The sequence below is a fragment of the Polyangium mundeleinium genome (genome assembly GCF_028369105.1).
In the GTDB taxonomy this organism is placed as follows: Bacteria; Myxococcota_A; Polyangia; order Polyangiales; family Polyangiaceae; genus Polyangium; species Polyangium mundeleinium.
Genome location: NZ_JAQNDO010000001.1, coordinates 6,692,157 through 6,749,827, shown reverse-complemented (window position 1 = coordinate 6,749,827; position 57,671 = coordinate 6,692,157). Strand labels below are relative to the sequence as shown.

The window sequence follows — 57,671 nt, the reverse complement described above, 5'->3', positions numbered from 1 at the left end:
GTACGCTTCGCCTGCGATCACGTGCGCCTCGTCGTTCGCCCGGAGCGCGTAGCTTCCTTCCACCTTCTCCTGCCGGTGATCCGCGACCGTCAGCGATTGTTTTCCGTCGATCCGCTCGCTCCGGTTGCCCTTCACTTCGAGGCTCACGTCGACGTCGATCCGCTCGCGCATCTTTTGCTTCGTGATCGCGTCCGCGTCCTTGCCCACCCACCGCTTTCGCGACCCGTCCGTGTGCTCCCGCTCGTCGCGCTTCACGAGCTTCTGCCGGTCGTGGCCCACCGTCGCGTATTCGTTCTCCTTGACGAGCCGCGTGCGGTTCTTCTCCGCCTGCTGCCAGACGAGCTCCTTCTTCGCGAGATCCTCGAACATGATCTCGTTGAAGCCCTTCGATCCCTGCGAGGAGTCGCTCTTCCACGTGCTGCGCGTCTTGTGCTCCGGCAGCCTGTACGGCACCTGCTGCACGGCGTTGTAGACGCGCCCCATCACGAAAGGCAGATCGGGATCGCCCTCGGCGAACCCCACGAGCACCTCCTGCCCGATGCGCGGCAGCACGATCATCCCGTACCCCATGCCGCCCCAGCCCTGGTTCACCCGGAGCCAGCAGGAGCTGCCCTCGTCCTTCTTCCCCTCGCGATCCCAGGGGAATTGCACGCGCACCCGGCCAAACTCGTCCGTGTGGATCTCCTGCCCCGACGGGCCCACCACGGTCGCGCATTGCAGCCCGTGCACGATCGGCTTCGCCGTCCGGCGCGGCGGGCGGTACGGGACCTCGGCGAAGACCGCCTGCCCGAGCAAGCTCCACTCGCCCTCCGCCGTCCCCTCGAACGTCGTCTCCAGCACGAGGAGCTTCCGATCCGCCGAGAGCTCCGCGTGCGGGTGCCGGGACATCGAGAAGACGCCGCCCGGCGCGAGATCGTACGTGTTGGCCTCGAACGAGATCGCCCGCACCCCCACGCGTTCGCCATGGAGCGCCTTCTCCGCGAGCTCGCTGCCGTATTTCTCGTCGTGCCGCGCGATCCCCTTGTCGTCGGCCACCGGCGTCCCGCTGCCCTTGCCCGTCTCGACGAGGAACGCGCCCTGATCGAAATGGTATTGCTCCGATCCGCTCGCCGCGGGCGCGCGGCCATAGAGCTCGAAGTCGGGGTTCCGGAACTCGTAGTCGCGGATCGTGTAGCCGCCCGGACGAACGTCGTGCGAGAGGCGCACGGCCGTCACGTACTCCTGCTCCGCGGCCTGCGCCGGATGATCGACGTACCGAAGGCTCTCGCCGGGACGAGCGGCGTTCGCCTGGAGCTGATCGGCGAGCGTGAGCGTGCCGCCCTGATCGTCGGGGAACGTGAACGCGATGCCCGCCTCCTCGAGGAGCCGGCTGAAGAACGCGTAATCGCTCTCCCCGTACTGGACCTTGTATTCGAGCTTGGGGTACTTCGCCCGCTCGATCTTCCAGGCCTTCTCGATCCCCCATTCGCCGAGGAGCTCGTCGATGATGTCGGGGATGGAGAGCTGCTGGAAGATGCGGTTGTTCCGGCGGTGGCGGAGCCGGAAGAGGTCGGGGACGATCTCCACGTGATAGGTGGACAACCCCCGCTGCCCCACCTGCGGCTGGAGCGCGTGGACCTGCTCCGCGAAGGCGACGATCCCCTTCCACGTGCGCTCGCCGAGGCCCGAGACGTGGAGGTAACCCGGCGCGGACCGGAACGTCGCGGGCTTGTCCAAGATCGCGCCGAGGTCGAGGCTCGGGTCCGCCGTTCGGCCCCAGATCGAGACCGAAAAAAGCGTCGAGACGGCCTCCTTCACGACGAAGCGCCGCACGGAGAGCTCGCCCGAGGCGAGCGACAGCTCAAGAGTGGCCATGGCCTTCGCTCCTCATGTGCTCGCGCGCCCTCACGGCGTCTCCCTCTCGCGCTGCCGCCGTTCCTCTTTCGCGCGCGCCTTCTCCTCGCACTCCTCGCAGAAGGGCCGGTCCGTCAGGAGCGTCTCGGCCTGCGCGCTCGATCCGATGATCACCGACGGGCAGCCCGAGATGATCTTGCCCCCGTGGGTCGTCGGATCTCCCTTCCGCGCCGCGTCCTGGTTGCCGATGATCACCGTCGGCTCGCCTGCCGCGATGGCCGCGCCGCACGCTTCGAGGTCGCCCACGCGCGACTGCGGCATGTACCCGACGATCACCGTCTCCTCGCCGGTCACGATGGCGTTCACGGCGTGCCCCGGGATGGGGCAAGCATGTTTGTCGCTGATTCTCGCCGCCGGAGGCATGGTCCATCTCCTCCTATTGACCGATCAGCGTCACGCTGACGTCGTCCACCTCGGCCTCGACCGCCGCATCCGGCTCGTCCGGGCTGCTCCCCTTCCCGCTCCCCGGCGAGCCGCCGCTGTTGATCCGCACGACCTTCCCGCGGATCGTCACGCCGCTTTGATCGATGCGGACAAACCCGCCCGGGCCCTTGATCGTCAGGTCCTGGCCTGCCTCGATCACGACGCCCGTGCCGGCTTGCACGTGGATCTCGTCGCTCACGCCGATCGCGTAGCTCTTGCCGACGAGCTCGTGCCGGTCGCCCTTCACCGTCAGGGATTGTTTGCCCTCGATGCGCTGGTTGCGCTTGCCGTAGATGCGCAGGTGCGAGTCGCCCTCGACGCGCTCGCGCTTGTTCTGCTTGATGACGATGTCCTGATCGCGACCGACGAAGACCTTGAGGAAGCCGATCGTCTTGTCCTGCTCGTCGTTCTTCACGAGCTTCTGCCGATCCTGGCCGATCGTGATCGTCTCGTCGTTCTTGACGAGCCTCCGACGATTCTTCTGCGCCTGCTCGTAGACGAGCTCGGCGCCCTTCGAATCCTCGAACATGATCTCGTTGAAGCCTTCCGAGCCGGTCGACGTGTCGCTCTTCCACGTGCTGCGCGTCTTGTGATCCGGCAGCTTGTACGGCACCGCTTGCTTCGCGTTGTACACGCGGCCCACGATGATCGGCTGGTCCGGATCGCCCTCCAGGAACCCGACCATCACCTCCTGCCCGATACGCGGCAGCACGATCATGCCGTACCCGGTGCCTGCCCAGCCCTGGCTCACCCGGATCCAGCAGGAGCTGTTGTCGTCGTAGCGACCCTCCCGATCCCAGGGGAACTGCACGCGGACCCGACCAAACTCGTCGGTGTGGATCTCCTGCCCCTTCGGCCCGACGACGCGCGCGCTCTGCACGCCCTCGACCCGCGGCTTCGTGCTCCGTTGCGGCGGCCGGTAGGGCGACGCCGTGAAGACGGCTTGCCCCGACATGCTCCACTCGCCCTCGGGCGTGCCCTCCACGGAGAACTCCGTCACGAGGAGCTTCGTCGACTCCGAGAGATCCGCGTGCGGGTGCCGGTCGATCGAGATGATCTGGCCGGGCCAGAGATCGATCGTGTTCGTGTCGAACGAGACCACGCGCCTGTCGACCCGCGCCCCGCCGAGCATCCGCCCTGCCCGGCCCTTGCCGAACCCCTGCTCGTGCCGCGCGACGCCCTTGTCGTCCGCGACGGGCGTGTCGCCGCCCTTGCCGCCCTCGACCAGGAAGCCGCCGGGTTCGTAATGGTACTGCTCGTATTTCGCCTCTTGCCCCGAGGCTTTGGGCGCCTCGCCGAAGAGCTCGAACGAAGGGTTCCGGAAGTCGTGGTCGCGGATCGTGTGGGCGCCGGGACGCACCCCGTAGGACAGCCGGATGGCAGAGACGAACTCCTTCTCCGCCTCCTGGTTCGGGTTGTCCACGTAGGGCAGCGCGCCGCCCGGGCGTGGGGCATTCGATTCGAGCTTGTCCGAGAGCGTGAGGTTCGAGCCCTTCGCGTCGTCGTCCGGGAAGGTGTAGGCGATTCCGGCCTCCTCCAGCATGCGGCTGAAGAACGCGAAATCACTCTCGCCATACTGGACGCGGTACTCGAGCTTCGGGTACTTGCCCCGATCGATCTGCCAGATGCTGTCGAGGCCCCAGTCGGAGAGCAGCTCGTCGACGATGTCGGGGATCGAGAGGTGCTGGAAGATGCGGTAGTTGCGGCGCTGCGTGAGCGTCCAGAGGGACGGGACGATGCGCAGCGAGTACGTCGAAAGCTCGTGGGTCCCCGAGGCGGGCTGCACGGCCTGCACCTGCTCGATCGAGCTCACGATGCCGCTCCAGAGCCGCGCCCCGCCGAGCCGCGCGAAGCGATACCCGCTCACCACCCGCAGGGAGGCGGGTTGCCCGATGATCGCTTCGAGATCGATGCTCGGGCTCTCGGAGCGCGCCCAGACGGAGACCGTGAACAGGCCGGAGACGGACTCGTGGACCGAGAAGCGCCGGACCGAGAGGGAGCTTTCCCCGCAAGCAAATGACAGCTCCAAGATAGCCATGCGCGCGACACCTCGGCGGCGACATTACCAAGCCTCAGATTTGCCTGTAAAGCAGGATCGTGCGCATTTGTGTCTGGCAAAGCGAGCCCGCGCGGCGAGGAGCCTGCCAATTTCGCGGCCATGTGCTGCCTGGAGGGGAACCGGGGCGGGGTCAGCGGGGCAACTTGTGCGGCGCGTCAGGGGAGAATCTGACTACTTCCTGCCGTTCAGCGCGTGATGCGACAGGCGGTTTCTCGTGCCCAGGGTGTCGGGATGACGCTCCCCGAGCGTCTTTTCCTGAAGGTCGAGCAGCCTCCGCGCGCACGCCTCCGCCTCCTCGTGTTTCTCCTGCACGGCCAGCATGTATTCGAGCAGGAACAAGGACTTCAAATGGTCGGGGTGGCCTTCGCCCAGCGTCGCCTCTTTCAGGGCCGCCACCCGGCGCAGGAGCGCCGCGGCTTCGCCTGGATTCCCCTGCTTCTGCAATACACTCGCGAGCCCGCCCGCCGCCGACCAGAACGCGGGATGGTTTGGGCCCACCGCGCGCTCCTCCAGGACGAGCGCCCTCCGGTGGATCGCCACGGCCTCGTCGACTTTGCCGCTCGCGCCCAGGACCCCGCCGAACAAGCCGAGCAGCGACCGGTAGGAGGGCCTTCCGCCGTCCCGCACATCGTCCTTCTTCGAGAAGGCTCGCGACAGGATCGCCTCGGCCTCCGCGTCCTTGTGGTGTTTTCCGAGGACGTTGACGAGGACACCCAACGACGCCTCGGTCTGCGGATGGTCGGGCCCGAGGACGTTTTCGTGGAGCGCCAGCGCCTCCCGCAGCAAGGCTTCTGCCTCTCCGGATCTGTTCTGGCTCGTCATGACCGCCGCGAGGAGGTTCAGCGAGACCGGATAGGAGGCATGGCGCGGCTCGAGCGGGCGCCCCTCGAGGGCCAGCGCGCGGCGCAGGAGCGCCTCGATCTCGGCGAACCTCCGCTGCGCCAGGAGCGGCTCCACCTGCTTGACCAGCGCGGCGTCGTCCAGCGCGAAGGCTGAAGGCGAGCCCGCCGAAGCCCCTTCCGCGGCGACCTGCCCTGTTTTTTTGCCCTTGAACCAGTCGAAGATGCCCATCACGTCGTGTCCCTGGGAATCGGGGATGTGTTCTCGCACGAGGAGCACAGCTTCTACCATCATGTGGCGTGCCGTCCGCCCGGGGAAGACCCGGCGAAGTGCTCCAAAACGGAGCGCCGGGTGCTCCAAAATGGAGCGGGGAGGCCCCAAAGGGAGGTCCGGTCGATCGGGAGCGAGCATGGGGAGGCCCCAGGTGAGGTCCGGGCGCTCGGGAGCGAGCATGGGGAGGCCCCAGGTGAGGTCCGGGCGGTCGGGAGCGAGCATGGGGAGGCCCCAGGTGAGGTCCGGGCGCTCGGGAGCGAGCATGGGGAGGCCCCAGGTGAGGTCCGGGCGCTCGGGAGCGAGCATGGGGAGGCCCCAAAGCGAAGCACGGGCGGGCCGAGGGGGGTTTGGGGAGGCCCCAAGGCGTGCTGTCGACGGAGAGTCCACAACGGAAGCGGGAAGTGAACGCCCCGTCGACAGCGATGGGTCGGCGGGGGCGGTGCCTCGGGGAGCTTCGGGGTGGCACGATCGCTGCTGTGGGAGGCGCGTGCACGGTTCCATCAAAAACGTCGACCGGAGAAGCCATGGCATGCGCAGACAACGAGCCCGCGGGCGCGAGGCGCTCGTGACCACGCGGCTTCACATCCTCGTCCTCATGGCTTGCGCCGCTTTCGTCGGCTGCGGACCTCCCCCGCGGGCCTTGGCCGCAGAGGACTGCCCGGACGCCATCGTGAAGGGGCAGCCCTCGCAGATCACGCTCGTCCCGAGCGCCGAAGGGGTCTCGTTCGAGCCGCCGAAGACCTGCAGAGGCCAGTATCCGGACGCCCCGCAGTATTACATCCGCGTGCACGGCCACGGGACGCGGCGGATCGATTACAGCAAGCGCGATCCAAATGAATGCGACACCCCCGACGCCGACCCCGTCGCGTGCCCGAAGGTGCACTACATGGCGATCGGCCTCTCGGTGCTCGGGGCGATGACGAAGGCGCTCGGGGAGAGGAACGCCAATGGCCTGGGGCTCGGGGCCTGCGCCGACGGGAGCGGGCCGCTCGACCAGTGGAACCTGTCGAGCAGCATCCAGGACTTCCGCCACGCCGACGAGGCGCTCCGCATCATCGACGCCGAGCTGCGCCGCTGGAACATCGGCGACGACTGGGGGCTTTCGGTCAGCGGGATTGAATGCGCCGTGCTCTTGTAGGCGCGTGAGAGGCCGTCCTCGCGGCGCGCCTGGGCTTCACGCTCCTGTCTCGGCGGAGCGCGAGGAGCATGGCGGCCGCGGCCATGACGAGAGGCGCATCCGGGCTTCGCGGAGCGCCCTGCGCGCTGTACGTGCAGCCTCCGTCGTCGGGGGGCGCTCCCCCACCCTGCCCGCCCGATCCGGTGGGACCGCCGGATCCACTGGCAGCGCCGGCACCCCCCGCGCCCCCGATTCCGCCGGTTCCGCCATGACCGCCATTGCCACCGGCGCCGCCATTGCCACCCGCACCACCATTGCCGCCCGCGTCCCCGGCACCCCCGGCACCGCCATTGCCCTCATCGAGATCGACGACGCGTGCGAAGACGCGCTCTCCACCGCCGCCCCACGGCAAGCTGGGATCGTGGTGCGAATACGCGAACAGGACTTCGCCGTCGCTCCCCGCGGCGAGCGACGGCGAGCTCTCCTCGATGGCATCACTCGTGACGGCGAACGACGTGAGCACGGAGAGGTTCAGGTCGCGCACGACGGCAAGGAGATCGGGCGTGCCTGCCGCATCGCAGCCCCGATACCCCACCACGATTCGGTTCCCCGTGATCACCGCGCCCCGGGGCCTGAGAGGGCGCGCTGGTCGCGCGCGCATGGACCGGCTGGCGCTGGCCGATCGTCACGGGCGTGGACACCGTCGCGAGCGAGGTGTTCATGGGCGAGGCGCAGCCGGTGTCCATCGCCGGCGTGAACCGCACGAACGCGGGCGTCTGGCAGTCGGACGTCCTGGCGAGCGCGCTGCGCCTGCGCGGGGCCGCGCACCTGCACGTGACGGTCGCGCCGGGCAGCTCCGCGTCGACGACGGTGATCGCCTATCTCTACGATACGGACAAGCTGGGAATGGGGCGCCTCGTGACGCCTATCCCCTTCACGATCCCCGAGGCGGTGGCCGGCCAGGTCTATCCCGTGGACACGGACTTTTTCGTGACGGCCTACGACGTGCCGGAGGGCCATCGCCTCACGCTCGTCGTCGACACCGTCGACCCGCTTTATGTCGATATGGAGAATCGATCCACCGAGCTGACGTTCGTCTCGCCGCCGGGGGACCCGTCTTATGTGTCCCTGCCGCTGAGGTGATGCGCCGAGGTCCTACGAATCCTTGCCCCGTCCGAGGTTCAGGCACGTCCGCAGGCCGTCGCGGAGATTGGCGCGTGTCTGGATGCGGCTGAGATCGACGCCGAGGGAGATCATCGCGCGGGCCACGGCGGGCTGGATGCCCGTGATGACGCTCCTCGCCCCGAGCAGCCGCACGGCGCCGATGATACGCACGATGTGCTCGGCCGTCCCGGGATCCATCTCGTCGACGCCTGTCAGATCGACGATCGCGAACTTCGATTGGGTCTCGACGACCCGCGCGAGCAGGTTCTGCGTGATGACGGACGAGCGCTCCTCGTCGATGACACCGACGATCGGAATGGTGAGCACCCCGTCCCACACCTCCAGGATGGGCGTGGACAGGACACGGATGAGCTCTTTTTGCTGCGCGATGAGCGCCTGCTTTTGCGAGAGCTCCATCTCCTGCCGGCGCTGCTGCTCGGCATTGAGCGACAGGATCCGCGCGTTGGCTTGCTCGATCTCCCGCGTCCGCGCGCGCACGTTCTCTTCGAGGCTCGAATAGAGGAGCGCGTTCTCGATGGAAATGGCGACCTGCGCCGACAGGAGCCGGAGCATCTCCATTCGATCCGGCGTGAACACACTCCCGGCGAGCTCGTTTTCCAGGTACAGGACCCCGACGAGCCGCCCCTGCCGCAGGATGGGCGTCGCCAGGAGTGATCGGAGCTGGCTCTGCTCGATGTAGGGGTCGTCCGCGAAGGGGCTGTTCTTCGCCCCTTCGTGGAGGACGACGCTCTCCGCCGTCCTCGCCACGTATTTCACCACGCAGGTGGCCAGATCCCGGCGCGACTCCAGGGGCGCGGACGGGAGCACGCGGATCTCGGCCTGATCGATGTGGCCTTCGGCCCGGATCACGAGCCGCTCATTTTCCCGGAGGATCACGAACCCCTTTCTCGCGCCCGCGCTTTCGAGGAGGACGTGCATCAGCTTCTGCAGGAGCTGCGGGATCAGGATCTCGCCCGAGATCGCCTGCGAGGCCTTGACGACGGCGCCGAGGTCGAGCTTGCGCGCGGCGGGGTCCCCGTCCGCCACGCGCTCGATCCGGCCGAGCCCCGCCTCCGGCCGGAGCACGTGCGAAAACTCCTTTTCGAGGCGCTCCATCACGCGGACGGCGCCCCACCGCGCGTAGGCCCGATGCGCCTCGGCGAGATAGACACGCGCGAGGAACGACCTGCCACGGTCGAGGTAATGACGGGCGCAGAGCTCATTGCCGAGCGCCTCATCGTGGGCGAATCCCCCTTCGCGGGCGGCGGCGATCGCCTCGTCGTAGAGGTGCCCCGCGCGCTCGGACGGCTCGATCCGGGCGAGCTCGGCCTGGAGCAAAAGGTGGCGATGGCGCAGGCTCTCCGGGTTGAGCTCGGACCAGACGGCCATCCTGCGCGCGCAATCGTAAAACCTCGCGAGGTAGAGCTCGCGCAGGTCCGGCGGCGCGGTCGTCGAGGCGCGCGCGAAGGCCACGCCGCCATAGAAGTAGAAGCAGGGGGTCGCGTGCCAGGCCGGGAGCATGACGTCGCCCGCGGGATCCGTCGCGCCCCACATCGCCGCGACCTCTTCGTAGGCGCCCTTGAAGACACCTCCGAGGACGTCGTACACGTTCGCGAAATAAAGCGAAGCCGTGTTGTTGATCTTCCGGGCATCCGCCTTGATGACGTCGATGTCGACCCAGGCGACGCGCGACGACGCGTCCGCCTCCGCGGGCCTGCTCAGATCCTCGCAAACCTCGGCGATGGCGCTGACCATCCAGGTCATGGCGTTGAACTTGTCGAGCTTGCAGAGCGGCTGGTATTGCCGCGCTTCTTCGAGGATCTCCTGGAGGTGCCGCCCCTGGAGGAGGCTGTTCGTGCTCGCATTGGCCGTGTTGTAAAAGGCCCAGATGTATTGACCCGTCTCGACGCCGGTGTGCATGCCTCTGCGGAGCGTCGCCTTGTAGGTCGTATAGCCTTCCTTCCAGTGCTGGACCCACGCCGCCCACATGTTGGCCAGCATGGCCTCGGACTTCTTGTCCGGGTGAATCTCGTTCAGGCGCACCGCCGCGCGGCCGAACTCGTATCCCTTCTCGATATCCATGCTCGCGCAGAGCACGGTCCCGAAGTTCATGTACGCGAAGATCGAGTTTCTGGAGATGCCGTGGGTCAACGTGTTTTGCAGCATCTTCATGATCGTGATCGCCAGGTTGTTCGTGCCGAGCTGGTAGCAGGGCGTGAACATCTCCTGCAGGAGGTCCTGCAGCGCGGCGATCTCCGGGTCGTTCTGCGGAGGCAGATCGATGAGCGAGGCGACGGGCCGGTCGCCGATCATGGCAAACGTCCGCGCGCGCTCGGCGGCGAGCGCGTCCGCGTCCGGGAAGGGCGGCAAATCGATGCCGAACGCGCGCAGCGCGGCGAGCCCCTCGTCGAGGGCCGCGAGCAGATCGTTCTTCAGGATCTGCACGTTCATGATCAGGCGCCGGACCGCCGTCTGGTGCACGCGCCCCTTGGCTTCCTTGAAGCAAGCGGCGAGCGTCGCGAGCGCGTCGTCGTGCCGCTCGCAGAGCGATTCGAGCACGCCCTTTTTCGTGTGATAGGCAAAGGAGAGCTCGTACTCCGCGCTCCACGCGTCGCGGGGCAGCATGGCCGCGCCATGCTCCAGATACTTGAGGGCCGCGGAGAAGGCGCCTGATTCCTCGGCGCGCTCGGCGACCTTCAAATTGAGCCGCGCGGATTCGAGGCGCGCGCCCGGCGCCGTGATCAAGTCCCCCGCGTTGTTCAGGTGATTGACGATGTCGAACAGGTCTTGTCCCTTGTTGGGATCGAGCTTGAGGAGGAGGATCTCTCCGATCCGGTAATGGTATGCCGCTCGGTCCGCCACCGGGATCAAGGAATAGGCGGCCTCCTGGATCTTGTCGTGCGCGAAGCGGAGCTGCTCGCCCGCGGTCACGATCAAGCCCTCGCGGATGGCTTCCTCCAGGCTCGCGTACGTCTCGTCCGGAGGAGTCGCGCTGATGGCGTAGAGGACCTCCAGATCGAGGACGTTGCCAATCGCCGAGGCCTGGCGGAGGACGTCCTGCGTGCGCGGAGGGAGGCGCAGGAGCGTCTCCGCCATGAGGCCGAGGACGTTGTCGGAGGAGTCCAATCGCTCGATGGCCGAGAGATCCCAGCGCCACCCCGCCGCGGGATCCCGGAAGAGCACCTTCGCCTCGTACAGGTGCCGAAGGAAGCGCTTCACGAAAAAGGGATTGCCGCCGGTCTTGCGCAGCACCACCGCGGCGAGCGCATCCCCGTCGTCGACGCCGAGGCTGTCGTTGATGAGCGCGCTCAAAGAGGCGATGTCGAGGGGCTCGAGGACGATGTCGACGACCTCGGTGCCGCCCTGCTCGAGCTCCTCCAGCGCAACCATGAACGCGTGGGTCGGGCTCACCTCGTTGTCCCGGTAGGCGCCGCAAAAGAAGAGCGCCGATCGGTCTTCGTCCGCGAGGATGGACGTGATCAGGCTCAAGCTCGCCGCGTCCACCCATTGCAGGTCGTCGAGGAAGATCGCCAGCGGGTGGGCTGGCCGGGCGAACACCGACACGAACTTCCGGAAATAGAGGTTGACGCGGTTTTGCGCCTCGACGGGCCCGAGCGCGGGGACGGGCGGCTGCTCGCCGATGATGTGCTTGAGCGAGGGCAAGAAGTCGCAGAGGACCTGCCCATTGCTGCCGAGGGCGCCGAGAATGGCCTCCCGCCATGCCGCGAGCCGCTCCTCGCTCTCGCAGAGGAGCTGCTTGAGGAGCGCGTCGAACGCCTGGATCACGGCGCTGTAGGGGGTATCGCGGATGTACTGGTCGTACTTCCCGCTGATGTAATACCCTTTCTCCCGCGCCAGCGGCTTCAAGATCTCCTGGACGAGGGAGGACTTTCCGATGCCCGAGTAACCCGACACCAGGATGATCGCGCGCCTGCCCCGGAGCACGTCGTCGAACGATTCGATGAGCTTTCGGATGTCCTTTTCGCGGCCGTAAAGCCCCTGATGGATCTGGAGCAGATCACTCCGGTCGTGCTGGCCGAGGACGAAGGGCTCGATCTGGCCGGTCGTTTGCCATTGCCGCTGGCACTCGGAGAGGTCTGCCTGCAGGCCTTCGGCGCTGCTGTAGCGATCTTCGGCGCCCTTGCGGAGCAGCTTGAGGACGATGGCGGAGAGCGCCTCGGGCACCTCCGGCCTCGCCTCCGAGGGCGAAGGGGGCGACGCGGCGAGATGGGCGTGGATCAGCTCGAGCGGGTCCTCGGCCTCGAAGGGCCTGCGCCCCACGAGCATTTCGTAAAAGACGACCCCCAGCGAATACATGTCCGTCCGGTAGTCCACGCTCCGGTTCATGCGGTTCGTCTGCTCGGGCGAGCTATAGGGGAGCAGCTCCGAGAGGACGCGGCGGCTGTAGATCTCCTCTTTCTCCCGCGTCACGACGCCATCGACGCCGAAGCCCGTGAGCTTGATCTGGTTCTCCGCCCCGAGCAGGATGTTTTCGGGCCGCGTGTCCCCGTGGACGAGGCCACGGCGGTGGAGATCGGCAAGGGCTTCGGCCAGGGAGATGCCGAGGCGCAGGAATGCATCGATATCGAGCGTCCCTTGCCGCGCGAGGAGGCTCGCCAGGGAGGTGCCGGGGAAATACTCGGTGATGACCGCCAGGCCATCCCTTTGCTCCTCGACGCCGTGGACCTTGACGATCTTGTCCGAATCGATCCGCTGCAGAATGCCGTAGGTATGCTTGAGGCGCGCGATATCGGCGAGTCGGTTGGAATCGGCTGCCATGACCTTGACGGCCACGTCCTGCCCGTCGCCCAACCGGCGGCCGCGATACGTCACATACCTGACGCCCTCGCCGATCTTGGAGGTGATCTCAAACCCCTTGACATCGGCCGTCGTTTCCTCGGTGGCCAAAAACAGCGACATCGCTCCCCTCTCCGGCGCATTCGTCTGCACGACGTCACGCCCCCTGCGCATCCCTCTGCGCCGCTCTTCACGGACGGCAGATGAATCCAGGAGTCTAAAGGCGCGCTTCTGGGGAGATCAAGCGCGGTCACACCCGTGCCGTCCGGGGCACCTTTCCTCCGTACTGCGAGTGCTTACCCGTGCCTAGACGCGCGCCAAGACGTCGTCGGGCAGGTCGGCCGCGAAGCTTTGCCAGTCGGTATGGGCGCGCAGCTTGGCCACGACGACCGGGAGCGGATGGGCGTACACGGCCTTATCGTCGACCTCGCCGGCCTCCGTCGCGGCATAGGCCAGCCGTTCGGTGGGCGGGTCGAACGCGGCGTCAATGCCGGGCTTGTTGCCGCGCGCGTCGATGCGATACCAGCCGATGCCCGGAAGCTCGACGGCGTTGAACCCGTGGAGGCAATACCCTGACCCATTCGCGAGCCGCTGATAACACAGGCCGGCAGGCAGGCCATTCGCGCGCAGGAGGGCAGCGAGCAGGTGGCTCTTGGCGTAACAGAAGCCGGTGCGGTGGCGCAGCACTTCGGAGGCCGTGCAGGTGAGCGGTCCGGCCTGGATGTCGAGGGTATGGCGGACCTCGTCGCGTACCCAGGTGAAACAACGACGGGCGATCTCGATCGGCCCGGACGCACCTCGCGCGAGCGCCGCTGCCAGGGCAGCGATTTCGGGATGTCGTGCGTCGATGACGTCGGTCGCGGCGAGAGCGTCGTTTGCCATGGGGGCGTTTTAGCAGACCTCGGGCCGCCTTGGACCGGCGGTCCTCGACGCGCGAGCCGGGCACGAAGCGTGACCGGCTCGGCGTCCGCGGGCGACGTCGGCGTCAGCCCGGCTTCACTTCGTCCACGAGCCGCGAGGACCACGGGCACCACATGCAGCCCGGAAGGAAGGCCCCACAGGCCTCGTCGAGGTGCTCTTCGAGGTACTGCGCGCTGGAGTCGCAGACCTCGATCGCCATCTCGAAGAAGTCGATGGTGTTCGGATCCAGGTGGTAACTCCATCCTGGATTGTACGGGACCGCTCGCTTGATGATCCTGCCGAGCACATGAACCTTCTGCTTCTCCTCCCCGCTGAGGATCCGGCGCGCGTGCGCGATCTTCGCGTCATCTTTCAGCTCGATCACGAAGCGCGATTGGCCGTTGGTGTCAGTGAATCGGAAATACGCTGCCACGATCTTGCTCCTCTGTTGACGTATTTGGGGTCGGGCAAGGGGGCTCCTCCGAGCCGGTGCGACAACGGCTTGCTTCGAAAAGAAACGCCCCCCGTTCCTCCCCGTTGAACCCATGCTTTGGGCATGGGTGGAGCTAGAGTAGAGGAGCCTGGACCTCGCGCCATAGAACTTTGGTCCTACGTCTCGGACGCGGGATTGCGGAGCGGTCCTGGATCATCCCGCCGCGCGCGCGACGGGTTGTTCGGCGAGCATGGCTTGCTGCTGCTCCCGCTGCGCGCGGCGCGTCCGTTCCCAGCGCACGGCGAAGCCGGGGCTTTGGGCCTCGCGCTCCGCCAGAACGGCCGTCTGCTCGGCCTGGCTATGGGCCCAGGCGGCGAGGGCTGCCGCGCCCAAGGCCTCGGCGGCAACTCCAGCCTGGTGGAAGGCCTCGCTCGACATTTCGAGGAACCGGACCAACCCGCCCTCGGCGTGGAGCTGCTGCTCGAGGGCCTCCACCGTCGCCTCCGCCGGCGCGTGCTCCAGCAAAGCGACGTGCCACGAAGCGCCGAGCTCGAAATCATCGATCCAATCGACCACGTCGTCCCTGTACTGGAGCCCCAGCGCCGCGCCGGCGACCAATGCCTCGACGTGCCGTCGCTCCTCCGCGCTCCATCCGGCCGCCGCCGTCGCGGTCATGCTCGCCGGGAAGGCCAACCCCTGCTTCTTCAGCGAGATCGCTCGATACCGATCGAGGGTCGCCGGCGCGCACCCTGCGAAGACGGCCCGCTCCTCCTCCACGGATTCGGCGGTGACCTGCTCCCCCCAAGCAAAGGTGCACGCTCCCTCCGGCGCGCTCGCGAGCAGCGGCGCGAGCGCCTGATCCCGCGCGCGCCGAACGATATGAATGAGCGCGCGCTCGGCCGCGCCGGCGATGATTTGCCCATCGTCGATTCGATCCATCCCAAAGGCGGCGATGATCGCGAACAGGTGCGCCTCGACCGCGCGCTCTCGGATCTTCCGCGAGGCCCGCTCGGCGCCGAGGAGCAGCGCGGGGAAGCCGAGCACCGCCGCATTGTTGAAGACCCGGCTCCACGGCGTCCCCGGGTTCGGCGTGAGCCCGAATCGATACGGCAATTCGCGGGCGATCGTCGCGAGGTGCTCGGGGAGCGTGGCGACGAGGCGCTCGTACGCGGAATCGATGGCTTCGTGGACGGCGGTGGTCGGCGGCGTCTTCATCCGGGGTCTCCTTGCGGGTCCCCGGACGAACAGCAAGCGCCGCGCCAGAGGTCGTGGGGCGCGCGGCGCGGGGGTTTTGGTGGGATTGCTGGCGTGGAGTGGAGCGAGAATGGAGGTTGCAGCCTCCAGGGATGGAGGTCCGCGCCTCCTCCCTGCGCTCAGCGATGCGGACCTCCTCGGCGAGCGTGCGCAGGACGCCGACGCCGGAAGGTGATGAGGCCGAGCAAGGCGAGCGCGGCCCGGCCAGCGTCCTGTCGCGGGTCGTTCGAGGTGTTTCCCGCAGCGCGGCAGGCGCAACTGCTGTCGTCGCCGATGGGCCCGCCACCGGCTCCGCTGCCCGCGCTGCCGCTGGTCGATGAGCTGGCAGCGCCGCCGGAGCCGCCACTGCCACCGGAGCCACCGGAGCCACCGGCACCGCCGGAGCCGCCGGAGCCGGAGCCGCCGCTGCCGCCGGAGCCGCCGGAGCCGCCGCTCCCTGCACTGCCACCGGAGCCACCGGCACCGCCGCTGCCGCCGAAGCCGCCGCTGCCGCCGAAGCCGCCGCTGCCGCCGAAGCCGCCGCTGCCGCCGGAGCCGCCGGAGCCGCCGGAGCCGCCCGAACCGTTCATGCACGCGCCGCCGACGCACACGCCGCTCGTGCACATCGCACCATCGGGGGCGTTGTTGTCCGCAGGGCAATTCACCGAAATGCCGCCACACGTCTCGGCGATATCGCATTCGCCGATGGCGGCACGGCAAACGGCCCCCACGGGCGCCAGCACATCGGGCGAGCAGCCCTTGTTTGCGCCGTCGCACTTCTCCGGGACATCACAGGGGCCCGCGGCAGGTCGGCAATTCGTTGTGACATCGGCGACGGCATCCGGGGGGCAAGCACTTGCGCTGCCGTCGCAGGCTTCGGCGACGTCACAGACGCCGGCCGCCGCGCGGCATTGCGTACCAGCGGCGACCTTGGCGTCGGCGGGGCAAGCGCTCGTGCTGCCGTCGCAGGCTTCGGCGACGTCACAGGCGCCCGCGGAGGCGCGGCATTGCGTGCCCGCGGCGATCTTGGCGTCGGCGGGGCAAGCGCTCGTGCTTCCGTCGCAGGCTTCGGCGACGTCACAGGCGCCCGCGGAGGCGCGACATTGCGTGCCCGCGGCGATCTTGGCGTCGGCGGGGCAAGCGCTCGTGCTGCCGTCGCAGGCTTCAGCGACGTCACAGTCGCCCGCCGAGGCGCGACATTGCGTGCCAGCGCCGACCTTGGCGTCGGCGGGGCAAGCGCTCGTGCTGCCGTCGCAGGCTTCGGCGACGTCACAGTCGCCCGCCGAGGCGCGACATTGCGTGCCAGCGGCGCTCTTGGCGTCTGTGGGGCAATCGCTCGTGCTGCCGTCGCAGGCTTCGGCGACGTCACAGGCACCTGCCGAGGCGCGGCATTGCGTGCCAGCGCCGACCTTGGCATCCGCTGGACAAGCGTTCGTGTTGCCATCGCAGGCTTCGGCGACGTCACAGGCGCCTGCGGAGGCGCGGCATTGCGTGCCCGCGTTGACCTTGGCGTCCGCGGGGCAAGCACTCGCGCTGCCGTCGCAGGCTTCGGCGACGTCACAGTCGCCTGCGGAGGCGCGGCATTGCGTGCCCGCGGCGATCTTGGCATCCGCCGGACAAGCGCTCGTGCTGCCATCGCAGGCTTCGGCGACGTCACAGGCGCCTGCGGAGGCGCGACATTGCGTGCCCGCGTCGACCTTGGCATCCGCCGGACAAGCGCTCGTGCTGCCATCGCAGGCCTCGGCGCTGTCGCAGACGCCCGCCGAGGCGCGGCATTGCGTGCCCGCGGCGACCTTGGCGTCGGCGGGGCAATCGCTCGTGCTGCCGTCGCAGGCTTCGGCGCTGTCGCAGACGCCCGTCGAGGCGCGGCATTGCGTGCCCGCGGCGACCTTGGCATCCACGGGGCACGCGGCGCTCGACCCATTGCACGCTTCGGCCTTGTCGCAGGCGCCTGCGGCCGCGCGGCATTGCGTGCCCGCCGCGACCTTGACATCCGTGGGGCACGTATTGCTCGACCCATTGCACGCCTCGGCGACGTCGCAGTCGCCTGCCGCCGCCCGGCATTCCGTTCCTGCCGCGGCCTTGACGTCCGCGGGGCAGGCATTGCTCGACCCATTGCAGGCTTCCACCGCGTCACACGGACCCGCCGCCGCGCGGCATTGCGTGCCCGCGGTGACCTTGACGTCCGCGGGGCACGTATTGCTCGATCCGTTGCAGGTCTCGGCGACGTCGCAGACGCCTCCGGCCGCGCGGCATTGCGTGCCCGCCGCGACCTTGGCATCCGCGGGGCAGGCCCCGCTCGACCCGTTGCAGGTCTCGGCGACGTCGCAGGCGCCTGCGGACGCGCGGCATTGCGTGCCTGCCGCGGCCTTGGCATCCGTGGGGCAGTTGTTGCTCGACCCGTTGCAGGTCTCGGCGACGTCACAGGTTCCTACCGCCGCGCGGCATTGCGTGCCGGCCGCGACCTTGGTGTCCGCGGGGCAGTCATTGCTCGTTCCATCGCATTGCTCCGCGACGTCGCAGACGCCTACGGCAAAGCGGCATTGCGCCCCCGCCGGGGCTTTTGCGTCCGGCGGGCACGCGTCGCTCGTCCCGTCGCAGACCTCCGCCGGATCGCAGACGCCATAGGTCCCGCGGCAGATGGTGTTCGCCGGATGTTTCAGATCCGGGGGGCACGTGTTGCTCGTCCCGTCGCAGAACTCCAGCGGGTCGCACCCGCCCGCGGACGGGCGGCACACGCTGCCAGGCATCTTCGCGTCGGCTGGGCACGCCGCGTTCGACCCATCGCAAAACTCCGCCGCGTCGCACACCCCCGCGGAGGCGCGGCATTCGGTGCCGGCCGGAATCTTGACGTCCGCGGGGCAGATCCCGCTCGACCCATCACACACCTCGGCGACGTCGCAGCTCCCCCCGGCCGCGCGGCATTCCGTATTCGCCGCGAGCACCACGTCGCTCGGACACGCGGCGCTCATGCCATCACATACCTCGGCGACGTCGCAGCCCCCCGCGGCCGCGCGGCACACCGCGTTCGGGGCCGCGACGGCGCAGACCCCATCCACGGCGGCCCCCGCCGCCGTGCTACACGCCTGGCAATCGGCGGCGCCCCCTCCGCCGCAAGCGCTGTTGCAGCACACACCATCGACACAGAAGCCGCTCGTGCATTCGGCGGTCACCGTACACGCCGAGCCGTTGCTCTGCGGAAGCACGAATGCGTAGGCCGCGCCGGCGATGTGGCCTTTGTCGTCGTCCCCGGGGGCGCCGAGGATCGCCACATTCCCCGACAACGCGACCCCGTGGCCGAACAGATCACCCTCCGTCGCGTCGGTCGCCACGAGCTTCGGCTGCTGCGTCCAGACGGTGCCGCTGCGCTCGTACACGTAGACGGCGCCGGTCTCCCCGCTTGCGGTGTTGTTGTTGTACGCCCCCACGAGCGCGACGTTCCCCGCCACCGCGACCGCGGCGCCGAACCTGTCGAAGGTCGCCAGGTCGCTCGGCAGGAACTTCGCTTGCTGCGTCCACGTGGACCCGCTGCGAAAGAAGACGTACGCCGCGCCAGACGCGTAGCCCTTGTCGGACCGGTTGGGCGCGCCCACCAGCGCCGTATCGCCCGAGATCGAAGCCGTATAACCGAACTCGTCGTCCGAGAGTCCGTCGCTCGCCACGAGCTTCGCCTGCTGCGACCAGACCGTCCCGCTGCGCACGAATGCGAACGCGGCGCCCTTGCCGCTCTCCACGCGCGCTCCGACGAGCGCCGTGTCGCCCGACAGCGCGACCGAAAAGCCGAACTGCTCGCCTGTCGAGATGTCGCTCGACAGGAGCTTCGCCTGCTGGGTCCAGACGGTGCCGCTGCGCTCGAACACATAGGCCGATCCGGACTCCGGGCCCAGGTCGTCGTCGCCATACGCCCCGATGAGCGCCCTGTCCCCCTCGAGCGCGACGGTCGCGCCGAAGTAGTCGTTCGCGGCGCCGTCGTTCGCGAAGATCTTCGCCTGCTGGGTCCAGACGGCGCCACTGCGCACGAACAAATAGGCCGAGCCAGACTCCGCCCCCTTGGCATTCTCGGACCGCGCGCCCACGAGCGCCGTATTCCCGGACAGCGCGACGGCGCAGCCAAAGCGATCGCTGGCCACTCCGTCGCTCGCCAGGAGCTTCGCCTGCTGGGTCCACACGCCGCCGCTCCGCACGAATACGTACGCCGAGCCGGAGGAGGCGCCTTTGTCGTCGTCTTCGTACGCCCCCAGGAGCGCCGTGTCCCCCGAGACCGAGACCGCAGAGCCGAGACCGTCGCCCACCTGCCCGTCATCGGCCAGGAGCTTCGCCTGCTGCGTGCCGATGAGCGGATCGATCTCGATCGGATAGGCCGCGTCGGTGTCGTCCACGTGAATCGAGATCTGCCCCGCCTCCACGGAGAGCCACGCCGGGAGCGCCTCGCCTCGCGCGTCCTTCACGAAGAGATCGGCATACGAGAGCGCGACGCGGCCCTCGGGATCCACGAGGCGAATCACCTGCCCGCGCCCGTCGCCGTCCGCGTCGTCGAGCTCTGCCCGAAGATCCCCGAGGAGCTCGAGCGTCACGACCTTCGACCCGGCACACGCGGGGGCCTCGGCAATGACAAACCCCTGCTCGAGCCCGAGCGGGCCGTTGAGGTACCAAGCCGAGAGCCCTTCGTGGCGATAGGAGACGCGATTCCCCTCGGCCTCCGGCTCGACCTCGGAGACGCGCGCCATGGCCCCCTCGCAGCCCAGGGCCGCCGTGCGCATCGAGAACGACCACGGCTCTCCATCCGAGGAGACGATCACCCCCGCGCGGTCGAGCGTCGTCACGAAGTGCGCGGCCTCGTTGTCGACCACGAAGCGGCCCGGCTCGGTCCTCCTCGCGGCAAATGCCTCCGAGGCCCCCGCCTGCACGGCGGCGATGTAGGCCGCGCGGAGATCCTTTGGTATCACGATCGACGCGGATGGCGAGGGCGCTTTCGGTTTCGAGGGCTCCGGCGGACTCTGGGGCGAGGTGTCAGCTCCGCACGACACGGCAAAGGCGACCCCCGCGGCAGCTAAAAAGCGACGGAGCCACAATCTGTCGTGTGCTGGCAATACGCGGAACTGTCTCATGATCTAGCAAGCTAGACCACTTGCGCGAGTCCTGTAAAGCACTTCTTCGGGAGGATGAAGCGCAGAAGCGGAGGCGGAGGCGGAGGCGGGAGCGGAGGCGGACGCCGGACCAGATGGCAAGCTCCCGGTCGACGTTGCCCTGAGGTGGTAGCGGAAGCGGAAACGGAGGCGAGGGGCGGGTGCGAACACGGACGCGGACGAGGCGACCAATGCTCAGCGGATGCGGGGGTGGCATAACCGCGGCCTCAATCGCGGTCTGGGCTCGATGACCACGGGGAAGATTCGCGGCGAGGTCGACCAGGGCAGCGACGGCCGGGCCGTGCGTCGGGGCAAACCCATCGAGAGCGAGCTGGTCGACGAGCGGATCGACGTGCTCGGCGGCGGGGTGCTCGGCGCGCTCGAGGTGCTCGTCGCGGAGCACGCGAGACGCACCGTGCCGCGTCTTCATAAATGCCAGATCAGCCCCCCCGGATGCGGGGGCGGCAGAAACGTCCTCTCGAGCGCGGTCTAGCCCCACGGACCTCGGGGGAGATTTCGAGGGAGGCCGACCGCCCTTGTCGAGGCCCCGCTGTGCGTCGGGGCAAACCCATCGAGCGCGAGCAGATCGACGTGCTCGTCGACGTGGAGCTCGTCGCGCTCGCGTCGCTCGTCGACGAGCACGCAACACGCATCGTGCCACGCCTTCATAAGTGCCAGATCCTCCCCCCCATGGGGGGTGGGCATAAACGTCCCCTCGAGCGCATCGTTGTTTTCTCTACGGGGGCCAATCGAAACCAATAGAGAGCTGCTCGTTCGAGCAATGTCATTGTGAGTGCTAATGCCTCAGCATCCGATGGAAATTCATTCACATGTTCGTTAACCCAATCTCGTATGAGCTGAGCAAGATCCGAATGTCCTTTGATTTGCATCGAGAGGGCGGGGGGGTCTTGGGTTCCATTGCGGGAGATGAACGGTGTCGCGCCGACCGGAGCGCACAGCTCAGAGGTGCGTGACAAGTGCGACTTGGTTTAGGTGGAGACTGACCTCACAGGGATCGCGCGGTGGTATGGAGGAATACGGCGCGCGCTGCGCCGGATCGAGGGCGGCGCTGGGCTTGGTTGGACAGGGGTTGTCGTGGGTCTGCTGCGACTCAATGAGTTGGTTGTGTAGGCGCAGGGAACCAATCATGGAGAACCCCAGAAGTGGTCGCTGTACCGAGGGGCTGTACCAGAGTCTGTAAGCAGACAAGACCGCTTGGCTGTCAATGCGGTGGGTGCTGAGCACAGTCCCGTCCTTGCTGCGATGCTCAAGGCCGAGAGAGTGGGTGGCGCCAAACGAGTGAGGACCGTTGGGGTAATGGCAATTGCGGATACCCGGCGGACAGCGCCAAGGAAGCGTGTGCGCATCCAGCGAGAGCTGGCGAAGGCTAAGCCAGGTTCCGTCGGGAAGAGAGCTCAGGGCGACGGTCTGGTCGCGCATATGAGCGGGCTCGGCCACGCGCTTGCGCAGGGCTCCTGTGGCGCCATCTAGGAACAGAAACAGACGCGTAGTTTCAGCGGGACGGGGCTCGGGCATCCAGGGAATAGGTACAGTCGTTCCCACGATCGCCGGCTGCAGGCTGAGGACGATCTCACCCGATGAGAGCTGTGTGGCTGACGGATACTCCGGGTGGTCATAGATCACGCAGGAGCTGGAGAATGCGGCGATCCAAGGAGTCGTAGCGGAAGCGGGGAAGCGTGCGACAAATGCGCTCGGGGAATGGTCGCTGGCGGGCTGGCGCAGCGATGCCGTACCGTGCTTACTAACCCCCGCGAGCAGCAGCGATCCAGCGGCATCGTATGCCAGGGTGTTGAGTGAGAAATAGGACGTGACGTGGCCGTAGATAACATGCTCGGCGGAGACCGTGCCCTGCGCATCAAGGCGAGAGACCAGAGCTTGGCCCCACGAGTGCAGGCCGGCGACTGCTGCCTCGCCGCTTGCATGCAGGGCCAGCCGGTCGATGCTGACCAATGAAGGTATGGCCGTGATGGACGTGGGATGCAGAGCCGCATCCAGACGGACCAGGAAGGCGCCGGGCCCGGGAATCCCGAGCAGAAGTCCAAGATCGCGGGCGGCATTTTCGGCGTTTTCGCTGTAGATGGCGATTGCTGCGGCACGCTCGGAGCCGACGGCAATCGCTACACGCTTCAGCAAACGGCTGGGCCAGCTCCCTGAGGCGCGGACCTGCCCGTCAGGTGACAGGCGTAGCAGGCGAAGCTGGCCGCCCTGCTCGATGGCGGCGAGTACATCCCCGCCAGGGAACAGCGCCAAGTCGACTAGCGAGGTCTCTTGTCCATCCATACCACGCTGCCAAATGTCAAAGGCCACCGGACGAACCGCCGGTTGAGTGTGCGTAGCAGTGGTGGGCGCCGCACAGTCGACACAGGAGAGAATGATTGCCAGAAGAACCATGCCGAGGCTGCTTGCAAGCCGCCGCCCCCGCGGGGTGGCCCCGAAAGCCGAGTCCGGCCAGGGGCTTCTCGGGGCTCGCGTGTCGTTCCTGGCGGGACTGGCCCGCTCTGACCCTCGGGCACTTCGGGAGCTCGTGCTTGTCTGTAGCAAGCGCGGACAATACGCGAGCCATCAGAGGGCAGCAATGCGAATTCGCATCAGGCCTGTCCGCCTCAACAGGTTCGTAGCGATGGACGCGACGGCGAAGGCTTTCATGTCAGTGCAAGATCCGCCGAGCGCCTAGGGCAAACAAACCGGGATTTCGTCCTCCCCGGCGCGTAGCACGCTTCTCGCGCGGCGGGCAACCGTGCCCTTCCACACCGCGTGGAGACCCCGCTTCCTGCCCTGGGGCTTCATGCTCTCCGTCTTGAACGAAATTTCTTGACTGCAGGGCAAACCTGTGCGTCCACGACCGATGCTCATCGGACGCGTGAAGGGGGCCGAACCCACAGCCCTGAGGTCGGCACGGAGGCCGGCCTCAGCGCGGAAACGGCAGCGAGAGTTGGCCCCTCGGCGCTCTTGGCCTCCTCGGCGGCCCGCGTGCAGGGAGCCCGGCTCGAGCCGTTCCCTCCGCGATCGCGTCGGGTGTGAGCGCCACCGCCCGCCAGTGCATATTGCCCGAACACTTGGGGCACACCGTCACATCAATCGCGAAGACATGCCGCAGAAGCCATGCCCACGGCTTGCGGCGCGTCTTGCTCGCATCAAAACCCGATTGCGCTTCGATTTGCTTGAACAACGAGAGCTGTTCAGCGCTTGGTATCTACAAGGTCGCAGGGGTGGACTCCCCCGCCAGAGCCGAGGGGCGCGCAGCTGCCACGACGTGGCTGCGCAACGCCGCATTCGGGGCAAGCACTCCATGAAATCGGATCATGTGAAACCGTGGCGGCGGTATCATTGCGCATACCCTTGCCAAGAACTCGTGCGGCTCGAAAACGACGAATCGCGTCCCGTCGCGCCACACCTTCTTCAACTCATAACGCAACTTCCCTCCAGCGACCTCGACGAGCCGTTCTTGTGCAATCGGCGGCCGGGCCAGATACCGGCAGAGCCGCTCCACACGCTTGCGATCACGACCATCGATGGCCGCCCCCGCATGAACGTCGAAGCCCATGACCACGGCCATGCGCTCATCGTCTCGTGTTCGATCGCGCTCCACCACCCGAAGCGCAGGCGCACGAGCAGCCGCACCATAACAAGCGGCAAGTGCTGGATCGAAATCCTCCGAGGTATTCCCTTCGTCGCAAAGCCCGTCCACCGATCGACCGCGCTTCTTCAGCGTGGCGACGACCCGCTTGGCCGTGCGCTCGGCAATCTCGTACACCTCACCTGCCGTCGGCGCCGGAAGCGCACGGAAGGCGGGCTCTCCCGTCGTATCATCCCGCACATAGATCCCGTCCAGCGCGAGCGTGTGCACATGCACATTGAGCCGAAGTGCCGAATCGAAGCGCTGGATGAACGTCACCGCCCCTGCAAACACATGCTCGACGCTCGCAAGCCCGAACAGATGCTTCGCTCGCCGCCGCAGCGAACGCAAGAGCTCCTCCACGAATGCACGCACCACCTCGGCGCAGAGCTCCCGGTCATATCCAACGAGCGTCCGCAGCCCCCACGGTAGCGAGCACACCCATTGCCGGATCGGCACCTCGGGCAGGACGTGCTCGGTCAGGTGCACCGCGCCGTCGCTCATCCGTCGCCCCAGGCAAGACGGGCAGAAGCCGCGTCGCTTGCAGCTGAAGCTCACCAATCGCTCAAAGCCACAACCTTCGCACGCCACACGAATAAACCCATATTCAAGGATCCCGCAGCGAAGATACTCCTCGACCTCCCGCACCACGAACCGCGGCAACGGACCGATGGTCTCCACTCGCTCGCGAAAGGATTGCCAGTGCGCGGCCACGACACGGTAGAGGACCGTCTCCTCCGGCCGATGACGCTCGTAGCGATGGCCTTCGTGAGAGGAGTGCGCGGCGCCGGCGAGTCCCACGCGCTCCGCCTTTGCGCGCGTCGTGCCATGCGAAACACCCGCGCGATGTCGCTCATCTCATCCATCGCGCGATGGCGGCCGCCACCCCTCCGCCATGGCGGCCGCCAGCCTCGGGGCGCGGGCATTCTTCCGTGGAGCACCCGATCGAGATCCGCGAGCAGGGCGGCAACCTGATAAACGTCGTCACGCGCGCTCATCGTGGGGCTCCCGTGCTTAAGTGCCGGAGTCTGTCCGCTGTCGCAGCAAGTCCATGAGTATCTGCAATTGTGCCTCGTCGAGTTGTCCCGAGGGGGGCATCATCTGCGAGTACGGCGTGTCGCGCACCAGGGGACGTCGAAACGGTAACATGAGCGCGCGAGCGGGGCGCCCCGGGGTTGCCCCCCGGGGCTCCTCGGGCATTTAGGGCGCCTGCCCCCTACCTCTGCTTATGTGTCGATTGGCGGGATCGGCTACCAGAGACGGCTCGCGCCGGTGCTCGCGGCGCGCGCACGGTAGCCATCGCGGCAAGTAGATTCGCCACCGCACCGTGTGCCGCGCGCGCCGCATCGTGGGATGCGTCCCCCTTTGGAAGCAACGTGAAGAGCTTGCCTGCCGCGTCGTGCGCGACGCCTGCTGCCTCGATGTCCCCCACCGCGGCGGCTGTGATCTCCGCCTGGATCAGCAGCGCCAGGAGAGCGGACCGCGGATCCGGCCCGGGGACCCCCGAAAGGGCGGCGGCAAGCTCCGAAGTGGCACCAACCCGCGCGAACGGGGCCGATCCGTCGTCTACGGCTGCAAAATCCGACGGGAAACGCCGGGGCAGGGGTTCCGGAATCCGTGGCGGAAGCGAACCTCCTCAGCCCGTCGTGTCCCCCGCTGCAGGCGACTCCTGCTTGCCGTTCTCCTTCCGCGTGGCGCGTGCCGCCGCCCCTGCGCGCAGCTTCGCCATGGCATCGAGCAGCGGGGCGAGCAGCACCTTCCCCTCCTGAATGCGCGCCGCATCGGACCGTTTGGCCCGGCTCGACACGTACCGGCGCAGCCGCACCATCAGCTCCACCCATTCCGTCTCGGCATCACGGCCTGCGTCGATGTGTGCGCGCTTCTCCGTGCGCGCCTTCTCGACCTCGGCGAGCAGGGCATCACTCTTGAGAATGGCCTTCTCCCACCGCTCCAGCCAAACGGTCGGCAGCTCGATGGCCGCCAGCGTGGCCGCGTGTTCGGGCGCGCGGAGCACGAGCAGGGCCTCGCGGCAAACGCGATTCTCGTCGGCGATCGGGTCGTCCACGTGCGCGAGGCCATTGGGAAAGGCGGCCTGGTGCAGGGCGAGGGCGCCGAGGACGTTCGGGCTGACGCGGCGCCGCGACTCCACGCCGATGTACCCCTCGATATGGCGATAGCAGGTATCGACCTCGTCGTCGGCGGCTTCGAGCTGCGCGAGCCGGGCGGCGCGCTCGGCGTGGGCGAGCACGTTCCCCGTGACGTGCGCGTCGAGGGCGTCCGTGATGTCCGTGCATTCGCTGATGTAGATATCCAGCGCGGGCTCCGGCGGGCCTTTGGCCGCGCGTGCCTCGAGGTTTTCCTTGATCTTCCTGGCGATGTCGCGCTTCTCCGCGCGCGGGATCTGGTTCAAGCTGGCACCCATGGGTCCTCGTGTTTTCCCCCCAAGTCTGCCCGCGAACGTAGCAGGCCTTGCCTTTCGAAGGCAAGAGGCGCACGGATCCGACGCGAACGAGGGGGAAACGTTCCTGGCTGCGTCATCGTCACGCTGGGAGGGCCTGGGGAACGTTTCGCGGTGCGTCAGAGCAAAGCTAGGAGCGAGGGGGGAACGTTCCCGGCTGCGTTCTAGCGTGGCGAGGAGGAGGGTCCGGCTGTTCCCGGTTGGGTTCCAGGCACGCTGGGAGGAGGGTCGGGCCGGTCCTGGATGGGTTCCAGGCACGCTGGGAGGATGGGGGGAAGGTTCCGGGCTGCGTGATGGCCAGGCGAGGAGAATGGCGGGGCCGTCCCCTGCCCCCTCCGGACGAAGCGAGAAGGACGAGGGGAACGTTCCGGAGGTTGTCCTCGCCAGGCTAGATACGCGACGGGAGGATTCCCCGGTGGCGGGTAGGCCGGCGTGGGGCGTTCAGGGCCTCGTCAAGCGTACGCGTACACCCGCCGCTCGTTCGAATCGACCCCGAGATACACCGCGCGATCCCATTCGTTCGCCTTGCCTCGCGGCCGCGCGCTCTCCGGCGCCGTACGGCGATCGGCAGCGGCATCCTCCGCGCGCAGGCGCTCGTACTCGGCGACCGTCATGCGCTGGCTGTCGCGCAGCGGCCCGTCGATGTCCAGTCGATCCACGAGCGCGGCGGCCTCCGGGGTCGTCCTGCCAGCGAAAAACTCCGCGCAGCAGCCGGATCCATAACTGAAGAGCCCAATCCGCTTTCCGGCGATCTCCCGCGCTTGGGCGTTCAGGAGGGAGGCGAGCGCGAGGTAGAGCGAGCCCGTGTAGACATTGCCGATCCGGGACGGCAGGTCGAGGGAGGGCTCCACCTCCACCCCGAAGGACGCGTCCGCGGCCTGCTCGGTCGCGCCCTCCAGCATCCGGCGGTGCCGGTGGGCCTTGCGGGCCATTTTCCCATAAGGGACGTGATAACAAGTCCGCACGAGCGGCTCGTCCGCAGCGCCGTCGAGGCGGCGCCAGGCATCGTAAGCGCCTTCCAGGGCGTCGAGGTAACATTGCACCGAGTAGTGCCCATCGACGAGGGCCTCTTTGTGGTGGAGCGGACGCCAGAAATCGTGCACGTCGCGTGCAAAGGTGCCGGTCTGGCCCACCTCGAGCGAGAGGAGCCGCGGCTTTTCCCGGACGAGCAAGGCGACGGCGCCCGCGCCCTGCGTCGGCTCACCGGCCGATCGAAGGGGATATCGTGCAATGTCCGTGCAGACGACGAGGGCGGCGCGCCCACGGGCCGAGCCGGAGGCGATCCAGTCGACAGCGCTGAGCAGCCCCGCAGTGCCGCCAAAGCAAGCGTGCTTGGCCTCGAACATCCGGCAAGCGCTCGGCAGCCCGAGCAGGCCATGGACGAACGCGGCGACCGGCTTCGAGTGGTCGACGGCGGTCTCGGTGCCGACGATGCAAAGGCCAATCTCCGCAGGGTTCGCGCCGGATCGTTCGAAGAGGCGGCGGGCCGCGTTGACAGCCAGGGTCACAGGGTCCTCGTCGGGCGCGGCGATGGTCATCTGGCGTGTACCGAGCCCACTGAGGTACTTCGACGGCGGGACCCCGCGCGCTTCGGCAAGCTCGGCGAGGTCGACATAACCGCGGGGCACGCTCAAAGCCATCGCATCGATCCCGACGTCGGGCACGTTTTTCCAAGCATTCATGCGGCGCAGCCTAGAGGAGGCGCGTGCATGCGCCGAGGAGACGCGAAGGAGGGTCGATGGTCTCTTCTTGGGGCCGTCGCGCCGGGGCGCTGCCCCGGACCCCGCGGGGGCTGTCCGCTCCTCGACCCGGACCAGGCACGGCCTGGACCGAAGGTGGAAGAACTGCGCGGTGCGCAGTTCTTCCAACGGGCCGGTGGCAAGACCATGGAGGTGGGTTCCAAGCTGGCGACGGGTGCGTTGCCCGTTGAACCAGCAGCGCTGTGGCCTTGGTGGGCAGGGTCGTCGCTGGTCTTGCCAGCGGCTGTTCGATGAACTGCGCATCGCGCAGTTCATCGACCCCGAGTCCAGCGCTTGCGCTGGTCCGGGTCCAGGGGCGGATAGCCCCGGTGGGGTCTGGGGCAACGCCCCAGCTCCGCGCCGTCAGCCGTGAATGCGGATCCGTTTGGCGACGAGATCGATGAAGGCGACCACCTTCGGTGAAAGCTGGCGTGTCGTCGGGTAGAGCGCGTGCACCGGCACGTCGGCGGGGGCGCCCCACTCGGGGAGCAGACGACGCAAATGTCCTTTGCGAAGGCCGTCCGTGTAGAGGTGCTCGGGCAACCAGGCGATTCCGACACCCGCGAGGACGGCCTCGCGGATGAGCTCCTGGTCGTTTACGGTCAGCCGCGGCGTGATGCGAACCTCGGTCCGCTTCCCGCCGGATTCGAAGATCCAGACGTTCGGCGTGGCGTTGACACCAAAGGCGACGCAGGAATGCTTCTGGAGATCGGCCGGCGTCTGCGGAATGCCGTGTCGCTTGCAATAGCTCGGCGCGGCCACGAGGGCGGTCTTCGCCGTGCCGAGGTGGCGCGCGACCAGCATCGAGTCCTGCAGCGGTCCGGCCCGGATGGCCATGTCGAAGCGCTCTTCGACGAGGTCGACCCTGCGGTCGGTGCAGACCATTTGGATCTGAACGTCCGGATGCCGCTCGAGGAATTCGGCGACGATGGGCCCCAGCATGTCGAACCCGAGCGGGACCGTCACGCGCAGAAGGCCGCGGGGCGCCGCTTGCAGGCGACCGACCGCCTGTTCGGCCTCCTCGATTTCACCCAGGATGGCGGCGGTGCGCTCGTAATAGATACGTCCTGCATCCGTGAGGCTGAGCTTGCGGGTCGTGCGTTGCAGCAGCCGCGCGCCCATCCGTTCCTCCAGCTCGGATATCTTTCGGCTCACCGTCGACTTCGGGAGGCCCAGGTGCCGCGCCGCCGCGCTGAAGCTGCCCGCCTGCACGACGCGTACGAAGACGAGGATCTGGTTCAGGTCCATGTCGTTCCGGAGGTGGAACGGTCCTACCCGGAATCCCCCCCTGGTGCAAGAGGAGGAACCGCGGCATGGTCCGCATGCGTCTTCGACGACGAGGCGCTCGCGACGTGCATCCCGCGTGGGTGAGCGGGGCCCGACGAGCGCCAAAAAGGAGATTTCATGAGCGGTTCAAGGAACGCCAAGGTCGGGCTCGATGCGCTGCTGACGCCGGAGAACTCCGTGCTCGTGCTGATTGACCACCAGCCGTATCAATTCGCCAATCTGCACAGCCACGAGCCGACGATGATCGTGAACAACGTCATCGGCCTGGCCAAGACCGCCAAGGCGTTTGGCGTGCCGACCATCCTGACGACGGTGCTCGAAGAACGGGGCGGCTACCTGATCAAGGGGCTGCAGGACGTGTTCCCGGAGCAAAAGCCGATCAATCGGACGTTCATCAATACCTGGGAAGACCGCCGTGTCGTCGAGGCCGTGGAGAAGACGGGCCGAAAGAAGCTCATCATCGCCGCCCTCTGGACCGAGATTTGTCTCGCCATGCCGGTCATTCACGCGCTTGGCGAAGGCTACGACGTCTACATCGTGACCGACGCGTCGGGCGGCGTGACCGCCGAGGCGCACGACATGGCCGTGCGACGTATGGTCCAGGCGGGGGCCGTGCCGATCACGTGGATGGCCGTGGGCGGGGAATGGCAGCGCGACTGGGCCCGCGAGAAGACGGTGGCGGGCATGGCCGATCTTCTGGGACAACATGGCGGCGCGACCGGCGTCGTGACCGCCTGGGAGTGGCAGCTCCTCGGCATCCATCAGGCCAAATAGCTCCGCGGAGCCCTTCGTCTCCCCTCCCCCGCCGCCGGTGTCTTTGGCATCCAATGTTCGTTTGCAAGACGTGTAATTGTACTTGCAGCGGACGGCCCCCCGTGCCACGTGTCAGGGTTATCATGAACCCAGTGCAACAGGGGATATCGGGGCACCCGAGGGGGCGCACCACGTTCCGACAGTTCTTCACGACGGCCTTGCTCTTGCTCGGCGGAGCCGCGCTCTCCGTGCCAGGGTGTGAGCATCCCGAGGGGGAGCCACCGAGCGATCCGGCGCCCGCCGCACCTGCGGCCGGCGCGGACAACCACGCGAAAGCTCCCGACATCGATCTGGACGGCGTCATGCGGCGCGCTCACTTCGCCTTCCGGCCCGAAGGCGAGCGCTTCTCCGGGGGGCATACCACGTACGCGGTGACGGCGAATGCAAGCGAGTTGCGCGTCGCGCCCGTGCTTTCCGGAGAGAAGGGCGGCGAGCTCTCGGACGCGCCGCTCGTCGTGACGCTCGCCGACATTGCGCGCGGAGGCGCGTCGCTGCTCGGGCCCGCCCCGCGCGCGGGGATCGACGAGGAGGGGCAGCTCGAGATCACGCGCGGCGCCGCGGTCGAGCACCTGGAGAATACCGAAGAGGGCGTGGAGCAGAGCTTTTCCTTTGCGGACAAGCCTGCGGGTAAGGGCGACCTCGTGGCGCGGCTCGATGTCTCGGGCCAGGCGTACGCAGGGACGACCGAGGGGGGCTTGCATTTCAAGGACGAGGCGACCGGCGCGGGCGTGCGTTATGGCAAGGCCACGTGGATCGACGCCCGCGGGACGAAGACAAACGTGCCCGTGACCTACCAGGACGGCGCGATCGTGATCACCGTCCCTGCCGCCGCGGTCGAGGCGAGCGTGTATCCGGCCGTGCTCGACCCGGTGATCGGGCCCGAGATTGCCATCGATGTGCCCGTGAGTGGGCAGGCGTATGGGCCCATGGAACAACCCGACGTGGCCTACGGCAACGGGAGCTACCTCGTCGTATGGGCGGACCAGCGTGTAGGCAGCAGCGACATCTTCGGGACGCGTGTCTCGTCCGCGGGCGTGGTCCTCGATCCGAATGGGATCGTGATCTCGGCGGCGGCGGGAGAGCAGAGCGAGCCCACGCTTGCATGGGATGGAACCCAGTGGATGGTCGTGTGGAACGACCGCCGCCCGAACGACACAGGCATCTTCGGCACGCGCGTGAGCGCCGCCGGCGTGGTTCAGGAGCCGAATGGATTTGTCGTCGACACTTCTCCTAGCGCTGAGGGGACGGACATCGTGTGGACCGGCTCGACGTTCATCGTGGCCTATCGCGTGAGCGGGGTCCGGGTGACGCTGGTAAGCTCGAATGGCACGGTGGGGGCCACCACTACCCTCGCCAATACATACCCCGTGGAGTATTCCTCACCGAGGATCATGATGTACGGTGGGGAAGTGCGTGTTTTCTTTAAACAGTCGTCGTCGCCCCACTACGTGAGGCTCACGCCGGCAGGCGCGCCGCTCGACCCGGAACCCATCCCCGTGCCGAGCGCCTCCACGCCGGCCTCTCTCGAGGTCACCACCGATGGGACGACAGGGGCCCTTTTCTGGACGCGTTACGATAGCGCGATCAACAAGGTCAACGTTCATTGGAGGACGCTCCCGGGCAACGGCACCGGGCAGGCGTTGACGGGCGGCGCCGTGAACGCGGGCCTCGAGAACGTCGCCGCGACCTCCTTCAATGGCCACCACTACGTTTTCTGGGCCGAACCACAAGGTTCGACCTTCACCATTGGCGCCACGAAACTCGACACCATGGGCGTGGTGAAGGCGTCCGCCTATGTCTACACGGGCCCGCTCGACTACGACAACGAAAACGCGATAGCCGCGAGCAACGACGGCACGAACCTCCTCTTGACCATGAGCCGCGGGAACGAGATCGTCGCCCTCCGGCTCGACAGCTCGCTCGCGCTGATCGGCGCTTCGCCCACCGTGCTCTCGTTGGGGAAGAACAGGGAGGGCGATCCGGTGGTGGCCTACAATGGGTCGAGCTGGCTCGTCACCTGGACCGATTACCGCACCGGCCCGCAGTCCGACATCTACGGCGCGCGGATCGACACGAGCGGCACGGTCCTCGATCCGAACGGGATCGCGATCACGACCCACGCGCAGGCCCAGAGCGCGCCGAGCGTCGCCTCCAACGGCACGGACTGGCTGGTGGCCTGGACCGATGCGAGAAACTCGTCCCTCGCCTTCGACATCTACGGCACCCGCGTCTCGGCCAGCGGCACGGTGCTGGATCCTGCCGGCCTGGCCGTCGGCAAGCACAATTTTCAGCAAGCGGAGCCCGCCATCGCCCCGGCAGGTGCGGATTACATGGTGGTCTGGAGGGACAGCAACGACGGCATCCGGGGCACGCGCGTCTCGCAGGCCGGCACCGTGCTCGATCCGCTGGGCTTCGACATCGACCCCGAATACGCTGTGCCTTCCATCGCGTACAATGGTACCGACTATCTCGTCGCCTGGCCGGCTGGAACCTGGGTGGCTGGAGGGATCCGACGCGTGAGCCCCGCGGGCGTGGTCCTCAGCACGGTGAGGCCGTTCCTTGTCAACCCGGAGATCGCCTCGAATGGTACCGATTGGCTCGTGGTCGATAGCGGCGGTGATGTGAGGGGCCTGCGCGTCGCGGCCGATGGCACCCTCCTCGGCTCCTTCATTCCTATCTCGTCCACGACGAACGCCCAGGACAAGGCCAGAGTGGCCTGGGACGGCAGCCAGTACGTGGCGGTATGGGAGGACGAGCGCAACGGCGTGGGCCAGGATGACATCTATGCTGCCCGCATCTCCCCGGACGGCGTCGTCGTGGATCCCGCTGGGCTGCTCATCACGGGCGGCATTCTGCCGGAGCGGACGCCCGCCATCGCGGCGGGGCCGAAGGGCAAGGTCCTCGTGACGTACAGCGCCGCCGACACGAGCCCCGGTGTATGGGCATTCCGCGCCAGGGCCCGGATCGTGGACACGCTGGATCCGAACGGAACCGCGTGCCTCAAGGGCTCGCAATGCCTCACGGGCTTCTGCGTGGAGGGCTTCTGCTGCGATACTGCCTGTGATGGGTCCTGTCAGGCCTGCTCGGCGGCGAAGAAGAGCGCGGGCTCGAACGGGACGTGCGGGCCCATCGCGTTCGGCTTCGATCCGGACAACGAATGCGCGGTGCAGGCGTTGTCGACCTGCGGCACCATGGGCGTGTGTAGCGGCAACGGGGCCTGCGCGCTGCATCCGGCGGGGACGTTCTGCGATCCGGCCTGTTCCGGCGATGCCGTGCAGACCCGCGTCTGCGACGGGCTCGGCGGCTGCGTAGCCTCGGGCGCCCCGCAGAGCTGCGCGCCGTACACCTGCGCGGGCGGCGCTTGCAAGAATGCCTGCACCACCAACTTCGATTGCTCGGCGGGATCGGCCTGCATCGGCGGCACGTGCAAGTTGCTCGTGCCGGACGGCACGGCTTGCGCGGTCGCGGCGGAATGCCAATCGGGGAGCTGCGTGGATGGGGTCTGCTGCAATACGGCCTGCGCCGGCCTCTGCGTCGCGTGCACGGCGGTGAAGAAGGGCTCCGGCACGGACGGCGTCTGCGGCGCCATCGCGGTGGGCGTGGATCCGGACGACGAGTGTCCCGCGCAGGCGCAGGAGAGCTGCGGCAGCACGGGCTTCTGCAATGGCGGCGGCGCGTGCCAGCTCTGGCCCCAGGGCGTCGCGTGTGGCCCGACCTCGTGCCAGGGCAACGTGGTGAAGGGCCAGATCTGCGACGGTCAAGGGACGTGCACGAACGAGCTCGCCGGCAAGGACTGCGCGCCTTATGCCTGCGCGAACGGGGCGTGCAAGACCTCGTGCGCCTCGAGCGCGGATTGCCTGCCGGGGAGCGCCTGCAATGCCGGGGTGTGCGCCGTCGTGGGCGGGCTCGGGCAGGCGTGCGCCACGGCGCTCGATTGCCAGTCGGGCTTCTGCGTGGACGGCGTTTGTTGTGACTCGGCGTGCACCAGCAAGTGCCAGGCCTGCGCAGCGGCGAAAAAGGGGCAAGGACAGGACGGGAGCTGCGGGCCGGTGGCCCTGAACCAGGATCCCGACAACGAGTGCGCGGTGCAGGTCCCGTCCACGTGCAAGCAGAATGGTTCGTGCGACGGCAACGGGGCCTGCGCGTTGTGGCCTGCCGGGACGGCGTGCGCGCCTGCGGGGTGCAGCGGCGCGACGCAGACGAGCGCGTCGTTATGCAACGGTCAGGGGACGTGTGTGCCGGGCAGCGTGGAGGCATGCACCGAGGGATACAAGTGCGTCGGAGAAACATGCGCCACGGGATGCACGGAGGACGCATCGTGCGCGACCGGGTACTTCTGCGACACGACGTTCGGCGCCTGCGCGCCCAAGCCCGCCGCGGGCAGCGGCGGCAGCGGTAGCGCCAGCAGCAGCGGTAGCGCCAGCAGCAGCAGCAGCGGCGGCGGTAGCGGCGGCGGCGGCGGCGGCAGCGGCGGCGGCGGCAGCGGCGGCGGCGGCGGCAGCGGCGGCGGCGGCGGCAGCGGCGGCGGCGGCAGCGGCGGCAGCGGCGGCAATGGCGGTGGCGGCGGCAGCGGCGGCGGCAATGGCGGTGGCGGCAGCGGCGGCAATGGCGGTGGCGGCAGCGGCGGCAATGGCGGTGGCGGCACCGGCAGCGGCACCGGCACGGGCAGCACCACGAGCACCGGCAGCGGCCCAAGCGCCCCGCCGTCCGGTTCCGTCAACTGTAGCTGCCGGACCGCGGGGGAATCGACCTCGTCGCGTCTCGGCGCCTCGCTTGTCCTCGGGCTCGTGGCCCTGGGCATGAGGCGCCGAAGGCCCCGCGCGGCCGCATGATGCTCGCGCTGGGTCAGGGGTGACGGAATTCGAAGCGGAGGCGGAAGCGGTCCGGCGGGGACCCTTCCGCCGGACGCGGAAGGTCCGAGCCAGGCACTCGACCGCCTTGCCCCGCGGCGAGGACGAAGGGCCTCACGCCTCGTCGCATCAAAGACGATAGAAGGTCTTTGGATTATCCCAGGTCAGCTTGCGTGCAAAATCGTCACTGATGACGCGTGCTCCCGCGAGCATCTTGGTGACGGACTCGCGATCGGAGTCGACGTGGGGGAAGTCGCTGCCGCACAGGATGCGGTCTTCGCCGACGCAGTCGATCACCTGCTTTAGGCAGGGCTCCTTGGGCTCCCAGGCGATGTAGCATTGGCGGCGGAAGTAGTCGGAGGGCGGCATGCGCACCGTGCCCTCCACCTCCCAACCGAGCTGCTCATACTCCTCGTCGAGGCGCCAAAGCCAGTAGGGCAGCCAGCCGCATCCTGACTCCAGAAAGGCAATACGCAGCTTTGGATGACGCTCGAGGACCCCCGATTCGAGCAGGGATAGAAACGCCATCATTTGCTCCATGGGGTGGGAGCAGGCGTGCACCGCGAAACGCTTCGTAAACCGATCCGAGCCGGTGGTGGCCAACCGCGAGTGGGCGCCTTCATGGACACCGACGGATACATCGAGCCGCTCACACGCGGCCCAGAATGGCTCGTAGGCGTTGTCTCCAAGCATGCGGCCGCCCACGGGATTGGGCCGCACGAACACCGTGCGCGCCCCCCGCGCGACGAGCTTCTCGAGCTCGGCCACCAGCAGCTCCGGGGCATGTAGATTGACGGCCAGCACGGGTTTGAGAAAGTCGGGAATACGAGCACAGTAGTCGAAGAGCCAATCGTTGTAGGCCTGGACCAAGGCTCCTGCCAGGCCTGGATTCATGCCGTCGACCGACCACATCCACAAGCCGAAGGTGGGGAAGACGAGGGCTTGATCGACCCCACGCTCCCCGAGCGTATTTGCATGGAATTCCGGTGACATTCCCTCCGCGGTCCACACCTCGGGGTATGGCGCAGACGCCTCTGCATTCTCGACCAGGCGATTCGTGACTACGTGCGTGAAGTCGTCTCCTTGCAGGGTATAAGGCACGTATCGGCGCGATCCGTCGGGATAGGCGGGAGCGTATTTGAAGCCGACATGTTCGAATCGTCTCGCTGCCTCATGCCATACGGCATGAGGCTCTATCACATGGGAATCGGCGTCAAGAATGCGAAATCCGTCTTTCATCGAGCGACTACCTTTCTCGGGGGGACGACTCCTGTCCGAGCATGATCTGCTGAATCCGCGATACGAGCGGCGGGTGCTCCAAAAACAGATGGCCACCAGGCCAGGTGTGATGCTGGAAAGCGCCACGGGAGAGATGGGCCCATGGCATGAGGTGCGGGCGCTCGACCCAGATGTCTTCTTCGCCACCCCAGGCCGTGAGAGGACAAGACAAGGGCTGCGCCTCGCGATAGCGGTAATCGCTGAACAGCAGAAGGTCTGCGCGCAGCGCGGGGATGACGCCCGCCACCACGTCCGCGTCAGCCGTCCAGGAGGAGGAGGGGTCTATCCGAGCGGCGAAATGCAGAATCTCCTCGTTCGAGCTGCTAGCGTGGAAGTGCAGCGGATTGTCCAGTTGCGGCGCCCGACAAGCGCCGACGATCAGCATGTCAGGGACCATCCCATGCGTGTGCTCGAGCCGCCTTGCCAGCTCGAATGCGATGAGAGCGCCCAGGCTGTGGCCGTAGAGGACAAACCGCCTTCTCGGCTCTTGGAGGATCTCTTCCTCGAGATGGGTGATCACCTCCCCAAAGCGCGTGATCGGCGATTGGGCCGCGTGAATTTCGCGTCCCGGAAGCGCGAGGGCCCACACCTCCACGTCATGGAGCTTCGAGGCCCACGGGCGGAAGGCCGAGGTCCCTGCGCCCGCAGGGGGCAGCGCGTAGAGGCGGGGCCGCTCGGGCCGGGGCGGGCTCAATCGCTGCAACCATGTGCTCTTGGGAGCTGTGGCATGGCTGCCGGTGTCCGTCGTGTCGTGTGAGGAGAGCGCAAGTCGGGTACCAAGCGCTTTCAGGGTGGGGTATCGAAACAGATGGGCGATGTCGACTTCGACCCCAAGCTCCTTGCTCAAGCGGCGTTGGAGGCGCACCAGCTTGAGCGAGCTGGCGCCGAGCTCGAAAAAGGAGCGTTTTGGATCGAGGTCGAGCGTGGAGACACCCAGTACATCAGCTGTGAGGACCTTCAGACGATTCATGAAAGAATCTGGAAGCGGTTGCGTCGAAGCGACAGCTTGCTCCTGGGCCTGTATGCTCGCGCGGGGATCGGGGAGCGCTGCCCGATCGACCTTGCCATTGGCAGAAAGCGGGAGGTGCTCGAGCGTGAGCACATAGGTGGGCACCATGTAGTCGGGCAATCGCTGCGCGAGCCAGGCGCGGAGCTTGCTGGTCAGCTCTGCATGGGGCATGGGGGGGGCGTCGCAAAGCACGACAAAGGCCACGAGCTGGCTCGCGGATCGGCGTGGCCCGACCGTGTCGATACAGGCTTGTTGCACCAGGGGATGCTGCTCCAGTTGCCAGGCGATTTCGCCGAGCTCGATCCGGTAGCCACCGATTTTGACCTGGTGATCCTCGCGACCGCAAAATTCGATGTTGCCATCGAGCATCCAGCGTCCGAGATCACCGGTCTTGTAGAGGCGTTCTCCGGTGAGCGGGTGGGTGAGGAAGCGCTCGGCGGTGCGCTCGGGATCGCCGTAATACCCGCGCGCCAACCCCGCGCCGCCGGCATAGAGCTCGCCAATGATTCCCTCAGGCCGCTCTCGAAGGCGGCTATCGAGCACATGGTAGCGGTGATTTCGCAACGGTCGCCCGTAAGGGATGCTGGTCCACACCGGCGGAACCTCCTGAATCGTATAGCCGATGGACCAGATGCTCGTCTCCGTGGGCCCGCCCAAGCTCTGCACGTGACATCCTGGGACCAGCGCTCGAATGCCATCGGGCAAGGTCACCGGGATCCAGTCACCGCTCAACATGGCGAGGCGCAGGGTCTGAGGTACGATCCCCGGGCGACCATCTGCATGCTCGACGAGGAGCTGCAGCATGGCGGGTGTGGAGTTCCAGATGGTGACACCTTCGGCACGCATGCGTGATGCCCAGTGCTCAGGATCTCGACTCTTCTGAGGGAGCACCAGCGTTGCGCCCGCGCTCAATGTACCGAAGATGTCCCAGGCCGAGAGATCGAAGCCGAGGGCGGATACACCGAGGACGCGATCCCCAGGCCCCACAGCGAACCGGTCATTGATATCGGCAATGGTGTTGGCCACGCTGCGATGCTCGATGGCGACGCCCTTGGGCTGCCCCGTGGAGCCAGATGTAAGAAGAACATAGGCGAGATCCCGGAGATGTCGCCGGACAGCCAGAGGCTCATCGCGATAGCTGTCCCACGGCTCGTTGTCCGAGACGCCGATGACGTCGAGCGTGTCCGGCCATTCTTCGCAAGAGTAGCGCGGCTGTGTAAGTACCCGTCGAACGCGCCCTCGCTTCAGGAGGTCGTGGCGCCGCAGCGCGGGAAGATCTGCGGCGATGGGGTAATAAGCGCCGCCGGCTTCCAGAATCGCCAGCACGGCAACGATCTGCTCCCAGCCCTTGTGCATCACCACGGCGACCAGCTCGTCGGCCTCGACGTCGCCTTGCTCGCAGAGGCGGCGAGCGAGGCGGCGGGCCCGGCTGACCAGCTCGCGGTAGGTGATCCGGCGCGATCCATCGATGACGGCCACGGCCTCGGGCCGCTGGCGAGCTTGCTCCAAGATCGGCGTATGCAGCAGATGCTCCGGCAGGGGGGCCTGGGTCGCATTGATGGCAGCGCGTGCATCCAGGGTGCGCTGCGGAAGGAACGACGGTGCCGGGCCGGTCCAGAGCGCGGGCTCGCTCGCGAGGCGCCGAAGCACATCGACATAGGCATCAAAAAGGTCGTCGATCATGCCTGCAGGAAAAAGGTCCTCGACCACATCCCAATGGAGCCACAGGGAGCCGTCGACCTCGAGGAGCAGGTGGTCCAGACAGACCTGAGGCGTTTGGGTCGCCCACGCAGGCGCTCCCAGAATCGGAGGAAATCCAGCGAGGTCCTCCGCCGTGATCCCGGCAGAATGTCCGAGCATCGTGGTGAACACGATGGGGAACATCTCCGGCACGTCGGCCTGCTGTCCGAAGGTCCTCAACACCTCCACAGCACTGACTCGGCCATGCGCCTGATCTTCGGCGATCTGGAGCTGAAGGTTTCGGGCGCGCTCCTGCAACGACAGATCGACGGATAAATCAATCGGAATGAGCGAGACCGCGGCATAGTTGCCGATGGTGTCGTTGATTTGTGGATGTATCGGGAGAGGTGCGTCGAAAGGCACGTTGATGGTGAATCTCGGGCTCTGAGACCAGGCGCCCAAGGCTTCGACGAAGACCGCCAGGGCCAATGCAGAGGGCGTGACTCCATGGTGGGCACATCGCTGCTTGAGCGATGACCAACGAACTTCGTCGACGACCCGCATTCCCGCTCGATATCGTTGCGAGATCACTCCTGCCAGAGGTCTCGTGTAGGGCAATGCCGGAGCAGGCGGTAGATCCTGGAGGCGAGCGCGCCAGTACCCGCGGTCCCCCTCTGCCGGCAAGGTTTGATACCATTGCGAATAGTCTCGGAAGCTCACCTCGAGCGGGGGGAGATCTCGTCCAGCGTAGATGCGAACGAGATCGCGAAAGAGAATCTGGATGCGATGGCCGTCCGCGATGATCGAGTCTACGCTGAAATGAATGCGATCCCGCGCGTCTGGCAGGTGTGTCAGATGAATGGCGAAATGAGGCCATCGATCGAGCTCGAAGGGGCGGCCGCAAAGGCGCTCCCGCAGCCGGAGCGACTGCTCCTCGGCTTGTTCCCGGCTCAGCTTCCGTAGGTCGAGCCGCGGACAGGTGTACGCTGGTACCTCGGCCATGATCCGCTGCAATCCGTCCTCTTGAAACACGACGCGAAGCATTTCATGTCGGCCAATGAGCGCGTTGACGGCGCGATCGAGGCGTTCTGGATCCAAAGGCTTCACGTCGAGCTCTACGTACGCCTGGCAGCCCACACCACCGAGAGGGAATATCGGTTGCCGCCCGACCCAGTAGGCTTTCTGTATCGGCATCAGGGCGAAGGGTTCATGGCGGGCGGCTGGACGTGGAAGCAGCGGCGGTGGCTTCCTCTGGTCGCGTCTCTTCGGAGACGCTGCGATCCTGGGCGCCAATTTCTCGATGGTGGGTGCCATGAGCAAGGTCGAAGTCGAGAGGTCGATCCCGAACGCTTCACCGATGTGGCGTGCCAATCGAATGGCCTTGAGCGAGTCTCCCCCCAAGTCGAAGAAGCTATCCTCGACCCCCACCCTGTCGATTCCGAGGATATCGGCCCATAACACGGCGAGCTTGCTTTGTAGCTCATCGCTGGGTGCCACATAGGCCTGCCCTGGGCCTCCGACATGTGCCGGGGTTGGCAAGTTCTTACGGTCTATCTTGCCGTTCGGCGTGAGTGGCATGGCTTCGAGCACGACAATCTGGCTTGGCACCATGATCGGCGGCAGATGCTCGCGAAGCACGCGGCGTAGCTCGACAGGATCAGGGTTATGGCCAGGCGCCGCCGTGACCCAAGCTACGAGATGGGGGTCCCCGGCAATCTCGCGGATCGAGGCCGCCGCTTCTTGTACGATGGCGTGTCGCTCGAGAGCGCGCTCGACCTCTTCGAGCTCGATTCGATTTCCGCGCAGCTTGACCTGATGGTCGATGCGGCCAAGGAAATCGAGCGCGCCATCGGGGCGATGGCGGACCTTGTCCCCCGTGCGATAGATCCGCTCGCCCGCTCGAAAGGGATCGTCCAGGAACCGTTCTGCAGTCAGATCTCGGCGGTCGTGGTAGCCGCGGGAGACGCTGGCTCCGCCAATGTACAGCTCGCCAGGCACCCCCACCGGAACGGGGCGGCGGTGGCGATCGAGGACATAGCAGCGAGTATTCGATATCGGACGGCCAATGGGGATGCTCTCGGGTACGCCGATGACGTCGTGCATCGTGACGCCCACCGTGGTCTCGGTAGGGCCATAAAGATTGGTGACGCGGCCTGTACAGAGCGCGCTTAGCTCCTGGGCCAGAGCACGGGAAAATGCCTCGCCGCCGACCCACAACTGCTCGAGCGAGCCGAGGATCCTGCGCGCATTTGCATCTGCACACAAGATCCGCAGGAGGGAGGGTATCCCGAGCATGTGTGTAACGGCATGATGCGGAGCCAAGCAGCGCTCGACTTGAGCGGGCTGCAGGAGGGACATGGCGTCATCGACGAGGGTGACCCTGAGGCCATGCGTCAGAGGCCAAAAAATTTCCAATATGCTAGCGTCAAAGGAGAGGTTGGCGACAGCCAACGAGTTCCCGGGTGGGTCATGCTCGATCGAGCGATCCATCGCGAAGAAGAGATTCAGCAGATTGCGATGCTCGACCATGACCCCATTGGGTCGGCCCGTGGACCCCGACGTGTAGATCACACAGGCCAGGCTCTCTGGACGTGGATCGGCGGCGGGGGCTTCTGTGGATAATTGCGCAATGGTAGGCCACTCGGTATCGATGCAGACGAGCTCGGCTTCGTGGGGCGGCAGTTGGGGGACGAGATGCGCCTGTGTCAGCAGGACTTTTACGCGGGCGTCCTCGAGGAAGAAGTGGGTCCGCTGCTTCGGCGAGCGGGGATCGATGGGCACGTAGGCGCCGCCGGTCTTGAGCACGCCGAGCAAGGTCACGACCACATCGACACCACGCTCCATGCAGACGCCGACGCGATCCTCCCGCTCCACGCCTTTGGCGCGCAGGTGCTCGGCGAGCTGGTTCGAGCGGTGCTCGAGCTCGGCGTAGCTGATCTCGGTGTCCTTGTCGGCGACGGCGATGGCGATGGGCGTCCGGGCCGCCTGCTCGCTGAACAAGTGGTAGATGGACGTATCCGCGCGATGGCTGGCGGCGGTATCATTCCAGGTATACAGCAGCAACTGCCGTTCCGCATCGGACAGCAGATCGAACGAGACCAGCGGCGCGTCAGGGGCGCGCGCGATGCGCTCGAGGAAGCGGGTGAGGCGCTGCTGCAGGTCGGTAATGTGCTCAGGGTCGAATCGGGTGGTGTCGTAGCCGAGCACGCAGGTGCGATTGCCAAGATCCATGGCCACGGTCAGGGCACTACCGGCTGCGAGAGGCCCGTCATCCGGGCCATTCCATTGCTCGACACCGATGGGGAGAGCGCGCCCGACGAGTTCGGGGCGGCCGCGCAACATGGGGTGGCGTCCCATGGCATCATGAAGCCAGGTGCCGCGCGTGCGCAGGCGGTGGCGTTCTTCGTTCAGCGTAGCTACGAGGTCGAGGAAGCTGCCCTCGCCGAGGACGATCTCCACGGGCACGTGGCTCGAAACCCAGGCCTCGAGCCCGCAGGTCTGCTGGCGCAAATCGGTATCCTGAAGCGCGAGGTGATAATGGTCGCAATCACAGAGCACGCTGAAGAAGGCGGCAATCGCGGCGAAGAGCGCATTCCCGAGTGCGTCGGCGAAGCTCTGGCAGAAAGCTTCGGGGATGCCCACTTCACTCCGGTTGGTGACCCCGCTGGGGGTGGCGATCCGAAGATGAGGGAGCTCCGGACGCACGAGCGCGACGAGTCGGTTCGCCCAGAATGGCTCCGAGCGGGCCATGACTTCATTCAGCTCATCGAGCCGTCGCGCGGTCTCGGGGGCGAGGTTGTCGCAACACATGCCGAGGACCAGGCCGAGCTTGTCGATCGCATCGCTGATGGACAGCGCCTCCCCATTACGAGTGGCGAGCCCCTCGATGACGAGCTGGCCTTCGCCGGTCGCAAGGGTGATGGAATCCTCGCGGATGCCGGTGATCTGACCTGGGGAGCCCTCCGCAGCGCCGGAGACGGCGTGGGCGCGGGCAACGACCACGACTTGGCCGCCCAACACGAGCATGGGTGAGCCGAGCGCGTTCGGATGATAGGGGCCGAAGTCGAGGGCGCGGACCATCGCTTCGAGTTCGACCGCTGGGCGCTTCCAGTCCAGGATGCATGCGGCGGCAGGCCGCCGGTATTCGCCGTAATGGCTGCCTTCCCCCTTCTGCGGGCGAGGATCGAGCGCATTGCGCTCGATCGCGTCGAGGAGGAGGTCGAAGCCGGCCAGCGCTTCCTCGAAGCAACGTAGATTCAGGGTGTGAGAGGTCTCCTGCTGCCTGATGCCAAAACGCCGCTGCACGAGGATCTCACTGGCGCCGATATCGGCGCTCATGGAATGCCAGGTGACGCCGTGCTCCTCGACGCGATCCATCAGCGCCCAAGCGGTAGCATGGGCCCCGGCATAACGTGGCAAAGGGCTGTCGTGGAAGTTGATGGCCCCCTGCTTGGGAAGCGCCAGCGTTTCAGGGGAAAGCACGGCGGGATCGACGATGCTGAACAACCAGCCAAATGGCGCCGCCCCGGCCATGGCCTCCGGATTCTCGTGGACGGTGAGCCCGTGTTCTCGAGCCTGTCGCAGCAGCCTCGGCTCGGGGGTGATGACGCTGCGAATGGTCCAGCCACGTGCCAGCAACCGCTTGCCGAACTCGAGCAGCAGCGTATCGACACCCATCAGCACACAGCTTCGATCGTGAATGATCTGATCCACGAGTGCCTCCTGAATGATGTCGAGGCCCTATCGCATAGGCGAGGAGGCCCTGTCCAGTAGAAAGTGTGTGGCCTTAGTGCTGCCCCACCAGGTTCGTAGCGGTTGGGGCGGTGTGTTATTACATCGTCCCGGAATTCGTGGTGGCGAGACAAATGGTACATCGCTCGTAACGGCAATCGATTCTTCAGGAGCGCCCCACAGAGGCGCCCCTCGTCGAGCACGACCTCTGCCTGGACCCTTTCGCGTGATCAGGTGAGGCGCCGGCGCGGCATGCTGCAAAGGGCACGCAAAGCTGCAACGCCGGGGCCTACGGGACGTTGCAAGATTCGAACGAATATGCAATAGGCTCATCGAAGTGCTCACGCCGGCATTCGTGCGCGTCGGGGCATGCCCATGGAGCGCTGGACGTCGCAAAAACCTCGCGTCCGGGTCCCATCGCATGTAAGGCTCCCGGGGATGGCACGCACTCTCCGCCTATCGCTCGTCCTCGCCGCCCTCGGGATCGGCGCATGCAGCCCGACGACGTCGTCGATGATCGGCTACGCCTCGGCCCGCGCCGACCGCGAAGCGCGTTTCTTCGTCGTCGGCGATACCCTCGTGATGACGGTCCGCGACCCGCCGGGCGTGGTGCTCGTCCCCTACCCGCCCACGCTCGACGAGGGCCGCGTCGTCGTGAACGCCGGCCTCGCGAGCGCGGGCGACGGCGGCGTGCACGTCCATTGCTTCGACGTGGCGCAGCTCTCGCCGCCCAGCGATTGGCCCGAGCGCCTGTACTGGCGCGAGCCCGACAACACGCTTTCCCGCGTGGCCGAGGTCGATCGCAGCGACGCCGCGCACGCGCTCGCAGCAAAGTGCCCCGCCGAGGTCAAAGCAAGTCGCGCGTCCAGCCGACCGTGACGAGCGCGCCGAATCGGTGGGTGCCGATCGTGTGGGTGGACGTCATTGCCCGGGGAGTGCCGTCGAGCCAGTCCTCTTGCATGTAATACGTCGTGACCGTCGAGCGCGTGAGATCCCCATCGTAAGACCCCATCAGCCCGAGCTCGACGTGATTCTGGCTGCGGCGGCCGAAGATGTAGCTCGCGCCGACGCGCGCGCCCGCGAAAGGCGTGGACCCGTCGGCCCCCGGATCGGCGCTCAAGAAGCGGGCCCCCACGTTCTCATAGGCGTGGATCCCGAGTGCGCCGCACGCGACGAGGCGCAGGCCGAAGGACGTGCGCCACGCGAGCCCCGCCGTTGCCCCGAAACCGGCGTAGTACGTGAAGGCCTCGGTGCCGACTTCGGCAAACCCACCGGCCTCGAACAACCCCAGCCGATACCGCGCCTGGATACCGAGCATCCCGCCGCGATTGTAGCCCTCGAAGATGCCCGTGTAGGCGCCCACTGCGACGTCGCGAGACGGCACGTTGCCTGCCTTCGCGGCGTCCGCATCCACGGTATCCTGCGCGGCGGCCGGCGTGGCGCAGAGCAGGAAGGCAGCGCTGATACCAAAGCACATTTCCGGCAATCGCGTTTTCATGGGAAGCTCCTTGTTCGTATTGCCCTGGCAATCCACATGCCCGCTGCGCCTGCGAAGCATGGGTGGCGAGCCATGAGGCGGGTGCGAAACGAGCTACCGCGCGTAATGTCGGGCGCGACACGTCCGTGAGCGCGTGGTGTGGCGCCCGTGGCACGTTCGTGAAAGGAGGAATCGAAGGGATGCGCCCGCCAAACCCGAACCGGGTGTGGGCGGTCCGCGTCACGCGGACAGGGAACCGTATCTCCGCGGCACAGGGCGGGACACCCGCGCCATGGATGATGTCGCGATCTACTTCTTCGCCTTGCCGGCCGCCGGGAGCACCGTCGCGAGGGCCGCTTTGGCCTCCGCCTCGGTGCCCTTCTCCAGCGCGATGGCGAGGATCACGTCGGCCGGCTCGTCGACGAACACGCCGATGGCGGCGCCCTTGAACTCGTCCATCCCGTGCTCCTTCGCCGCTTCGCCGTCGATGAGCGAGCGCGGCGTGAGGTTCGCGATGGGCGACTTTTCCGGCTTCTTGGTGGGCCGCACCAGACGCACGCGCGCCTTCTTTTTGCCATTCGCGACGTCGAACGAGTGCGACTCGTACACGCCCTCGACGAAGAAGGTGTTCGTGCCGTCGACCGTCTTCCACGGGCTCGCCTTGAAGGCCTCGCGCAGATCGGGCTGCTCGATTTCGCTCAGGCTCTTGCCGGCGATCTGGTGGGTCGAGGCCGGCTTGGTGAGCGGCGTGGGGACGTCGGCCGCGGGCTTCGCGGCGTCGGCAGCGGGCGCCTGGGGGGCGGCGCTCGGCTCCGCGGCGGGCGCCGGCGTGGCCGCCGGGGCGGGCTCCGCGGCGGGGGGCGGGGTCGCCGGCGCCTCCGCGGGCGCCTCGGGGGCGGGCGTCGCGCCGCCGCAAGCGGCGCCGAGGACGACCACGGCGAAGAGGAGCGAGGAGGAAACGGTCTTGGAGAGATTCATCGTGGGCGCGCCTCTACTACAGCACGCTCGTGCCGTATAGAATCTTGGCATGGGCTCGCTCGACGTCTCTCCCCTCGCCGCCGGCACGACCGACACGAGCCGCCATCGCGAGCGAAATGAGGATCGATTCGGCGTCTTCCCCGACCTCGGCCTCTTCGTCGTGGTCGACGGGATGAGCGGCGCGTCCGGGTCGGGCGAGGTCGTGGCGAAGATCGCCGTCGACGTGATGCGGGAGCATTTCGAGGCGACACGCGACGCACACGCGGGGGCCCACCGCCTCGCCGAGGCGGTACGTCTCGCGAACCGCCGGGTCCTCGAGCGCACGTCCACCGAGCGATGGCTCTCCAACGGCGCATGCACCCTCGTGGCCCTCGCGCTCGACGCGGAAGGCGTCCACGTGACCCACGTCGGAGACAGCCGTGTGTATCGGCTCGTCGGCGAGGGCCTGGAGCAGCTCACGGAGGATCACTCGCTCCTCGCCGACGCCCATTGCCTCGGGATCTCGCTTCCCACCGACGTGCCCCCCGAAACCTTCGCCAAGATCCTCGTCCGCGCCGTCGGCATGCAGGAAGATGTCGTGTTCGAGGTCCAGACGTTCGCCGCCCGCCCGCGCGACGTCTATCTGCTGTCGACCGACGGGCTCCACGACTTCGTTCCGCCCGACGAAATGGCCGCGGTGATTCGCGCGAATCCCGACCTCGACGCCGCCGTGCAGGGCCTCCTCGGCCGGGCGATCCATCACGACGCAGCAGACAACATCACCTGCGTGCTCGTCGTGCCCCACCCAGGATGATTTCGCGCCTCCCTGCACGGAACGCTTGACGGCGCGCGCCCGTGCCGCGATGCCTTTTCCCCGTGGCCCGTCCCGTCAAGGCTGATTCCGAGACCACGAAGAGACGCATCCTCGAGGCGGCGGGGCGGCTCTTCGCGGTCCACGGCATCAACGGCGCCAGCCTCCGCGACATCGCGGCCTTCGCAGGGCTGAGCCAGAGCCTGGTCAGCCATTATTTCGGGGGGAAGGAGCAGCTCTACCACGCCGTGGTGCGCGGCATGCTCCGCGAACTCGACACGCTGGGCGAGGCGCTCACCGCGGACCTCGCCGAGCGCCCGGCCACGCCGGAGGAACTCCTCCATCGTGCCGTGCGTACGGGCTTCCGCTTCACGCGCGAGCACCGCGACGCTGTGATGCTGATCCAGCGCTCGTTTCTGGAGAAAGGCCACCTCGACGAGGACACGTTGCTCGGCAGCTTGCTCCCGTTTCTGGAGCAGAGCTCGCTCGTGCTCGCGGCGCTCACCAAAACCTCGCCGCGCGCGCTGCGCCTCACCGTGCAGAGCAGCATTTACCTCGTCGTTCGGTACAGCCTCGCGCCGACCCACGAGCTCGCCGCGATCGCCGGCACGACCGGGGCGCCCGAGCACGAGACCCTCGCGGCCGTCGAGGAGCACCTCGTCGAGACCGTCGCGTCCATGACCGGCCTCGGCCGCGCCGCTCGCTCTTCCGCCCTTTGACGCAAACCCGCAGCGGGGTTTGCCTTCCGGATCACTTGGGGGCGTTCACGCAGGGGAACGGGATGCCGGAGCCGTTGCCGCCCCAGCGGATCGCGCCACCGGCCGCGTCCCGCGTGACCGCGATGGGGAAGACGCGGCACGCGTTCTCGTCGGTCTCCTTCTTCAGCCGCACCACGACCGCCGTTTCGAGGATGTGGTGCGTAAGCACGCCCGTGATCTTGTTCCGGACCGGCCCCCATTGCGCCGAGATCACGCGGGCGCCGAGCACGATCTCGTTGTCCCAGTCGCGCTGGTCGTCGACGAGCTTCACGATCTCCGGCGCGAGCTTGCTTCGTGAAGGGCACCTCGGCGTCGCCCGTGAGGCTCGCCATGGTCCGCGTTTTGTTGTCGGTGTACTCGACGACGTTGAAGGAGGGGATGTACGACGCCGGCTTGCCGGCGTACGCGCCGTTCACGTCGACCCGCAAGGAGTGGCGGGGCTCGTCGCACTTGGGCATCAAGTTGTGCGGCGACTCCTTCGACCAGAAGCGCGCATAGAGCGGATCGCCGAGCGTGTACTCCTTGTACATGCTGCTGTCGTCGGCGCCGTCCTTGGGGATGGGCTTCGACGAGAAGACGACCTGGCCCGCGTATTTCTGGTGGAGCGGGCCCTCCCAGGCGCCGGGATCGACGTAGTCGCTGCTCCCCGGCGCGGCGGGGGCCTCCTTCGACGCTTCGCTCGCCGCGTTGCTCGTTTCGCTCTCGGAGCTCCCTGCGATTTGCCCCAACAAAGAGACGCACCCCGTGAGGCCGAGCGCGCCCGGTTTCGTGCCGTCCAACAACTTCTGTGTAAAATCGCCCCCCGATGGCCGACGCACGCACCCACCTCGGCGACGCGCACAACTTCGGGCGCCGCGTCGCGCGGCGCGACGGCCGCATCGTCAAGCCCCGCACGGTCTTCTGGGAGTGGCTCCTGCTCGCGGCGGAGAGCCCGCTCCGGCGCTTCCTCGACGAGACCGCCGAGCGAGAGGGGCTCGGCGCCGACGCGTTCGGCTTTCTCCCCGATCTGAAGTTCTTTTCTCCGCGAGCGCGGGACGGCGGCGAGGTGGAGGCCGTCACGCTGGAGCCGCTGCCCGCGCCTTCGAGCGCCGCCGAGAGGCGTGAGCTCGCGCGTATCGTGGGCCGATCGCTCGCGCTGTGGAGCTTCCTCGGGGTCGCCGATCTGCACTGGGAAAACCTCGTGCTCGGCGTCGATGGGCGCGGCCGCGTGGTGTTCACGCCGCTCGACGTCGAGATGATCCTCGCCGACCTGTCGCTCCCGACCGAGACGAAGCTCCTGCCGGACGCCGATCCCGAGTACGCGGCGATCTGTCGCCACGCCGCCGGGGTTCGTCGCGTCCTGCCCTATCTCGGCAAGCCGATCGACCCGGCGGATCTGGTCGCGATGGCGAGCGCCTACCGCAGCACGTTCGTCTTTCTCGAGCGGCACGCGCGCGCGATGGCCGGCGTGTTCGCGAGCCTCCCGGAGCTCGGGGAGATGCCCATTCGGGTATGCCTGCGCGGGACCGAAGAGTACGTGCGCGCCCGCCCCGAATCGCTCTGGCCGCCGCTGCTCGACGCGGAGAAGGCGCAGCTCGCCCGCGGCGACATTCCCTACTTCTTCCAGCTCTACGGGCGGCGCGGCATTCACTGGTTCGGCAATCGAGAGCTGACCCAGATCGAACGGCTCCCGCTCGAAGGGGACGTGCCCCAGCCCGATCCGGTGCTCCAGGTCTCGCGTGGCTTTCGCTCGCCCACACGAGCGACGCTGCGCGACGATGGGCTCTTCGCGCTGCTCGGCGCCTTCGACCACAAGTCCTTCGCCGGCAAGCACGAGGCCGATGGGCTCGCCGTCACCTTCCGGAAACGCGCGCTCGTCGTGAACCTCCCCGACGGCGACGAGCTCGAGTCCCGGCGCGACCTGAGCTCGTTCGTCGGGAAGGTCTATCTGCCTTGTCGCTGCGGGGAGGTGCTCTCGGTGTTCGTCCCCGAGGTGACCGTCTGCGAGGCCGCGACGCGCTGATCGCAGATCGCGGTCCCCTGCCCCCTCGGCGTGGTAACGTCACGCCGTGCTCCCCGCCTGTGACACTTGCCGCCGCCCGACCGTCGCCTGCGTGTGCGACCGTATCGTCTCGTACCCGACGGACCGCCGCGTGCTGATCCTCCAGCACCCGCAAGAGCAGGATGCGCTGCTCGGCTCGGCGCAGATCGTGCTGGCGAGCTTGCCGCGGGCGCAGCTCGTCGTGGGCTTGAGCTGGCGCAACCTCGGTCACGCGCTCGGCGAGGAGGACGTCGATCCGCACAAGTGGGCGGTCCTCTTCCCCGACAGCGAGGCGCAGAGCGACGTCACCACGAGGCGCGGCGCGCCCCTCGATCCCCAGGCGCTCGAAGGGATCCTCGTGCTCGACGGGACCTGGTCGAAGGCGAAGACCTTGTGGTGGCGCAATCCCTGGTTGAACAAGCTGAACCGCATGAACCTGCGGCCGACGAAACCTTCGATCTACGGCCGACTGCGCGCCGAGCCGCGGCGCGAGTACGTCTCGACGCTCGAATCCGTCGTGGCCGCGCTCACGCTCTGCGGGGAGAATCCGGAGATCGAGGCGGGCCTCTCGCGTGTCTTTCGCACGCTGATGCAGCGCGTCCGTGACGCGAACCTCGCGCCGGAAGAGCGAAAGCTGCCGCGACGGACGCGTCCTCCGCGTGGGCCCAGGCCGCCAAGGCCGAACACGCCGACGGAGTGAGGCGGAGGCGAGCGCGGGCCGCATCCTACTCCGGTGGTCGGACGCGGCGGGCGCGGACGGCGTCGGCGCCGCCGAAGAGCTCCAGGATCTCGGCGAGCGCCTGACGGGTGCTCGCGAGGCGCTCCTTGCCAAGCTGTTTCGCGAGGGTGCGATCGATCCGCGCGCGGGCGGCGCGTGCACAGGTGATGGCGTCGTGCGCGCGCGCGCTGAGCCTGAGCCGGCGCACCCGCGCGTCTGCGGGATCTGCGACGCGCGTCAGGTAGCCGAGGGATTCGAGCTCGGCGGCGGACTTCGACGCCGCTTGCTGCGTGACGCCGAGCAGCTTCGCGAGCTCGCTGATGGTGCGGTCCAGGGCGAGCAGGTGCTGGAACACGAGCCCGTGCGACATCCGGAGGTCCGGATGCCCGGCCGCGCGGAGCTCGCCGAGGACCTCCGCGCTGAGCGTATACCCGACGAAGAGCGCGAGCGAGCCGACGTCGAGGTCCGAGGGGTCCACAGGAGCAGCCTTCGTCATGCGCAGAGGATATGGTTGACAACCTAGGTTGTGCAAAACAGGTTGTGTACCATGAACGAAGCGCAGAACGTTTCACCTGCCGTCGATCTCGCCCTCGCTTTCGTGGAGCGGGTCCAGTCCGGCGGCGACATCCAGGGGCTCGTGACCGAGGACGTGCAGGAGGAGGAACTGCCGAACCGCATTTTCGCCTCGGGCGCGCGGCGCGACCTCGCGGCGATGCGGGCGGGGGTCGAGCGGGGAAAGACGATCTTCGCGGAGCAGCGATATCGGGTGTTCCGCGCGTTCGGGGACGCGGCGCAGGCCGTGCTGGAGATCGAGTGGACCGGCGTGCTCGCCCTTCCGCTCGGCTCGCTCGCGAAAGGCGCGACGATGCGCGCGGCGTGCGCCTTCTTCTTCGACGTGCGGGAGGGCAAGATCGCCCGCGTCCGCCATTACGACGCGTTTGATCCGTTCTGACGAGCGGCGCGCGCTCGAGTCGCCTTCAGCCGAGCGGACCCTCGACGATCATCCGCACCCCGCTTGCCGGCCCTGCATTGGCCGCGCGCACGGCGCCGTTGTCGGGCTTGAGCGACGCGAGCCGCAATCGATGGCGCTTGAGCCACGTCCCGAGCACGAGCTTCATCTCGTAGCTCGCCATCGCCGCGCCGAGGCATCGCCGCGCGCCGCCGCCGTACGGAAGGAACTCGAACGGCGAATACGAGCGGTCGAGGAAACGCTCGGGCGAAAACCGCATCGGCTCCGGGTAGACGTCCTCGCGGAAATGGGCGACCGAGATCGCCGCGACCACGCCCGTGCCGGCCGGCAGGTTGTACCCCATCAAATCGAGGGGCCGGAGGAGCTTGCGCGGGGCCGGCGCAGGCGCGAGCGGGAAGCGGCGGAGCGTTTCGTTGCACACGGCCTCGAGGTACGGGAGTTTTCCAATTTTTTCTGGTTCGGGATCGGGCCCGAGGGACACGAGCTCTTCACGCAGGCGCCCGAGCGCGGCGGCGTTTTCGGGTCGGTGCAGCGCATAGAGGGCCCAGGCGATGGCGATCGCGGTGGTCTCGTGCCCGGCGAAGACGAGGAGGATGAGCTGATCGCGGATCTCGTCGTCGTCCATCGGCTCGCCGTCCTCGGTGCGCGCGGCGAGCAAGAGGCTCAGGATGTCCTCGCGCGGCCCCGTGGCGCGGCCTTTTTCAATGAGCTCGTCGAGCGCGGCGTGGAGGCGGCGGCGGCGCTCCAGGAACCGCGCGTAGGGGCCGACGCCCCCGAATTCGCGGCGCAGCGCGGGGAAAAGCGCGATCAGCGGCGAGATGCCATTCGTGGTCTCGAGCAAGAGCTTGGCCAGCGCGTCCATGCCGGCGCGCTCGGTGACGCCAAAGACGACCTGCAGGATGACGGCGAGCGAGAGCTCCTGCAGGACGTCGGACATCGTGACGGTTTGTCCATTCTGGAAGCCGGCGGCGCGCTCCTCGGCGAGGCGCACCATCTGCTCGCCATAGGCGCGCATGCGGGCGCCGTGGAACGGGGGCATCATGAGCTTGCGCGCCCGCTTGTGCGGGGCGCCGCTGGCGAGGATGAGCGAGCGGGGCCCGATGAAGACGCCGAGGTCCTGATTGAGAGGCTCGAAGGTGTCCGGATCGGCCGTGTAGATGGCCTTGATCCCGGCGGGATCGCCCGTCATGACGAGCGGGGGTTTGCCCGGGAAGCAGAACGGATCGCCGTACTTCTGCGTGAGCGGCTGCATGCAGCCGATCGGATCACGCATGTATCGAACGAGGCTCGTGATGCTGGTGCGCGGCCCAGGCGGCAGGTTCCCCATCGCAAGATGATGCCAAGTTCAGAGCGGCACCACAACGCAAAGTTACCGCAGCGGTGCGGCACGAAGGCGCTCGTCCACCGCGCTGAAAACCGGTTACCCTTCGCCGCATGCTCGCCTGCGTCGACGTCGCCTACGCTCCCGACGACAGCTTCGCCGTCGCCGCCGGCCTGCTTTTCCGCCGCTGGGACGACGCGGCCGTCGCAAACGAGCTGACGGCCCGCATCGACGAAGTCGCGCCTTACGAGCCCGGCGCGTTCTACCGGCGCGAGCTGCCGCCGCTCCTCGACTTGCTGCGCAAGGTCGACCCGCTGCCCGAGGTCGTGGTCGTGGACGGGTACGTGTGGCTCTCGGCGGACGGGCGGCCGGGGCTCGGGGCGCGGCTCTTCGAGGCGCTCGGCGGGCGGGTCGTGGTCGTCGGCGTCGCGAAGACCGCGTTCCACGGCGACGCGCCTTCCGTCCCGGTGAAGCGCGGCAAAAGTGAAAAACCGCTCCACGTGACGGCCGCGGGCGCGACGCCGGACGAGGCGGCGGCGTGGATCCAATCGATGCACGGCCCCCACCGGCTCCCCACGCTGCTCGCCCGCGTCGACAGGCTTTGCCGGGACGCGCTCACCCGATGAAAGACAAACGCCTTCGCATCGCCTTGCGCCTCCTCACGGCCGCCATGCTCGTCGCCCTCGTCGTCTTCGAGGGGCGCAGGCTCCTCGATCCCCTCACCCGCGTGTTTCCCCGCGAATGCGCGGCCGTGACGCCTTCGCCGCCCGCCGTGGAGACCACGCTCGTGCCCGCGCACGTGCTCGGCCAGGAAAACCTCTGCCACCGCGTATCCGACGGCCATTGCGAGCGCCTCGCCGGCGGCGACCATGTCTCCGGCGCCTGCAAGAACGGAGCAATGGACGGGGACTGGACGGTGAAGGACGCGGCGACGGGGGCCTTGCGCTGGTCCGGGCACTACGAGGGCGGCTGGGCGAGCGGCGCATTCCAGATTTGCGCAGACGCCGCGCATTGCGACAGCTTCCGCATCGATCACCTGCACCTCGACGGCCCCGCTGCCACGTGGGAGCGCGACGGCGACCGGTGGATCGAGCTCTCCGGCCGATACGAGCGTGGCCGGCGCGTCGGGCGATGGGTGCGCCGCGTCGACGGCAAAGGCGCGGTCCGCTCCGCGCTGGTCCACGACGAGCAGGGCCTCGGGGCGAAAGAGTTTTTCTATTGCACGAATGGCAACCTGAAGGAAATCCGCGGACAACGCACGATCCTTTACGATGCGCAGAATCACCCCCTCGCGGAGCGGGGCCCCGAGGGACCGCTGCGGATCCTCGATGCCGCGGGAAATGTGGTCCGGGACGCGCGTCCCGACGAGGAAACGACGCTCTGTCCCCTTCCCTGAGCTGCGCGCCGCCTGCCCGTTCTGGTACAACGGACCCCATGCGCTCGCCGCGCCCCTGTCTGCGTGATGCCCGTCGCCGCGTCGGCCTCGTGGTGTCCCTCGTCCTGCTCGCCGGATGCGCGGGCCCCGAGGCCAGCAAACCCCCGGAGCCCGCGGCCTCGTCCGGCGCCGGGGGGCCGCCGACGGGGCCCGCGCGCCTCTCCTACGGCCCGGATCCCTCGCAGATCGGCGATCTCCGCCTCCCGAATGGCGAAGGGCCGCACCCCGTGATGGTGATCCTCCACGGCGGCTGCTGGTCCAGCGGGTATGGCAAGGACCTCATGGACGGGATGAGCGAATCCCTCACGAAGGCAGGTTTCGCCACCTGGAACGTCGAATACCGCCGCCTCGGCCATGCCGGCGGCGGGTATCCGGGCACGCTCACGGACGTGGGCCTCGCCGTCGACGCGCTCCGGGAGCTCGCCCCGACGCACCACCTCGACACGACGAAGGTGTACACGGTGGGCCATTCCGCGGGCGGCCACCTCGCCGTATGGGTCGCCGCGCGCCCGAGGCTCGCCATGGAAAATCCTCTCCGCGGCGCCGATCCGCTCCCCGTCGCCGGCGTCGTCGCCCTCGCGGGCATCCTCGATCTCGCCGAATCCGTCGACCTCGGCGTCTGCGGCGGCGCAGCCGCAAAGCTCCTCGGGGGCAGCCCGAGCGACGTCCCCGCGCGGTACGCCGAGGCCTCGCCGCGGGCGCTCTTGCCGCTCGGCGTGCGCCAGATCCTCGTGCACGGGGCGGACGACAGCATCGTCCCCCTCGTGACGAGCTCCCATTACCAGGACGCCGCGAAGGTCGCCGGCGAGAAAAACATCACCCTGAAGGTCGTCGAGGGCGGAGATCATTTCGACATGATCGAACCCTCGTCGACGAAATGGGCCGACGTCTCGCAGGCGATCGTCGGCGTCGCGGCGCTTCCCTGATGGTCCCGGCCAGGTTGTTCGCTCACCCCCGTCCCCCTTCCTCGATTTCCCCGCAATGCTGACCCAATCCGCCATTTTCCTCGTCGCGGCCGTCGTCGCCGTCGCTCTCTTCAAGCGCATCGGGCTCGGCACCGTGCTCGGCTACCTCGCAGCCGGCGCGCTGATCGGTCCCTCGGGCCTCGGGCTCATCCACGACGTCGACCAGACCCTTCATTTCGCCGAGCTCGGCGTCGTCTTCCTCCTGTTCCTGATCGGGCTCGAGCTCCAGCCGAGCCGCCTCTGGACCATGCGAGGCACCGTCTTCGGCCTGGGCGGCGCCCAGGTCGCAGCCACGACAGCCGTGATCACCGGGATCGGCCTGCTGCTCGGCGCGCCCCTGCCCGCGGCCGTCGTCGCCGGCGTGGGCGTCTCCATGTCCTCGACGGCCTTCGCCACGCAGATCCTCGGCGAGAAAAACGAGCTCGGCACGCCACACGGGCGCAGCGCATTCGGGATCCTGCTCTTCCAGGACGTCGCGGCCATCCCCGTCCTCGCGCTCGTCCCGCTGCTCGGCCCGACGCCTGCGGCCAAGACCGGCAGCCCCCTCACGAACGGCCTCGTCATCGTGGGCGTAATCGCGGGGCTCATCGTCGCGGGCCGGTTTCTCCTGCGCCCGGCGTTCCGGTTCATCGCCGAGGCCCGGAGCCATGAGCTCTCCACGGCCACCGCGCTCCTGGTCGTCATCGGCACGGCGCTCGTCATGGCGCGCGTCGGGCTCTCGATGGCGCTCGGCGCGTTCATCGCCGGCGTTCTCCTCGCCGACTCGGAGTACCGGCACGAGCTCGAAGCCGACATCGAGCCGTTCAAGGGCCTGCTCCTCGGCCTGTTTTTCATGGCCGTCGGGATGTCCGCGAACCTGCGCCTACTCAAGGACCGGCCGCTCGTCGTGATCGGCCTCGTCCTCGCGCTCGTCGTGGTGAAGATGACCGTCCTCTACGCACTCGGCCGCGCCGCAAAGCTCAGCGGGCGCGGAGCCGCGAGCCTCGGGGCGTCGATCTCGCAGGGCGGCGAGTTCGCATTCGTCATCTTCAGCGTGGCCCGCAGCGCCACGGTCCTGAAGCCCGAGACGACCGAACTGCTCGTCGTCGTCGTCACCCTCTCCATGGCCTTGACGCCGCTGCTCTTCCTCGCCCGCGACCGCATCACGGCGCATCTCGCCGCTGCAGATCGCCGCTCCTTCGATCAGATCTACGACGAGGGCAGCAGCGTCATCATCGCCGGGTTCGGCCGCTTCGGGCAGATCGTCGGCCGTGTCCTGCGGCTGAAGCGCATCGCATTCACCGCGCTCGACGCGAGCCCGACACACGTCGATTTCGTCCGCCGTTATGGCAACCAAATCTATTACGGCGACGCCTCCCGCGTGGACCTCCTCCGCGCGGCGGGCGCGGAGCGGGCGCGGCTCATCGTGCTCGCCATCGACGACATGGACGCTTCGATGCGCACGCTCCACGTCGTGCAGTCCCATTTCCCGAACCTCACGATCGTCGCGCGTGCGCGCAATCGGCAACACGCCTACGCGCTGCTCGACGCGGGCGTCACGAACATCATTCGGGAAACCTTCGCGGGCAGCCTCGACGCAGCCCGAATCACACTCGAAGCACTCGGACTCCCATCCGACAACGCGCGGGAAGCCGTGCGCAGGTTCGGCGAGTACGACGAAGCGCAGGTCCGCAGGGCCTTCGTCCTCCGCCACGACGAAAAAGCCCTCGTCGAATCAGCAAAGCAGTACGGCGCAGAGCTCGAGCGCATCTTCGAGGAAGACGCCGCCCACCGGAACTAGAGCCTTTCTCCAGGGGGCGCGGAGCTGGGGCTTTGCCCCAGACCCCACCAGGGGCTGTCCGCCCCTGGACCCGGACCAGCGCAAGCGCTGGACTCGGGGTCGATGAACTGCGCTCCGCGCAGTTCATCGAACAGCCGGGGTCAAGACCGCAAACGACCCTGCCCACCAAGGCCGCGGCGCTGCAGGTTCAACCGGCAGCGTCTCCGTTGCCGACTTGGCACCCACCTCCATGGTCTTGCCACCGGCCCGTTGGAAGAACTGCGCGGAGCGCAGTTCTTCCATCACCGGTCCAGGCTGTGCCTGGTCCGGGTCGAGGGGCGGACAGCCCCCGCGGGGTCCGGGGCAGCGCCCCGGCGCGGCGGTCCTTGGCCCCTGGGACCGCCCCCTCTGGCGCCGCAGGATGGGGGCGCAGCGTGCGCTTGGGGACCTGCGGCGCTGTCGGACGGGGGACGGCCTTGCGGGGGGAGACTTGCGGCGCTGCAGGTTGGTGTCTTTGGAGTGGGGGTTTCGAGGTGCGGCGCTGTTGATGGGGTGTGGGGGAGCGCGGAGGGCCGCCTGCGGTGCTGCGGGGCGGAGGACGCGCCCGGGGAGCGGCGGTTCACGATGCCTGAGGACGGTGGGCGCGCGGATGGGGACCGGGTTGCGGCGCGGCGGGAGGCCGTTCGCGGGGAGCGATCACGATCTTGCGGGGATGCAGGGCATTCCGCGCCTGGTGCTGG

39 protein-coding genes (1 of these 39 only partly in view) are annotated in these 57,671 nt (G+C 67.6%); 16 read left to right on the top strand and 23 right to left on the bottom strand.

The genetic code is table 11. The annotated features are described in order from the left end of the window. The 4 genes from POL67_RS26720 to POL67_RS26705 all read right to left on the bottom strand — a co-directional run. Positions 1-1,854 carry the 5' portion of a type VI secretion system Vgr family protein gene (locus POL67_RS26720; protein ID WP_271922008.1) on the bottom strand. Its footprint begins 390 nt before the window's first position, so the window shows 1,854 of its 2,244 coding nt (coding positions 1-1,854); it begins with the start codon at positions 1,852-1,854; its stop codon lies beyond the left edge, outside the window. Positions 1,855-1,884: 30 nt separating this feature from the next. Beyond that, entirely contained in the window at positions 1,885-2,256 is a 372-nt protein-coding gene (locus POL67_RS26715; RefSeq protein ID WP_271922006.1) for a PAAR domain-containing protein, read from the bottom strand. 13 nt (positions 2,257-2,269) lie between these two features. Continuing rightward, the gene (locus POL67_RS26710) at positions 2,270-4,354 is read right to left on the bottom strand and encodes a type VI secretion system Vgr family protein (protein WP_271922004.1); all 2,085 of its coding nucleotides are present in this window, start codon (positions 4,352-4,354) and stop codon (positions 2,270-2,272) included. Between the two features lie 192 nt (positions 4,355-4,546). After that, positions 4,547-5,485, bottom strand: coding sequence for a tetratricopeptide repeat protein (locus tag POL67_RS26705; RefSeq protein ID WP_271922003.1), 939 nt, complete (start codon positions 5,483-5,485; stop codon positions 4,547-4,549). Between the two features lie 532 nt (positions 5,486-6,017). On the opposite strand from POL67_RS26705, the gene POL67_RS26700 reads away from it, so the two are divergent. After that, entirely contained in the window at positions 6,018-6,626 is a 609-nt protein-coding gene (locus POL67_RS26700) for a hypothetical protein (RefSeq protein WP_271922001.1), read from the top strand. Here POL67_RS26700 and POL67_RS26695 read toward each other — a convergent pair. After that, on the bottom strand, positions 6,595-7,224 hold the full coding sequence (locus POL67_RS26695) for a hypothetical protein (protein ID WP_271921999.1): 630 nt from the start codon (positions 7,222-7,224) through the stop codon (positions 6,595-6,597). The two genes, POL67_RS26700 and POL67_RS26695, sit on opposite strands and share 32 nt — an antisense overlap. A gap of 74 nt (positions 7,225-7,298) precedes the next feature. On the opposite strand from POL67_RS26695, the gene POL67_RS26690 reads away from it, so the two are divergent. Next, positions 7,299-7,748: a CocE/NonD family hydrolase C-terminal non-catalytic domain-containing protein gene (locus POL67_RS26690; RefSeq protein WP_271921997.1), complete on the top strand. Its 450-nt coding sequence runs from the start codon at positions 7,299-7,301 to the stop codon at positions 7,746-7,748. 12 nt (positions 7,749-7,760) lie between these two features. Here POL67_RS26690 and POL67_RS26685 read toward each other — a convergent pair whose 3' ends face one another. From POL67_RS26685 to POL67_RS26665, 5 genes are all read right to left on the bottom strand, one after another. After that, entirely contained in the window at positions 7,761-12,689 is a 4,929-nt protein-coding gene (locus POL67_RS26685; RefSeq protein ID WP_271921995.1) for an AAA family ATPase, read from the bottom strand. A gap of 183 nt (positions 12,690-12,872) precedes the next feature. Continuing rightward, entirely contained in the window at positions 12,873-13,448 is a 576-nt protein-coding gene (locus POL67_RS26680) for a transglutaminase-like domain-containing protein (RefSeq protein ID WP_271921993.1), read from the bottom strand. Between the two features lie 103 nt (positions 13,449-13,551). Beyond that, on the bottom strand, positions 13,552-13,899 hold the full coding sequence (locus POL67_RS26675) for a BP74-related protein (RefSeq protein WP_271921991.1): 348 nt from the start codon (positions 13,897-13,899) through the stop codon (positions 13,552-13,554). A gap of 213 nt (positions 13,900-14,112) precedes the next feature. After that, positions 14,113-15,114, bottom strand: coding sequence for a hypothetical protein (locus POL67_RS26670; protein WP_271921989.1), 1,002 nt, complete (start codon positions 15,112-15,114; stop codon positions 14,113-14,115). A 158-nt stretch (positions 15,115-15,272) separates the two neighbouring features. Then, the gene (locus tag POL67_RS26665; RefSeq protein ID WP_271921987.1) at positions 15,273-20,078 is read right to left on the bottom strand and encodes a hypothetical protein; all 4,806 of its coding nucleotides are present in this window, start codon (positions 20,076-20,078) and stop codon (positions 15,273-15,275) included. A gap of 427 nt (positions 20,079-20,505) precedes the next feature. Here POL67_RS26665 and POL67_RS26660 point away from each other — a divergent pair, with 427 nt between their 5' ends. Continuing rightward, complete coding sequence (locus POL67_RS26660) at positions 20,506-20,751, top strand: hypothetical protein (RefSeq protein WP_271921985.1); 246 nt, start codon at positions 20,506-20,508, stop codon at positions 20,749-20,751. Here POL67_RS26660 and POL67_RS26655 read toward each other — a convergent pair. The 6 genes from POL67_RS26655 to POL67_RS26630 all read right to left on the bottom strand — a co-directional run bounded on the left by POL67_RS26655 (position 20,748) and on the right by POL67_RS26630 (position 29,340). Then, positions 20,748-20,927, bottom strand: coding sequence for a hypothetical protein (locus POL67_RS26655; RefSeq protein ID WP_271921983.1), 180 nt, complete (start codon positions 20,925-20,927; stop codon positions 20,748-20,750). The two genes, POL67_RS26660 and POL67_RS26655, sit on opposite strands and share 4 nt — an antisense overlap. 291 nt (positions 20,928-21,218) lie before the next feature. Further along, on the bottom strand, positions 21,219-22,670 hold the full coding sequence (locus POL67_RS26650) for a hypothetical protein (protein ID WP_271921982.1): 1,452 nt from the start codon (positions 22,668-22,670) through the stop codon (positions 21,219-21,221). A gap of 802 nt (positions 22,671-23,472) precedes the next feature. Next, positions 23,473-24,696, bottom strand: a complete 1,224-nt coding sequence (locus POL67_RS53720; RefSeq protein WP_271921980.1) for a transposase — start codon at positions 24,694-24,696, stop codon at positions 23,473-23,475. Positions 24,697-25,531: 835 nt separating this feature from the next. Further along, positions 25,532-26,317, bottom strand: a complete 786-nt coding sequence (locus tag POL67_RS26640; RefSeq protein ID WP_271921978.1) for a hypothetical protein — start codon at positions 26,315-26,317, stop codon at positions 25,532-25,534. Positions 26,318-26,805: 488 nt separating this feature from the next. After that, on the bottom strand, positions 26,806-28,035 hold the full coding sequence (locus tag POL67_RS26635; protein WP_271921976.1) for a hydroxymethylglutaryl-CoA synthase family protein: 1,230 nt from the start codon (positions 28,033-28,035) through the stop codon (positions 26,806-26,808). A 420-nt stretch (positions 28,036-28,455) separates the two neighbouring features. Continuing rightward, positions 28,456-29,340 (bottom strand): LysR family transcriptional regulator, encoded by an 885-nt coding sequence (locus tag POL67_RS26630; protein WP_271921974.1) that lies wholly within the window; start codon positions 29,338-29,340, stop codon positions 28,456-28,458. Positions 29,341-29,496: 156 nt separating this feature from the next. On the opposite strand from POL67_RS26630, the gene POL67_RS26625 reads away from it, so the two are divergent. Both POL67_RS26625 and POL67_RS26620 read left to right on the top strand, forming a co-directional pair. Continuing rightward, positions 29,497-30,153 carry a hydrolase gene (locus tag POL67_RS26625; RefSeq protein WP_271921973.1) on the top strand — a complete coding sequence of 219 codons (657 nt, stop codon included), beginning with the start codon at positions 29,497-29,499 and terminating at the stop codon, positions 30,151-30,153. A gap of 122 nt (positions 30,154-30,275) precedes the next feature. Then, a complete protein-coding gene (locus POL67_RS26620; RefSeq protein ID WP_271921970.1) occupies positions 30,276-35,024 on the top strand; it encodes a hypothetical protein in 4,749 nt (1,582 codons plus the stop codon). 147 nt (positions 35,025-35,171) lie between these two features. On the opposite strand, the gene POL67_RS26615 is transcribed toward POL67_RS26620, so the two are convergent. Both POL67_RS26615 and POL67_RS26610 read right to left on the bottom strand, forming a co-directional pair. Then, a complete protein-coding gene (locus POL67_RS26615; RefSeq protein ID WP_271921968.1) occupies positions 35,172-36,281 on the bottom strand; it encodes an amidohydrolase family protein in 1,110 nt (369 codons plus the stop codon). A gap of 7 nt (positions 36,282-36,288) precedes the next feature. Next, positions 36,289-43,722 (bottom strand): non-ribosomal peptide synthetase, encoded by a 7,434-nt coding sequence (locus POL67_RS26610; RefSeq protein WP_271921966.1) that lies wholly within the window; start codon positions 43,720-43,722, stop codon positions 36,289-36,291. A 456-nt stretch (positions 43,723-44,178) separates the two neighbouring features. Between POL67_RS26610 and POL67_RS26605 the strand changes: the two genes are divergently transcribed. Continuing rightward, positions 44,179-44,619 (top strand): hypothetical protein, encoded by a 441-nt coding sequence (locus POL67_RS26605; protein WP_271921964.1) that lies wholly within the window; start codon positions 44,179-44,181, stop codon positions 44,617-44,619. Here the strand turns inward: POL67_RS26605 and POL67_RS26600 are convergent. Further along, positions 44,588-45,238: a hypothetical protein gene (locus POL67_RS26600; protein ID WP_271921962.1), complete on the bottom strand. Its 651-nt coding sequence runs from the start codon at positions 45,236-45,238 to the stop codon at positions 44,588-44,590. The genes POL67_RS26605 and POL67_RS26600 overlap by 32 nt on opposite strands. A 288-nt stretch (positions 45,239-45,526) precedes the next feature. Beyond that, positions 45,527-46,195 (bottom strand): hypothetical protein, encoded by a 669-nt coding sequence (locus POL67_RS26595; RefSeq protein ID WP_271921960.1) that lies wholly within the window; start codon positions 46,193-46,195, stop codon positions 45,527-45,529. Between the two features lie 49 nt (positions 46,196-46,244). On the opposite strand from POL67_RS26595, the gene POL67_RS26590 reads away from it, so the two are divergent. Then, positions 46,245-46,988: a PP2C family protein-serine/threonine phosphatase gene (locus POL67_RS26590; RefSeq protein WP_271921958.1), complete on the top strand. Its 744-nt coding sequence runs from the start codon at positions 46,245-46,247 to the stop codon at positions 46,986-46,988. A 62-nt stretch (positions 46,989-47,050) separates the two neighbouring features. Further along, a complete protein-coding gene (locus POL67_RS26585; protein WP_271921956.1) occupies positions 47,051-47,704 on the top strand; it encodes a TetR family transcriptional regulator in 654 nt (217 codons plus the stop codon). A gap of 31 nt (positions 47,705-47,735) precedes the next feature. On the opposite strand, the gene POL67_RS26580 is transcribed toward POL67_RS26585, so the two are convergent. Next, positions 47,736-48,014: a hypothetical protein gene (locus tag POL67_RS26580; RefSeq protein WP_271921954.1), complete on the bottom strand. Its 279-nt coding sequence runs from the start codon at positions 48,012-48,014 to the stop codon at positions 47,736-47,738. A 59-nt stretch (positions 48,015-48,073) separates the two neighbouring features. Here POL67_RS26580 and POL67_RS26575 point away from each other — a divergent pair, with 59 nt between their 5' ends. From POL67_RS26575 to POL67_RS26565, 3 genes are all read left to right on the top strand, one after another. Next, entirely contained in the window at positions 48,074-48,241 is a 168-nt protein-coding gene (locus POL67_RS26575; protein ID WP_271921951.1) for a hypothetical protein, read from the top strand. Positions 48,242-48,548: 307 nt separating this feature from the next. Beyond that, entirely contained in the window at positions 48,549-49,745 is a 1,197-nt protein-coding gene (locus POL67_RS26570) for a glycoside hydrolase family protein (RefSeq protein WP_271921949.1), read from the top strand. 46 nt (positions 49,746-49,791) lie between these two features. Beyond that, positions 49,792-50,463, top strand: a complete 672-nt coding sequence (locus tag POL67_RS26565) for a tRNA-uridine aminocarboxypropyltransferase (RefSeq protein WP_271921947.1) — start codon at positions 49,792-49,794, stop codon at positions 50,461-50,463. Positions 50,464-50,488: 25 nt separating this feature from the next. Here the strand turns inward: POL67_RS26565 and POL67_RS26560 are convergent, their stop codons facing one another. Then, positions 50,489-50,977, bottom strand: a complete 489-nt coding sequence (locus POL67_RS26560; protein ID WP_271921945.1) for a MarR family winged helix-turn-helix transcriptional regulator — start codon at positions 50,975-50,977, stop codon at positions 50,489-50,491. Between the two features lie 51 nt (positions 50,978-51,028). Here POL67_RS26560 and POL67_RS26555 point away from each other — a divergent pair, with 51 nt between their 5' ends. Beyond that, positions 51,029-51,433, top strand: a complete 405-nt coding sequence (locus tag POL67_RS26555; protein ID WP_271921943.1) for a nuclear transport factor 2 family protein — start codon at positions 51,029-51,031, stop codon at positions 51,431-51,433. 25 nt (positions 51,434-51,458) lie between these two features. On the opposite strand, the gene POL67_RS26550 is transcribed toward POL67_RS26555, so the two are convergent. Then, complete coding sequence (locus tag POL67_RS26550) at positions 51,459-52,778, bottom strand: cytochrome P450 (RefSeq protein ID WP_271921941.1); 1,320 nt, start codon at positions 52,776-52,778, stop codon at positions 51,459-51,461. Between the two features lie 107 nt (positions 52,779-52,885). Between POL67_RS26550 and POL67_RS26545 the strand changes: the two genes are divergently transcribed. From POL67_RS26545 to POL67_RS26530, 4 genes are read left to right on the top strand one after another with little or no spacing between them, the layout of a single operon-like run. After that, the gene (locus POL67_RS26545) at positions 52,886-53,398 is read left to right on the top strand and encodes an endonuclease V (RefSeq protein ID WP_271921939.1); all 513 of its coding nucleotides are present in this window, start codon (positions 52,886-52,888) and stop codon (positions 53,396-53,398) included. Next, complete coding sequence (locus POL67_RS26540) at positions 53,395-54,168, top strand: hypothetical protein (RefSeq protein WP_271921936.1); 774 nt, start codon at positions 53,395-53,397, stop codon at positions 54,166-54,168. Before POL67_RS26545 ends, POL67_RS26540 begins: the two co-directional genes overlap by 4 nt. 38 nt (positions 54,169-54,206) lie before the next feature. After that, positions 54,207-55,133: an alpha/beta hydrolase family protein gene (locus POL67_RS26535; protein ID WP_271921934.1), complete on the top strand. Its 927-nt coding sequence runs from the start codon at positions 54,207-54,209 to the stop codon at positions 55,131-55,133. Positions 55,134-55,188: 55 nt separating this feature from the next. Next, positions 55,189-56,952: a monovalent cation:proton antiporter-2 (CPA2) family protein gene (locus tag POL67_RS26530; protein WP_271921932.1), complete on the top strand. Its 1,764-nt coding sequence runs from the start codon at positions 55,189-55,191 to the stop codon at positions 56,950-56,952. The last annotated feature ends 719 nt before the right edge of the window (positions 56,953-57,671 follow it).

Bases quoted from the DNA above. Each gene is read 5' to 3' on its own strand.
- POL67_RS26715 (WP_271922006.1), bottom strand. From the start codon at position 2,256: ATGCCTCCGGCGGCGAGAATCAGCGACAAACATGCTTGCCCCATCCCG.
- POL67_RS26710 (WP_271922004.1), bottom strand. From the start codon at position 4,354: ATGGCTATCTTGGAGCTGTCATTTGCTTGCGGGGAAAGCTCCCTCTCG.
- POL67_RS26700 (WP_271922001.1), top strand. From the start codon at position 6,018: ATGCGCAGACAACGAGCCCGCGGGCGCGAGGCGCTCGTGACCACGCGG.
- POL67_RS26685 (WP_271921995.1), bottom strand. From the start codon at position 12,689: ATGTCGCTGTTTTTGGCCACCGAGGAAACGACGGCCGATGTCAAGGGG.
- POL67_RS26680 (WP_271921993.1), bottom strand. From the start codon at position 13,448: ATGGCAAACGACGCTCTCGCCGCGACCGACGTCATCGACGCACGACAT.
- POL67_RS26670 (WP_271921989.1), bottom strand. From the start codon at position 15,114: ATGAAGACGCCGCCGACCACCGCCGTCCACGAAGCCATCGATTCCGCG.
- POL67_RS26660 (WP_271921985.1), top strand. From the start codon at position 20,506: ATGACCACGGGGAAGATTCGCGGCGAGGTCGACCAGGGCAGCGACGGC.
- POL67_RS26655 (WP_271921983.1), bottom strand. From the start codon at position 20,927: ATGAAGGCGTGGCACGATGCGTGTTGCGTGCTCGTCGACGAGCGACGC.
- POL67_RS26650 (WP_271921982.1), bottom strand. From the start codon at position 22,670: ATGGTTCTTCTGGCAATCATTCTCTCCTGTGTCGACTGTGCGGCGCCC.
- POL67_RS26640 (WP_271921978.1), bottom strand. From the start codon at position 26,317: ATGGGTGCCAGCTTGAACCAGATCCCGCGCGCGGAGAAGCGCGACATC.
- POL67_RS26635 (WP_271921976.1), bottom strand. From the start codon at position 28,035: ATGAATGCTTGGAAAAACGTGCCCGACGTCGGGATCGATGCGATGGCT.
- POL67_RS26630 (WP_271921974.1), bottom strand. From the start codon at position 29,340: ATGGACCTGAACCAGATCCTCGTCTTCGTACGCGTCGTGCAGGCGGGC.
- POL67_RS26625 (WP_271921973.1), top strand. From the start codon at position 29,497: ATGAGCGGTTCAAGGAACGCCAAGGTCGGGCTCGATGCGCTGCTGACG.
- POL67_RS26620 (WP_271921970.1), top strand. From the start codon at position 30,276: ATGAACCCAGTGCAACAGGGGATATCGGGGCACCCGAGGGGGCGCACC.
- POL67_RS26615 (WP_271921968.1), bottom strand. From the start codon at position 36,281: ATGAAAGACGGATTTCGCATTCTTGACGCCGATTCCCATGTGATAGAG.
- POL67_RS26605 (WP_271921964.1), top strand. From the start codon at position 44,179: ATGGCACGCACTCTCCGCCTATCGCTCGTCCTCGCCGCCCTCGGGATC.
- POL67_RS26600 (WP_271921962.1), bottom strand. From the start codon at position 45,238: ATGAAAACGCGATTGCCGGAAATGTGCTTTGGTATCAGCGCTGCCTTC.
- POL67_RS26595 (WP_271921960.1), bottom strand. From the start codon at position 46,195: ATGAATCTCTCCAAGACCGTTTCCTCCTCGCTCCTCTTCGCCGTGGTC.
- POL67_RS26590 (WP_271921958.1), top strand. From the start codon at position 46,245: ATGGGCTCGCTCGACGTCTCTCCCCTCGCCGCCGGCACGACCGACACG.
- POL67_RS26575 (WP_271921951.1), top strand. From the start codon at position 48,074: ATGGTCCGCGTTTTGTTGTCGGTGTACTCGACGACGTTGAAGGAGGGG.
- POL67_RS26570 (WP_271921949.1), top strand. From the start codon at position 48,549: ATGGCCGACGCACGCACCCACCTCGGCGACGCGCACAACTTCGGGCGC.
- POL67_RS26560 (WP_271921945.1), bottom strand. From the start codon at position 50,977: ATGACGAAGGCTGCTCCTGTGGACCCCTCGGACCTCGACGTCGGCTCG.
- POL67_RS26555 (WP_271921943.1), top strand. From the start codon at position 51,029: ATGAACGAAGCGCAGAACGTTTCACCTGCCGTCGATCTCGCCCTCGCT.
- POL67_RS26550 (WP_271921941.1), bottom strand. From the start codon at position 52,778: ATGGGGAACCTGCCGCCTGGGCCGCGCACCAGCATCACGAGCCTCGTT.
- POL67_RS26545 (WP_271921939.1), top strand. From the start codon at position 52,886: ATGCTCGCCTGCGTCGACGTCGCCTACGCTCCCGACGACAGCTTCGCC.
- POL67_RS26540 (WP_271921936.1), top strand. From the start codon at position 53,395: ATGAAAGACAAACGCCTTCGCATCGCCTTGCGCCTCCTCACGGCCGCC.
- POL67_RS26535 (WP_271921934.1), top strand. From the start codon at position 54,207: ATGCGCTCGCCGCGCCCCTGTCTGCGTGATGCCCGTCGCCGCGTCGGC.
- POL67_RS26530 (WP_271921932.1), top strand. From the start codon at position 55,189: ATGCTGACCCAATCCGCCATTTTCCTCGTCGCGGCCGTCGTCGCCGTC.